This window comes from Collinsella sp. CLA-ER-H4, assembly GCF_040092395.1.
Classification (GTDB): Bacteria; Actinomycetota; Coriobacteriia; order Coriobacteriales; family Coriobacteriaceae; genus Collinsella.
Genome location: NZ_JBBNLQ010000011.1, coordinates 1 through 57,671, shown reverse-complemented (window position 1 = coordinate 57,671; position 57,671 = coordinate 1). Strand labels below are relative to the sequence as shown.

The following is a 57,671-nucleotide window of genomic DNA, read 5'->3' as shown; positions in this document are numbered from 1 at the left end:
ACGTGAGCATCGGCCGCCATCTGCTCCATCGCGGCCCAGCGGCGGCGGAACTTTGCTGTGCTGGCACGAAGGGCGCTCTCGGCGTCGATGCCCTCTTTGCGCGCGACGTTGACCAGGGCAAAGAGCAGGTCGCCAAACTCCATTTCGCGCTCGGGCGTTCCGGGGGCCTCGGCCTCAAACTCGGCACGTTCCTCGGCGACCTCGTCCCACACGTCCTGGACCGTCTCCCACTCAAAGCCCACGGCAGCCGCCTTGCGCGACACCTTCTGAGCCTGCATCAGCGCCGGCAGATGCGTGGGCACGCCGTCGAGCAGACCCTCGGGCGCGGCCTCGCCCGCCGCCACGGCCTTGTCCTTGGCAGCCCTCTCGGCAAGCTTGACCTCGTCCCAAATCTTGAGTACCTCGTCGGAGCTGTCGGCATCCACATCGCCAAACACGTGCGGATGGCGTCGGATGAGCTTGGCGTCGATATCGCGCGCCACGTCGGCCAGCGTAAACTCGCCGGCATCCGCCGCAATCTGCGCATGCAGCACCACCTGCATGAGCACATCGCCCAGCTCCTCGCGCAGATGCGCCGCGTCGTCCGCTTCGATGCAATCGAGCGCCTCGTAGGCTTCCTCGATCATGTTCTTGCCAATGCTGCGGTGCGTCTGTTCGCGGTCCCACGGGCAGCCATCGGGCTGACGCAGACGCCAGATGGTCTGCACCAGATGCTGCAGCTCGGCCGACGCGTCGACCAGCGTGGACAGGTCACGCGAACCCTCGGCATTTTGCTGAGCCATGTGCTGCGCCATGGTTACTCCTCCTCCAGGATCACGTGACGGAACGCGCCGCCCTCGTAGATGCCGTAGCTGTGCGTGCCGTCCTTGGGAATGCTCACGCTGCCGGGGTTGAAGAGCCACAGGCCCGGGTGCGCCTCGCTTGCCTCGTTAACCTTGATGTGCGTGTGACCGTAGACGAGCGCGGAGCCCTCGGGCAGCGCGGGCGCGTGGTCGACGCTGTTGTGCATGCCGGCGCCAAAGACATGGCCGTGCGTCAGGAACAGCTCGCGGCCGGTCTCGTCGAACAGCGTGGCGTAGTCGGCCATGACGGGGAAGTCGAGCACCATCTGGTCGACCTCGGCGTCGCAGTTGCCGCGCACCGCGATGATGCGGTCGGCCAGGGCGTTGAGCAGCGGAATCACGCGCTTGGGAGCGTAGTCGCGCGGCAGGTCGTTACGCGGGCCGTGGTAGAGCAGGTCGCCCAGCAGCACAATGCGATCGGGCTGCTCGGACTCGATGGCGGCGCAGAGGCGCTCGGCCCAGTATGCCGAGCCGTGGATGTCGGAGGCGATGAGGTATTTCATGGGGAGATCCTTTCGAATGGGGTTGATATGGCTAGGCGCAGGATGTCGCCACCAGCCGCGTTATTCAAATCGCAGTGCCGCGCTCTGGGCCGCCCGCATCACGCGCTGGAGCGGCACACCGTGCTCGCGGGCAAGGCGGGCGCAGTCCTCGTACTCGGGCGCTGCACGCTCGCTGCCGTCGGGCAGGGTGGCCACCTTGACGAACACCTCGCCCCATGGCGTCGTTACGCGCTCAAAGCAGCGTGGTAGGCAAACGCGCTCCATAACCTGGCGACGAATGCCGTTGGTCGTGGTTTCCAAGAAGATGATCGTCTGCAGGCGCTCGATATCCTCGTAGGTGCAGATTACCTGCAGCTGCCAGCCGGGGCGGCCTTTCTTACAATAGAGGGGCAGCCAGTGCACCTCGCGCGCACCCGCCTCGCGCAGGCGGTCGGCGGCGTAGGCGAGTACCTCAGGCGACGCGTCGTCGATGTCGCATTCCAGCTTGACGATGGTTTCGGGCGCATCGGTCTCGCGGGACAGCGGGGATGTGCTATCGCATGGCATACGGTCCGGCTCCTTTCCGCGCGGGCTCGTTTTGTTCATCCAAACGCTAGCACATCGCAGGCTGCGCGAGTGTGACGGCGCGTGATGAGCGCGATTTTCCTTGTCGACAAGAAACCGACACTCCACCGCCCCGGCCAAACATGTACATCAGCCTCCAAACATGTCATTATTTGTCGGTTTTGGAGGCTGACGTACACGTTTTGAGAGCAAGCGAGGCCGCACCACGCGCCGCGCAACCTTTCCAATCGATTTCGATCCCCGGCGTGCCCGGCGTGTTGAGAGCTGCGCCATTACAATGAAGCGGATTCGCTTGACGCAAAGGAGCCGCTATGCCCATGTGCCCGCTGGTCGATTGCCATACCCACACCTCGTTTTCGGACGGGCATGCCTCGTTTGAGGACAACGTCCGTGCCGCTGCTGCGGCCGGCTGCCGCGTCATGGTCTCGACCGACCATCTCACCCTGCCCGCCAGCATGGATGCTAACTGCGAGGTGCAGGTTACTGAGGGTGACCTCCCGGCGCATCGTCTGGCTTTTGAGGACGCTCGCAATCTTGCCGCTCAGATTGCGCCAGAACTCACCTTTATCTACGGTTTCGAATGCGATTGGTACGAGGGCTGCGAGCCTTTGGTTGAGCGCTGGTCCCAGGGCGCCGTCGTGCGCCTGGGCAGTGTGCACTGGATTGGCAACCCAGGCGATATCATGGCCGGTGCCGCGGGTACGGCGGGAACGGAGGACGTCGCTCGTCCCGATACGCCCGATTCGCGCTGCGGCTGGATCGACGATGACACCAACCTGCACGTTTGGGAAAACCTGGGGGTACGCGGCGTGTGGGAGCGCTATGTCGATGACTGGTGCCGCGCCTGCGAGAGCCCGCTCAACTTTGATGTGATGGCTCACCCCGACCTGGTCATGCGCTTTTCGAAGGAAGGCTTTGCGCCCGATTTTGACCCCGCACCGTTTTGGCAGCAGATGGCAGAGTGCGCGCACGATACGGGCCGCCGCGTTGAGGTCTCGACGGCCGCACCGCGCAAGGGCTTGGGCGACTACTACCCCGCAACCGGTCTTTTGCGCTGCTTTGCCCATGCCGAAGTGCCGATCACCTTTGGCTCGGACGCGCACCGCGCCTGCGATATCTGCTGGAACATCCGCGAGGCCCAGGCGCACGCCTACGACTGCGGTTATCGAACCTTCGACATCCCCCACGCCACCGGCGAATGGGAATCCACGCCCCTCGCCTAGCCATCCCTTCATAAGTTGCGGTGAAATAGGGATTGTTTTGCTTGATGAAGCGCTTAAACAGTCCCTATTTCACCGCAACTTCCATGACCCCGTCACACCAACAAAGACTGTCCCAAACGACTAGTGGCGGCGGGCGTTGAGTTCGCCGGCAAGCTCGTCGAGGGTGATACCGTAGCGCTCAAGGGTTACGAGCAGGTGGTAGACCAGGTCGCCGGCCTCGTAGCGGATGTGATCGTGATCGTTATCCTTGCAGGCCATGATCACTTCGCTCGACTCCTCGGCAAGCTTCTTGAGCAGCTCGTCCTCGACGTCGGTCAGCAGACGCGCGGTATAGCTCTCCTGCGGCGATGCATCACGACGACCGTGAATCACCTCGGCGAGCCCCGTCAGCGTCTCACCGATATTTCCATCCTGAACGTTTGCGGTGCGCACACCCATAGTTCAATCCTTTCTGGTGGCCGAGCGTCTAATCGAGCGCCCGCCCTACGCGAGTTTCTTAAAGAAGCAGGTACGGTTGCCGGTGTGGCAGGCCGGACCCGGCGAGTCGACCTTGACCAGTAGCGTATCGCTATCGCAATCGGCCCAGAGCTCCTTGACCTCCTGCATGTTGCCGCTCGTCGCACCCTTGTTCCAGAGCTCCTGGCGGCTGCGGCTCCAAAACCACGTGGTGCCGGTCTTGAGCGTCAGCCCCACCGACTCCTCGTTCATCCAAGCAACCATAAGCACCTCACCGGTGTCATACTGCTGAACCACACAAGGAATCAGCCCGCGGGCGTCGTATTTAAGATCAGACGCTTCTATTACCTCAGTCATCATTTCTCCCAAGTAATTACCGTAAACCCCACAGGTCGGCGAGGGTTGTCCAGGTGCCCGAGATTCCGAGCGACAAGCCCGACGACGCGTACTTAAGTACGCGAGAAGGGTTGGAGCCGGAAGGTCGGATGCATGGGCAAGCCGCAGCATTAGAAGTCCAATCTCACAGGAATGCCCTGCGAGGCCATATACTCTTTGACTTCGCGAATGCTGAAGGTTCCAAAGTGAAAGACGCTCGCCGCCAGCACGGCATCGGCCTCGCCCTCAATCACACCCTCGGCAAAATGTTCGAGCGTACCCACACCACCGCTCGCGATGACGGGAATCGGCACCGCGCGGGCCACGGCGCGGGTGAGCGCCAAATCAAAGCCAGCCTTGGTGCCGTCGCGATCCATGCTGGTCAGCAGGATCTCGCCGGCGCCGCGGCGAGCCGCCTCCTCGGCCCACGCCACCGCATCGATACCCGTAGCGTTGCGGCCGCCCGCCGTAAAGACCTCCCACTTATCGGCGCCCGGCTCCCCGGGCAGCCCCACGCGCTTGGCATCGATCGCCACGACCACGGCTTGGCTGCCAAACGCCGCGGCGGCCTGGCTGATCAACGACGGATCGCGCACGGCGGCAGAGTTGAGCGACACCTTGTCAGCACCGGCGGCAACCATGGTGCGCATGCCCGCCAGGTCGCGAAAGCCGCCGCCCACGGTATAGGGAATGGCCAGCTCCTCAGCAGCATGCGCCGCCATCTCGATAGTCGTCGCACGGTTGTCGCTCGTCGCGGTAATGTCCAGGAAGACGACCTCGTCCGCACCCTCGCGGTCGTAGGCGCGGGCCAGCTCCACCGGGTCGCCAGCATCGCGCAGGCTCACAAAGTTGACGCCCTTGACCACGCGGCCGTCCTTAACATCCAGACAGGGAATCACGCGTTTGGTAAGCATGGTCTACTCCTCCCCCTCGGGCGGCGGCCAGCGCCTGAACCAGCGTAAAGTTGCCTTCGTAGAGCGCGCGACCGGTGATGGCGCCTTCAATCGCGCCCCCACCTACCGCGGCAAGCGCACGGATATCGCCGAGCGTCGAGATACCGCCCGACGCCACGACGGGAAAGCCCGCGACCTCGGCCACATGGCGATATGCCGCCACGTCGATGCCCGTCTGCATGCCATCACGCGCGATGTCGGTATACACCAGATGCTTAAAGCCCAGCTCGGTAAGCTGCCCCACGGCATCGTCGAGCGCCACGCCCGCGCCGTCGCGCCAGCCGTTCACCTTAACCTGGCCGTCGCGTGCGGCAATGTCGGCGACCAGCAGCTCGCCAAAGCCTTGGGCTGCCACCTCAGCAAAACCCGGCTCGGTCACGAGCACGGTGCCCAGCGCAATGCGGCGAGCACCATAGCCTGCCAGCTCATCGATGCGTGCGAGCGAGCGAACGCCGCCGCCCACGTCCACGGACAGACCGTCGACGCCGCAGATGGCCTTAATCGCCGCCGAGTTGGCAGCGCATGTATCCTCGTCCTCACCAAAGGCAGCGGACAGGTCGACGACGTGCACCCAGCTTGCGCCCTGCTCGGCAAACGAACGGGCGACGGCCACGGGGTCGTCGGAATATACCTTGCAGCGGGTGCGGTCGCCGCGCTCCAGGCGCACAACCTTGCCGCCGATCAGATCGATTGCGGGAAACAGAATCATCGGCCAACCTCCTCGACGATGCTGACGAAGTTCTTAAGGATACGCTGACCCAGCGCGGAGGATTTCTCGGGATGGAACTGGCAGCCCCACACGTTGCCGTGGCGCACGATGCACGGGAAGCTCCGTGTATAGTGCGTGCGCGCCAACACATCGGCGGCATCGACGTCGTCGGCCACCGCGTAGCTGTGGGTGAAATACATGTTGGCGCCCTCGGCAAAACCGGCAAGCAACGGATCGGCCGCACCGGCGGGTGTCATGTGCACCTGGTCCCAGCCCACGTGCGGGACCTTCAGGCGGCTTGATTCCAGGTGCGTGCACGACCCACGCATGATGCCCAGGCCATCGACCCAGGGACCACCGGCCTGCTCGGAGGCATCGTCGTCCGCGTCCGCACCCTCGTCCGCAGGCACGCCCTCGTTGCCGCGCTCAAAAAATAGCTGAAGGCCCAGGCAGATGCCGAGCAGCGGAGTTCCGGCGGCAACGGCATCGAGCACGGCCACCTCCTCGCCGCTCTGGCGCATAAAGGCGATTGCGTCATAGAACGCGCCCACGCCCGGGATGACCAGGCCGTCGGCGTTGCAGATCTGCTCCGGATCGTCCGATGTGCAGGCGGCGGCACCGGCGCGCGCAAGCCCGCGCACGACGCTCGACAAGTTGCCCTTGTGGTAGTCGACCACCACAATCTTTGGTTCGCCCACGCGACCCCTCCCTTTTCCCATTCAAAACCTGCCAAAAAGGGACAGGTTTATTTTGGTCGGTTAAACGTTCACCCACCACATGAGACAGCATTTCCGCAGATAAAACCTGCCAAAATAAACCTGTCCCTTTTTGGCAGGTTACAGCGAGCCCTTGGTGCTGGGGATGCCCTGCACGCGGGGATCGAGCTCGCAGGCGTGGCGCATCGTGCGGCCCACGGCCTTAAAGGCGGCCTCGATAATGTGATGCGAGTTGCCGCCCGCCAGCTCGCGCACGTGCAGCGTAAGTTTGGCATCGCGCGCAAAGGCATAGAAGAACTCGACAGCCAGCTCGGTATCGAAGCTGCCCACGCGCTCGGTCGGCACGGGCAGCTCGCAGTAGGCCTGGCCGCGACCCGAAATGTCCACGGCGGCCATCACGAGCGTCTCGTCCATGGCGATCGCCGCATCGGCAAAGCGCGTAATACCCGCTTTGTCGCCCAGCGCCCGGAAAAACGCCTCGCCCAGCACAATGCCCGTGTCCTCGACGGTATGGTGCGCATCGACTTCCACATCGCCTACCGCATGCACCGTCAAATCGAACAGGCCATGGCGGCCAAAGGCGTTGAGCATATGGTCGAAAAACGGCACGCCGGTCGAGATATCGCACGTACCGGTTCCATCCAGGTCGAGTTTGACGACAATGTCGGTCTCCCCCGTCTTGCGGGTCACCTCGGCATAACGGCCCATCTAGATCTCCTCCTTCACCAGCACGGCAAACGCAGCCAGTACCTCATCGTTTTCCTGCGGCGTGCCCACGGTAATGCGCAGACAGTCCGCAAGCCCCGGCGCATAGCTAAAGTCGCGCACCAAAATCGAATACTCGTCGCGTAGGCGCTCGCGCACGCGCGTGGCATGCGGCGTACGCACGAGCACAAAGTTCGCCGCGCTCGGCCATGCCTCCACGGGCAGGCCCTCGGTAGCCATCGCGCGCAGGGCGCACAGCTCGCGCTCGCGCTCGGATGCGACCTGTGCCACCACGGGCGTGTACGCATCGCGGGCACGCACGCAGGCAAGCGCCGCCGCCTGGCTCAGCACGTTGACCGAATAGATCTGGCGAATCGCCGCGAACACGTCGATGACCTCGGACGCCGCGATCACGTAGCCCAGACGCGTGCCGGCAGCGCCAAACGCCTTGGACAGCGTATGTAAAATCACCAGGTTGGGATGCTCGGCGATAAGGCCCTGCGCCGTGGTGGCCGCGCCAAACGAATCGTCGGCAAACTCAACGTAGGCCTCGTCGACCATCACCATGCCGGGGCACGCATCGCACAGCGCCGCGATAAAGTCGAGCGGCGCCACGTCGCCCGTGGGGTTATTGGGCGAGGTCACGATTGCCAGGTTGCACTCGGGCGCTGCCGCAAGCACGGCTGTCTGGTCGAGCTCAAAGGTCGCGGGGTCGCGCCACACGTCACGCACCTCGGTCTGGCAGAGCGACGCAAAGAACGCGTACTCGCTAAAGCACGGCGGGCAGTTGAGCAGGGTCCGTCCCACGCCGCCAAACGCCAACAGGTAGTTATAGAGCAGCTCGTCGCCGCCGTTTCCCACGCAGACATTCTCGCGCGCCACGCCATGCCAGGCAGCAAGCTCGTCGCGCAGGTCGTTCGACATGGGATCGGGATAGCGATTGAGCGGTGTGGCAGCCAGGGCAGCGTCGACCGCCTCGCGCACGCCGGTCGGCACGGGATAGGTGTTCTCGTTGGCCGAAAGGTTGATGCGCGTAGGCGTAAAGTTGGGATCGTAGGGCTCAATACCGGCCAGGTAAGGCTGGACGAGCTCCTTCATGTGGGGCGTCAGCTCGGCCATATTAGGCCTCCTTACCAGTCGCGCCAACGCCATCCGCGCCCGCAGCCGCCAGGTCAACGCCCTCGGCAACCGTCGCCACGGCGTCGCCCGGCCAGGCGACCTTGGTCAGGTCGGCCGCGGCGAGTGACTCGGCACTCACGGCATCCTCGCCCTGCTCCAACACGCGGCGGCGCAGTGCGGCCGAAAGCGCGTGTGCCCACAGACCCTCGGCCTCGGCCAGGCGCTGCGTAGCGGGAGCGTCGGAGAGCAGGCCCTCAGGCGTATAGCAAATGACACTCGAGCGCTTGACGAACTCCTCCACCGAAAGCGGGTTGGAGAACATGGCCGTGCCGCCGGTCGGCAGCGTGTGATTGGGGCCGGCAACGTAATCGCCGAGCGGCTCGGAGCTCCAAGCGCCCACAAAGATGGCGCCGGCGTTGCGAATGCCGCCGAGCAGGCCCATCGCGTCCTTGCAGTGCAGCTCAAGGTGCTCGGGCGCCACGGTGTTCACCGCTTCGACGGCGGCAGCCATGTCGGCGGCCACCACGATGGTGCCCTCATTGTCGAGTGAGGCGCGCGTGATCTCGGCGCGTAGCGACTGCGCGACCAGAATATCGATACCCGCCTCGACCTCGTGCGCAAACTGCTCGTCGCAGGTCACCAGATAGCAGGCCGCCAGCGGATCGTGCTCGGCCTGGGCCATCAGGTCGGCCGCGACCACCATGGGCTTGGCCGTGGCGTCGGCCAGCACGCAGACCTCGGAGGGGCCAGCGACCATATCGATACCCACGTCACCCGAGACAATCTGCTTGGCAGCGGCGACAAAGGCGTTACCCGGGCCGGTAATCTTGTCGACACGCGGAATGGTCTCGGTACCGTACGCCAGCGCGGCCACGGCCTGGGCACCGCCCACCATATAGATCTCGTCCACGCCGCCGAGCTTTGCCGCGGCGAGCGTGTAGGGGCTGATCAGGCCGTCCTTTTGCGGCGGGGTCACCATGACCACGCGCTCAACGCCGGCGACCTTGGCGGGAATGGCATTCATGAGCACAGTGGAGGGATACTGCGCACGGCCGCCCGGCACGTAGATGCCAGCCGCGGCAAGCGGGGTCACCTTAACGCCGAGCATCGTGCCGTCCGGGCGCGTGGTAAACCAGCTCTGCTCGACCTCGCGCTGGTGGAACTCACGAATCTGGCGCGCAGCCTTCTCGAGCGCGGCGACAAAGGCCGGATCGAGGCCTTCGAGCGCGGCATCGATCTGCTCTTGCGGCAGACGGAAGCTCTGCAGCTCAACGCCGTCAAAGCGCTGGCAATAGTCGCGCACCGCAGCATCGCCGTTGGCACGCACGTTGGCCACGATATCGCGAGCGGCGTCGACGATGTTTTGCGGCAGCACGCCCTTACGGTTGAGCTGGTTGGTAACGAGGCGCTCGCCGGGAGCAAGCTTGATGGTCTTCATATCGGTATCCCCTATCGGTCGAGGTTTTGTTCGAAAAACGAGAGACCGGGCGGCGGCGCCAGTCGGCCCGCAGCCCGGACGTTGGGGCGCCCGTGCGTGCTCGCGCTATTGTGCCGAGCCCGCAACGGGCTCAAAATGCTTGTCCTTCACGGCTGCCGCCAAGCGATCTGCCAGATTGCGCACGCGCGGATCCAGACGTGCGGCACCCGGATTGACAAAGAAGCGGGCCGTGCAGTCCATAATGCGACCAGTAATAACGAGGTCGTTATCGCGCAGCGTGGCGCCCGTGGCGGTGATGTCCACGATACGGTCGGTCATGCCGACAATGGGGCCCAGCTCGATGTTGCCGTGCAGCGAGACGATGTCGGCGTTCACGCCGCGCTCGGCATACCAGGCACTCGCGATGCGCGGGTACTTGGTTGCCACGCGAAGCGACCCACGGCGGGCATAGTTGCGCTCGGCCTGGCCGGCGCGCCACGCGGGCTCCGCCTCGATAAACGTGCACAGGCCGTAGCCCAGGTCGACCAGCTGCAGCAGGTTGAGGTCTGCCTCGATAAGCGAGTCCCAGCCGCAGATGCCGCAGTCGGCACCGCCGCAGCCCACAAAGGCGGGCGCGTCGCTGGGACGCACGATGACAAACTCGATATCGCCGACCGCACCCTCACCGGCCTGTGTGTCGCGGCCGCGCACGATGAGGTGACGACCGGGGTCACGCAGCTCAGAGACATCCAAGCCCGCGGCCTCGAGCACGTCGAGCGTGTCGGCCTTAAGCGAGCCCTTGGGCACGGCAATGCGCAGCGGACCCTCGGCACCGCGCCCCACGGCGTGATCGCCATCGGAAGCAGCGTCCTCGGCCGAGGTGTGCGCGGCCTCCAGACGCTCGAGCGAAAAGGCGAAGCCCGCCGCCGGCACCTCGATGCCGCCGCCAAATGCACCGGTAAAGATGGAGTCGTAGCGTCCGCCCGAGCCAACCGGATCGGGCAGGCCGCCGGCATAGGCCTTAAAGACCAGGCCCGTGTAGTAATCAAACGAGTTCATGATGGAGAAGTCGAAAGACAGCACCTGGGCATCCTCGGGAGCCAGGCCCTCGACCAGGGCACGCAGCTCGCGCGTAAGCGGCGCGACAATGCCCGCCGCCGCCAGCAGCGCGTCGACGCGGTCGAGCACCTCGGCACCACCGTGCAGGCGCGGCAGCTCGCTAATGGCGACCTTAACGGCCTCGGACTCGGCGCTTTTCGCCACGCGGGCATCGAGGCCCACAAAGTCGTTGGCGTGCACGCAGCGCAGAGCCTCGGCAGCCAGCTCGCGATCCTCGCACGCCGCGAGCAGCTCCTTAAACGGGCGCACGCTACCTGCGATAATGCGCGCATCGGGCAGCGCCAACTTGCGAACGGCCTCGGCCACCAGCGAGACGATCTCGACATCGCCCGCGGTATCGCCCGCGCCGATGAGCTCAAAACCCAGCTGGGTAAATTGACGCGAACCGCCGGCATTGCGTTGGCATTCGCGAACCACCGGCGCCTCATAGCGCAGGCGCAGCGGCAAGTCGGCCGCGCGCATGCGGGTCGAGACCAAACGCACGATCGGCAACGTATTGTCGGGACGAACCACCAACAAGCGGCCGTCATCGTCAAAAAGCTTAAACGGCGTGTCCGCGATACGGCCGCCCTCCTCGAGCGAGCCCTTGTCCTCGAGCAGCGGCGTCTCAACCGGCAGATAATGATGCTCCCTAAAGCAGCCCTTCACCGTCAGCGCGATCTCCTCGCGCGCCTGAGCCTCCTCGGGCAATATGTCCCGGAATCCCCACGGTGTGGCCGTCATCTGGTGAGCCTCCTCATGCTGTGTTGCATACAGAACAAACGACCGGCATAGCTCCGCCGGTCTTTTGGGTACTTTAGCATACTAGAGTGCTTGCGGGGAAAATCCTTGTCCGCAGCTCACACCGTATTCATTTGGAAACATAGGGGCAGACGCTCAGCTAAATCTGACGATTATCTAGGCCAACCAGAAACCATATCCCGTTTTTCGTCTAAAAACTGGGATGCAGTTTCCGCTGAGGACCTTTTCCGAACTGCTTCTGCAGCGGCTGTTTTGGCTCCGGGACCGCGTCAATCGCATATCTTTATGGCGCCTTTATCCTACACATGTTGTATAACTACCAAATGTGGAATATAACAAAGAGCAAAACATAGGCTGAGCGTTATGGAGGATTGAGGTTGAAAGAGAAGCTATTTCGATGGGTCGTGAAGCACCGCAAACCCATCATCGCGTTCTATGCGGTGGCAGCACTGGTATGCCTGTTCCTGCGCCAGTTTGTAGGCGTTAACTACGACATTACGAGCTATCTGCCCGACGAAGCGGCGTCGACCGTCGCTCTGAATACCATGGGTGATGAGTTTGAGGGTGACATTCCCAACTGTCGCGTTATGGTGCCCAATGTCTCGATCGCTCAGGCGCTCAAATACAAGGACAAAATCAAAAAGGTCGACGGCGTCGAGGAGGTCCTATGGCTTGACGACGCGGCAGATATCGATCAGCCGCTTGCCACGCAAGACAAAGACACCGTTGAGACCTATTACAAAAAGAACAACGCCCTGTTTACGGTGACGGTTAATTCCGAAAAGGAGATCGAGGCAACCGACGCTATTCGAGATATCGTGGGCGACGAGGGCGCCATTACGGGCTCGGCCATGTCTAACGCGCTCGCCACCACATCGACCGAGCAGCAGATCAGCATTATCACGGTCGCTGTCATAGCGATTATCTTCGTGATTCTGGTCATCACGACTACCAGCTGGGCCGAACCCATCCTGGTGCTGCTGGGCCTGGGCGTCTCGGTGTTTATCAACTGGGGCACCAACCTCATCTTTGGCGAGATTAGCTTTGTCACCAACTCTGCGGGCTCCATTTTGCAGGTTGCCATCGCGCTGGACTTCTCGGTCTTTTTGCTGCACCGCTTTAACGAGGAGCGTGGCCGCCACGGCAGCGTTGCCGAAGACATGGTGCAGTCGTGCTGTCTGTCCTCGGTCGCCGTGTTTTCGAGCGGTTGCACGGTCTGCATCGGCTTTATCGCGCTTGCCGCCATGCAGTTTAAGATCGGCCCCGACCTTGGTCTTGCCCTTGCAAAGGGTATCGCCATCAGCCTGGTATCGGTCTTTACCTTTGTTCCTTCGATGTTCGTTCAGTTCGATGGCTTTGTGCAAAAATCGCAGCACAGGCCCTTTGTCCCGCCGCTGGGTAAGTTCGCCCGTCTGGTGCTCAAGGTCTGTATCCCCGCTGCCGTCGTGATCCTCGCCGTGGTTTACCCTGCGCGTGTGGCATCGACCTCCAGCGATATCACGTACTACTACGGCACTTCGCACATTTTTGGTTCGGATACGCGGCTTGGTCAGGATATGGACAAGGTCAAGGAGGTCTTTGGCAACTCCGATACCTACGTTGTGCTCGTTCCCCGTGGAGAGGTGAGCGAGGAGCAGGCACTCTCCAATGAGCTCAAGGCGCTCCCCGAGGTCAAGTCCATCCAGAGCTATGTTGACGTTGCGAGTCCCTATATCCCCACGGACATGGCCGAAAAGGACACGCTCGATCTGGTGGAGGGAGAGCACTACAGCCGTTTGGTGCTCACGGTTACCGCGCCCTACGAGGGTCCGAGTACATTTAAGCTGGTCAAGAAGATTCGTTGTATCGCGGACAAACATTATCCGGGTAAGGCAATGCTCGCCGGCGAGGGCGTGAGCACCACCGACCTTAAGGACACCATCACCGTCGATAAGGGCAAGGTCGACCTCATCGCCGTCGTGGCCGTGTTCGCGGTCTTGCTGCTGGCCACCAAGTCGCTGAGCCTGCCGATCATCTTGGTGCTCGTGATTGAGACCTCGATCTGGGTCAACTTTGCTGCACCGCTCTACACCGGTATGCACGAGTTCTTCCTCGCCTACTTAATTGTGAGCTCCATCCAGCTGGGCGTTGCCGTCGACTACGGCATCCTGATTGCTGACCGCTATCGTGAGGACCGCGTGACCATGCATAAGCGCGAAGCGCTACTCGAGACCATGGAAGCTTGCACGATTCCTGTTTTGACCTCTGGATCGGTTCTGCTAATCAGTGGCTTCCTGATCCATGCGATCTCGAGCCACGGCGTGCTCAAGCAGATCGGCTGGTTCCTGGGCGTCGGCGTGAGCATCTCCCTAGTCGCCGTACTCTTTGCGCTGCCGGGTTTCCTGTATGTGCTCGATGGCCTCATCGGCAAGACCACGCTCAAAGCTCATTTTTTGCCCAAGGATGCCCAGGATCCGGTTTCGGATACCACCGAGGCATCGGCTGCGGACGGCTCCGCTCAGTAACGTTTTACAAAGCAGTTGGAAGGAATACCGCAATGCATACCCATACCACTGATACCGCTTCGAAAGAGCTCAAAGCCCAACGCGATCTTGTACGTCGTCCCCATAAGCGCATCGCTGCGCTCGCTCTTGCCGCCGGTCTGACCGTGGCCCTTACCGTTCCCGGTGCCGTTGTGTTCGCCGACGGCGTAGGGTCGACGAGCGCTGCCTCGGCTACGAGTGAACAGATGGCGACGGACTCCGATAACAGCACGCCGGGATATAAGAAAAACCAGGTCGTATACGTCAAAACCGATGCCGACGGCAATCGCACGGGTGTTTACGTGGTCAATAGCTTCGAGGCCAATAAGGGCGTCAAGATCGACGATGCCGGCACCTATAACAAAGTGACCAACCTATCGACGACTCAAAAACTAACGGACGACAGCGGGTCGGTTGCCGTTACGGGCCAGGGAGTGCAGGACTTTGTCTACCAGGGCGATCTGGACAAGAACACTCAGATGCCGTGGAACGTCACCGTGGCATACCAGCTCGATGGCCGCGATATCGACGCCAAGGATTTGGCGGGCAAGAGCGGCAAGCTCACCATGAAGCTCAAGGTCGAAAAGAATGACGACTATACCGGTGGCGATTATGCCGATAACTACCTGGTTCAGATTACCGGTCAGCTTAAGGATGCCGAGGCACACGATATTGAGGCTGAGGGCGCCACGGTTGCTGCCAACGGCTCCAACACGCAGCTTACCTACATGGTGATTCCCGGCAGCACCGGAGACTACACCATTACGACCGATGTTGAGGATTTTGAGTTTGATGGCTGGCAGATTGTCGGCGTGCCGCTGAATCTTGCCATCGATGTGGACTCGAGCAGCATGGATACGAGCCAGCTCGTGGAGCTCTCCAACGGTATTGCTACGGCCAATAGCGGTGCTGGCCAGGTTGCCGACGGTGTCAAGACGCTCGCGGCCTCGCTTGCCACGGCCAATACCGGTGCCGGCACGCTGTCCAGTGGCGCCGCTGCGCTCGCGGCGGGTACGAGTCAGCTCAACGCGCAGGTCCCCACGCTGGTCGAAGGCGTGAGCAACCTTAATGCCGGTGCCGAGGGGGTTAATGCCGGTGCCGTGCAGCTTAAGGGCGGTGCGTCCGATCTTTCGGCGGGCCTTTCCAAGCTGCAGGGGAGCGCACAGCAGATCTCGGGCGGCATAAGTGGAATTGCCGCTGGGTCCGATACGTACGTCGACGCGCTGACGCTGGGCAAGCAGGCTCAGGAGGCAAACCTTGCCAAGGCGCAGGCTGCGGCCAAGGCGGCCCAGGACGCCGTGACCGCTACGTCGGGCAACGCCTACAGCGCGCTGTACGGGCCGCAGGGTCTTACGGCGGCGCTCAGCGGCGAGGGGCAGTACCTTGCCGGTGCACAGCAGGCGCTCGGCGGGGCAAAGCAGGCCGCGAGCGCCATGGGCAACGATGCGGCAAAGGCTAACGCCGAGAGCGCAAAGGCTGGCGCCGAGAGCACCGTTGCATCTATTGCCGCTGCCAAGGCGGCGGTCGCCGATGCTCAGGACGCGCTGGATAACGCGGCCGATCTCGACTCCGCCAAGGCTGCGGCAGCCAAGCTAAGCGAGGCTACGGCACAGCTGGATGCCGCCACCGCAAGTGCCGGCAGTGCTGCTACCAGCGCGGGTGCCGCCGCCACGGCGGCATCGAGCGCCGATGCGACGGGTCTTACCGCGCTTCTCGATTCTGCATCCAATGCCGTTGCGGGCGCGCAGGGTCTTAACACGCAGGTGTCGCAGGGCCTTAAGGGTGCCGAGTCCATGTTTGGCACGCTTACCGATCAGGTTACGACTTTGGCCCAGGCGGCCGGCGCCCAGGGCGGCGCCCAGGGTGCCGTCACCGCGCTCGATAGCGCCATTCAGGGCTACACCACTGTCCAGGATGGCCAACAGCTGAGCCTGGCCGGAGCCATCGCCTATATGAACAGCGCGATCAACCCGGCAAACCCCACGGCCGTGAACCCCGGTCTTGTCGCCGGTGTTGGCTCTGCAGCAACGGGCGCGGGTCAGCTGAGCGATGGCGCCGCGGCTCTTGCCGCGGGCACCGACCAGCTTGCTGCGGGCACACAGCAGCTCAACGGTGCCACGCCCGCGCTTGCCAACGGCGCATCACAGCTCAACAACGGTGCGGCGCAGCTCAAGACAGGTGCTGCTAGCCTTGCTAGCGGCATGAATCTTCTCTCCTCGGGTGCAGGTACGCTTGCCAGCGGCGCATCCGAGCTCGGCAACGGCATGCAGGAGCTTACCGACCGAACGAGCAATCTCGATACTCAGGTCATCGACACCGTTAAGGACAAGATCGAGGAAATGCTCAACCCCGGCTTTACGCCGACGGACTTTGTCAACGGCGAGCAGGGCGGACATATAAATCGCGTGCAGTTTATCTATATGACGGGCGCGATCAGCAAGTAGGCAGCCGCGCCCTTGTGGCGATTGGCATCGATAGCAAGTTATGAGGGGAGGGGCCGTCGGGCATTGTCTCGGCAGCCCCTCTTTGCTGTCAGCGGCCACTTCGCGTCTTTGCAGAAGCTGTACCGCAAGATTTGTGTTTGGAAGGAGACGCGCTTTCTGCAAGGGGCGGAGCGCGGAAAGCATGTCCCGGATTTGATGCTCGGAACGGGATGAGCTTTCCGGATCGGACCCCAAGCGGAAAGCGCGTCCCGTTTCGGGGCTTCAGAATGGGACGCATCCGGAAACCGCATCCCACTCTGAGCCGAAATTCCGGGATGAGATTTCCGCCGAGGACACCCTGCGCCGACGGCAACGCAAAAAGGGCGCCCGCGCGAATGCGGACGCCCTTGTGTAGGGTCGAGATATCAACCAGCCAAGATATCGGCCCTGCGGCCAGCTCTTAGTAGTCGAACTGGTGGTAGTAGCGGCGGTACTTGAGGTTGTGCTTGGTGACCAGCTCGTAATTGCGCGCGAGGCGGTCGGTGGTCAGCACGGACAGGATCCACGGCGACACGATGACGCGGAAGTCGTCGTCCAGGCCCGGGATCGCGTACTCGGCGGTGTCGATGATGACGTAGTCCTCGTCGCCGGTCACGCCGCTGGTGAGGAAGGCGCGGACGCGCTCGTCGAGGGCGCGGCACTCGTCCTCTCCCATGAACAGGAACACCGGGACGCCGGGCTCGAGCAGCTCGAGCGTGCCGTGGAAGAAGTCGTGCGAGGTGATGTGGCGGATGCGCTTCCACTGCATCTCCTCGAGCAGGCACATGGAGTACAGGATGGTCTCGCCCCACAGCGCGCCCGAGCCGATGAACATGGTGTAGTCGGCCAGCGCGTACTTCCTGGCGAGCTCCTCGGCGCGCGGCTCGAAGCGCTTGCGGATGTCGAGCATGTCCTTCCAGACGTCCTTCGTCTGCTCGATGAACAGGTCGAACTTGGGGAAGCAGCCGCGGCGGTTGAGCAGGCGCAGGCCGAAGCAGTCGGCGAGGTAGTAGCCCTTCTCGCAGCCGCCGGCGCCGTGGTCGGAGGCCATCATGACGCAGTTCTCGGCGCCCACGGCCTGTCCGATCTTGCCCTCGGGGTTGGTCATGGCGAAGACGCGCACGCCCATCTCCCTCATCTTGCCGACGGCCTCGAGCACCTCGGGGGTGGTGCCGGACTCGGAGGCGGTCAGCACGACGGATTTGTCGGTCATGCGCTTGTGGCCCATGACGTTCCACTCGGCGGCGTGGATCAGGTAGACCTCGAGGTCGCGGTCGCCGAACTTGTTCATGAGGTACTCGAGCTGCATGAACTCGTCCCAGGTGCCGCCGACGCCCATCAGGAAGACGGCGTCGTAGCCCTCCTCGTGCACGCGGTCGGCCAGGGCGGTCATCTTCTTGCCGGCCTCGTAGACGTTCCTGCCGTCCTCGAGGTAGCCCTCCTGGTCGAAGTGCATGATCTCGATCTTCTCGGTCTCCTTCATGTGTGTCCTCCCATCACATGTGCGCAATTCTATACATCGCGCTTCTTGCTGATACCAATTATAGCCATACGATTGCTTGTTATTTAATACCAATCCAAACTCACGGAGATTTGCGGCGAACGGTCGGTTTCCTCGCCCGAGTGGTATTACAACGCCAATAGTTGTCTATTTCGAGCGCTACTGCCAACGGGTTCCCCACAACTCGCCAGCTATAAAAGCGTTGCGCCAGACCCGCCCAAGCGTTTCCGGCGCAACCGCGCAGTTTAGTTATTCGGCTTCCATCTCCGCTGTCACACGGCGATACATCTCGATAACCTGAGTCGTCGCCTTGGACGGATCCTGATAGTAGCGGCCATCACACGTCTCGGCCGAGACATAGCCCGTATAGCCGTGGCGCATGAGTGCCTCGAGGTCGGCACGCATATCACGCTCGCCGTCGCCCCAGGCAAGATGCGTCGTGCCACCGCCCACATCTACAAAGTGGGTGTGAACGATCTTGTCGCCCAAAACCTCAAAGTAGCCGTCGATCGTGTCGCCGGCAACTTCCATGGCGCCAAAGTCGATACAGGCCTTCAGGTTGGGACGATCGACCGCCTCGAGGATGCGCGCGACATCCTGTGCGGTGTTGACCAACACGGACTCCGACGGCTGCAGGGCCTCGAGCGCGACGCGAATACCGCGCGTATCGGCGTAGTCGCACACCGAGCGCAGCATGGCAACGCTGCGGGCCCAGGCGTCCTCAGCCGGCTCGTCCAGATAGGCCCAACCACTCGTCACCAGAATCTGCGGCACGCCCAACTCAACGGCAACGTCGATCACATTCTTAAAGTACGAGAGGATGCGTTTTTGGCCCGCCTCACCGCGCACCGCGACGTTCCACGGCTTGGGGTTGTTCTGCTCGGGGCACACGCACACGATCTTGATACCGTATTGGGCGGCAAGATCACGAATCTTATCCACCGAATCGTGCTCATGGCAATCCACATACAGGTGCATCGAGCCGGTCCACAGCTCGATATTGCGATAGCCGGCCTCACCTGCAGCCTTAAAAAACGTCTCGATGCTGTAGTAACGATGGTTGATGTTCATGAGCGAAAGCTCGGGTACGACCATAGCCCTCCCCTTTCGTACGGAGTTTTAAAAAACAGGGGGCCGCCGCAGATGCGACAAGCCCCCCAAAGATCGACGCAACCGTTAGACGCGATGGAAGCGCGATTCGAACATATTAGGCAAGCACGCCAAAGTAAGCGCCGATGATGCCCACGACCATGGTGCAGAGGATCAGGACCATCGGGTTGATCTTCTTGGAGAGCAGCCAGTAGTAGAGCCAGAAGGCGGCCATACCGAGCATACCGGGCATGATGCCGTCCAGGATGTCCTGGAGAGTTTGGGCGGAGTCGCCCTGACCAATGGCGATGGGCAACGAAGCCCAGAACATGTCCTTGCTCATGGCGCCGACGACCATAACGCCGACAATGCCGACGCAGGCCATGATCTTTTGCATCAGGCCGGTCTTCTGAGCCTCGTCGAGGAAGCCAATGCCTAGCTCATAACCCTTGATAGCGCCAAAGATACGAATCAGGAACGCCGGGATGTTGTAGACGAGCAGGAAGGCGATGGGGCCAAAGACGTTGCCGGCCTGGCACAGGCTGATGCCCACGGCAGCGGCGACGACGCGCAGGGTGGACAGGAAGAAGGAGTCACCCAGGCCGGAAAGCGGACCCATGAGGGCGGCCTTGATGTCGTTGACGCTCTCGGGCTCAACCTCGCCACGAGCGACCTTTTCTTCCATGGCCATCGCGATGCCGCCCACGAAGGGAGCGAGCTGCGGGGTGATGTTGAAGAATGCGCTGTGACGGTGCAAGGCCTCGGCGTAATCATCGGGACGGCCGGCATAGATCTTCTTGAGCATGTTGGCGACCATCAGGCAGAAGGCAATGTTCATCTGCTTGTAGTAGGTCCAGGAGAATTCCATGCCCAGGGCGCCGGTGTTCACGGCGCTCTTAATGAGGTCGGAGCGAGTAATCTGGTTCTCGGAATTAGAAGTCATCGTCCTCATCCCCTTCCACAGAAAGCTGGGACTGGGCGCCACCAAGGCCCAGCAGGTCGTACTTGTCGATGCCGATGATGATTGCGATCAGGGCGACGCCGAGGACGGGCACGTTGGCATAGGAGCACAGCAGGAAGCCCAGGAAGTAGAACGGCACGAGCTGCTTGGTAAGCACCAGACGGCCGAGCATGGCGAAGCCCATGGCAGGCAGGATGTTGGCTGCGACGCCAAAGCCATCGAGGACGAACGTCGGGATGAAGTCGAGCAGGCCCTGAACGGCGTCGGCACCCAGATAGAAGGAGACCGAGCACAGGATAAAGGCCAGGACGACAATCACGAGACCGATAATCCAGTGCATAGCGTAGATACCCTTGAGGTTACCCTTGCTGGCAAAGACGTCGGCACGGTCGACCAGGAGGGGCATACCGGCGTTGACGACGTTCTTAATGGCCAGGCACAGAGTGGCGATGGGCATCGCGAGCGCGATAGCGGCCTCGGTGCTCTGACCCAGCTGAATAGCGAAGGCGCAGGCGAGCACACCGCCAATACACTCATCGGGCGGCACGTAAGCGCCGATGGAGATTGAACCCATGAAGAGCAGCTCGAGGCTCGCACCGATGGCGAGGCCGGACTGCAGGTCCCCGAGGACTATGCCGACGAGCGGGCACAGAACGATCGGGCGGAACGCATAGAGCGTACCGAGCTGATAATCGAGCTTACCGAAGGCAGCGATAAGTCCGATGAGGATCGCTTGAACAAGCATTGTTCCTCCCTTTGATCCCTCTTGGATCCGCGCGGCGATTCCCGACTTGTCAGCGCGCCCTTTTCCATGCCGACAATCGCCCAGACAGATCCAGCTTGTACCGGTGTGCTGTTAACACCTAAACCGGTGCAAATGATTTGATACCAATTATATAGTCATGCGAAAACTATTTAATACCAATCGCTCAACGGGCGTGTACTCCCGGTGAACGGTAGATGGGGGTAACGGGTAAAGCGTTTATCCGGTACGCCCACGAATAGGGGCGGCGCCGTGCGCGCCGCCCGTAGTTCCCAATTAGAGGGCGCTTAGGGCATCGACCTTGGGGTCGTCGGCCAGAGCGCGAATCTCGACCTCGACACCGCGGCCGACGAGCTCGCGAATGTCCTCTTCCTCGGCAGCAGTCACAAAGATCTGGCGGGAGATCTTACGGGCATCGGGACGCTGCTCGTCCTTGGACTTGGTGTTGCCCAGGTTGATGGAGGTGATCTGCGGGCAGCCGTCGACAAGCTGCTTGGCCTCGGCGATGCTGGCGACGCAGATGATCATCTTGTACTTATCGGTAACACCGGAGTTGATGGCCTCGATGGCGTGCTCCATGTCCTTGATGACGAGCTTGACGTTGGCCGGCTTTCCCATCTTGAGCGTAGTCTTCCAGACGGGATCGTTGGCAACCTTGTCGCCAACGCAGAAGATGCAGTCAGAGCCCAAGCCCTGGACCCAAGAGACGGCCACCTGGCCATGAAGCAGACGATGGTCGACGCGAAGCAGTTGAATCATGATTGACCCCCAAAGGTCTCATGCCGGAAACCCGGCCCCATTAATAGCAGGCGGTGACTAGAACTCTTCCTCGTCATCCGCATCGGTCAGCAGGTCGTTGACAAACTTGACGCGCGTGTCGTCAGCCGCGAGGATCTCGCGGATAACCTGATCGGCGGGAGCCTCCTGGTCCGAAAAGAGCAGCTGGATCAGCAGCGGCAGATTCATGTTGGCAACCAGGTAGGTGTTGGGGCGCGTCTGGACGATCTTGGTGAACTCGTTGTTGACGCTGCCGCCAAACAGGTCGGTGCACACGATTATGTCGTCGGCGGGGTCGAAGGTCGCCAGGAGCTTGGCGGCCTCCTCGGCGACGTCGGTGCGGCCGTCGACAAACATCGACAGGTCGTGGACGTTATCGCGCGCGCCCGAGAGCAGCTCGGTGCTCTCTTTGATGCCGGTCGCAAAATGCGCGTGGCTGGCAAAGATGTATTGCCTCATTGCGGTTTCCCCCAAATGAAATTAGTAGTCGAACTGGTGGTAGTAGCGGCGGTACTTGAGGTTGTGCTTGGTGACCAGCTCGTAATTGCGCGCGAGGCGGTCGGTGGTCAGCACGGACAGGATCCACGGCGACACGATGACGCGGAAGTCGTCGTCCAGGCCCGGGATCGCGTACTCGGCGGTGTCGATGATGACGTAGTCCTCGTCGCCGGTCACGCCGCTGGTGAGGAAGGCGCGGACGCGCTCGTCGAGGGCGCGGCACTCGTCCTCTCCCATGAACAGGAACACCGGGACGCCGGGCTCGAGCAGCTCGAGCGTGCCGTGGAAGAAGTCGTGCGAGGTGATGTGGCGGATGCGCTTCCACTGCATCTCCTCGAGCAGGCACATGGAGTACAGGATGGTCTCGCCCCACAGCGCGCCCGAGCCGATGAACATGGTGTAGTCGGCCAGCGCGTACTTCCTGGCGAGCTCCTCGGCGCGCGGCTCGAAGCGCTTGCGGATGTCGAGCATGTCCTTCCAGACGTCCTTCGTCTGCTCGATGAACAGGTCGAACTTGGGGAAGCAGCCGCGGCGGTTGAGCAGGCGCAGGCCGAAGCAGTCGGCGAGGTAGTAGCCCTTCTCGCAGCCGCCGGCGCCGTGGTCGGAGGCCATCATGACGCAGTTCTCGGCGCCCACGGCCTGTCCGATCTTGCCCTCGGGGTTGGTCATGGCGAAGACGCGCACGCCCATCTCCCTCATCTTGCCGACGGCCTCGAGCACCTCGGGGGTGGTGCCGGACTCGGAGGCGGTCAGCACGACGGATTTGTCGGTCATGCGCTTGTGGCCCATGACGTTCCACTCGGCGGCGTGGATCAGGTAGACCTCGAGGTCGCGGTCGCCGAACTTGTTCATGAGGTACTCGAGCTGCATGAACTCGTCCCAGGTGCCGCCGACGCCCATCAGGAAGACGGCGTCGTAGCCCTCCTCGTGCACGCGGTCGGCCAGGGCGGTCATCTTCTTGCCGGCCTCGTAGACGTTCCTGCCGTCCTCGAGGTAGCCCTCCTGGTCGAAGTGCATGATCTCGATCTTCTCGGTCTCCTTCATTCCCGCTCCTTTCACGAGCAGTTTGAATTGTCGCACGGAATGAACGGGCTTGCCGCCCCGTCGCACCGCTTAACCTTGTGGACATCTTGGCCCCAAGCTCAACAATTCAAAGGTTCTTAATACCAGTGAACGATTACAGGTTAGCCGTTTTTAATACCGATTTTATGATTTCATCCTCCCCTCTCGGTAGACGGTCAGTTTTTGCCGCTCATCGGTCAAGCGACATATATCCGTAAAAACGAGCGCCCCCGCCATGCGCAGGGACGCTCTAGACGCTAATAGTTGTAGGTATATCCGCCGGCGTCGCCGCTGGTAAAAGACTTGGCATGCTCGATTGCCTGCCCACTCGAGTCATAGGTCAGGCCTTCCAGCACGAGCGCCAGATCGCCCGGCTCAAGATTGAGCAAACTCGCATCGCGTGCGCCCAGCGCCTCGATATCGAGTTTCTCTACCGACTGATCTGGCTTGCGTCCCAACATATCGTAGGTCTCGAACAGGCTGAAGACCGAAATGTCCACGTCTTCGATGCCCGGAAACAGCAGGCACGGAATCAGTGTCATCTCGATCGATACGGGCTCACCATCGATGCAGTTGAGGCGGCGCACCGAGTAAAGCAGATCGTCCTCGGCGATGCCAAACAAGTCGGCATAATACGGGCCGGCGTAGCGTTTGGAGCGCGCCAGGATGCGCACCGACGGCGTCGCGCCCGATGCCAAAACCGACTGGCGGAAGCCGCCCTTGCGTTCGTGCTCGTCAAACCACTTGTGTCCCACAAAGGCGCCTTTGCCCTGCACGCGACGAATCTGGCCACTTTTGACCAGCTCGTCCATGGCGCTTCGGATTGTCAGGCGTGTCGTGCCAAACTCCTCGGCCAGCTCGTTTTCGGACGGAATCATCGAGCCCGTCGGGTAGTCGCCGCGCTCGATTCGCTCCGCAATGCAGCGGCGAATTTGTTTGTAAACCGGCAAGTCTTCTACTGCATCAGCCATTCGACACCCACCTTCGTCGCAACGCCGTCTGCCTCGCCGTTATCGGCAAAACGATACTTGGTCGGCAGAATCACGGACTTGCAATACTCGACAAAGCCATCGTTCTCGTCACGCTCGTGCGAAGCCTTGTAAAACACCGGCGTGCCCTCCTGAGCACCCAGCAACTTGGCCTCGTCGGCGTTCAGACGGCTGATGGAAATATGCTCCTTGCCGTGCGCCACATGGACATTCCCCTCTTTGAGCAAAACGTCGTAGAGGCTTTCCTGCTCAAAATCGTGATCGGGAAGCGAGGGGCACAAAGACAGATTGACGTGAGCCGTCTCGATCGATGCCGGGGAACCGTTGACCACACGCACGCGCCGAATGCAGAAGAGCGGCATGCCCAGGTCGATCTGGGTTTTTTGGGCAAGATCGATATCGGCATACACGACCTTGGACCAAACCAGGCGCGCGGTCGACTTTGAGCCAACCCTCTCCACCGCCTGCGTATAGTTCCATGTTTCCTGAAAGATGTTCAGCGGTTTGGGAGGACACACATAGGTGCCCGAACCGCGGCGGCTTTCCAAAGTTCCGCACGAAATAAGGCGCGTGATCGCAGCACGCAACGCCGTGCGCGACACGCCCAGCTCTTCACAGAGCACACGCTCGGCGGGCAGCCGGTCGCCACTCTGCAGGTCATAATGTTTGATATACCAAAGAATGCCCTCAAAGGCGCGATCTTTGGGCGGAATCGCATATGGTTCACTCGACATGGGCAAGACTCCTCAACCGTTTGATGCTGCAGGAATCATTGCTCCGGACGCCTCATGGCGTCGAAGGCTTCTTTGATCTGCTCCGCAACGTTCCGATACGACCGATATAGGCCGGAGTCTCGCTTGACTTCGCCCGCGGTCACCGGAATCTCAAGCTTCGAAATCTCATCCTTGCCGGTTTGCACGGCAACGATGACACCCATACCAAGGCACATATTACGCTTGGCAGCGTTGTTTTTGGTAGCCTGAGCTGGATTAATCAAAATCTGCTGAGCCAGTTCGCGTTTGCTGAGCTCCGGCACATCCTCGGGATTTCCGGTCTCGGCAATCTCGCACTGCAGCACATCCGCATAGTCAAAAATCTTCGGCTCGCCGCCGCGCTGATGCACGGCCCACTTGCGGCGCGTGGCATCCTGGTAGATAGCCGGCAAAAACGTAAACCGCGGTGGGTCCAAAATCGTATCCGTGATGGTAAACACATCGGGATCAAAGGCATCCTGCGGGTTTTTCTTCTTGAACAGCCCCATATCAGCCTCCCGTACTAGCATTAAACAACTCAAGCCGAATATAGCACCAATTTCAAGCCACCGCTTTACCGCATCGGTGCGCGGCGTCTATAGCTCGCCCAGCGGAAGAGTTCACGGACGAGGGCCGGGGTGCCTGCCTTGTTTTGAGAAGTGGGCTCCGCGAACTTCTCAAAACAAGGCAGGCACCCCGGCCCCGCCGGTAAATAGCGGACACTCCGCATACAATCTATGCAAACAAACAAGTACGCTTAGCTACATTCGGTAAGATCGAGCACGCTGCCCTTCACGATAAGCGCCGGCTCCAGAACGACTTCTTCGGCACGCCTGCCGCCCCTACCGGCAAGACGCTTGGACATGCAGCCAAAAGCATGCTCCGCGAGGATACCTGGATCCTGCTCAATCGCGGTCAGCGCCGGCTCAAAGAGAACGTCGGCGGCCGAGTTGTCGTAACTCACCACCGAGATGTCGCCCGGGATGCTCTTCCCCATCTCGTGCAAGCGCTTGAGCAGACCGAGGGCGATGTTATCCGAGCTTGCGAACACAGCGGTAGCATCAGTTGCGAGCACCGCCTCCGAGGCCTCGTAGGCACTCGGAATGTAGTACTCGCTCTCAAACTCCAAACGTGCGTCGATAGGCAGGCCAACCTCGCGCAGCGCGCGCTCATAGCCGGCAAGTCGCTTACGCCCCGTATTGGAACGGCGCGCGTTAACCAAGCAGGCAATGCGACGGTGACCCTGCTCGATCAGATAGCGAGTGGCCATGTAGCCACCCATCTCGTGGTCGAACATCACCTTGTCGCACTCGAGCCCCTCAATGGCACGGTCGACCATCACGGCAGGGATAGGCAGATGGCTGACTTCTTCGCGCAGGGCGCGGTCGTCGGAGAACTCGTCGCCCACAACCAGGAAGACACCATCAACGCCGCGCGTTACCAGCTGGCGCAGCAGCTCCAGATCGTCGTCGGCACTTCCACCCGAGCTGGTAATGAAGAGCGCATAGCCGTCCTCGCGGCAGCGCTTTTCCAGGCTACCGGCGAGCGAGGCAAAAAAGCGGCTCTCGATGTTAGGGACGATAAGGCCCAGCGTGCGCGACTCGCGCATGACCAGACTACGCGCAATCTGATTAGGAACATAGTGGTTGCGCGCCGCAACCTCCTTGATGAGCTTGCGGTTTTCTTCCGAGATGCGACAGGGCCGATTATTGAGAACAAGCGAGACCGACGAGGGGGAAAGCCCCACCTCCTGGGCAATCTGCTTGAGGGTGACTTTGTTGGCCATCTCGCTCCTTCCAGGTTTACGCGCAATCTCTTGAAAGTATAGCGACCGCCCCTCTACCTCGGTGATAAACACTTTACCAATCCGGTAGACGGCTGTTTTATCGCCGCCAGCGCACCAAATCCGTCCGGGTGGGGTATATTGCAATCGATTGATGACAACGACCACCAAAAGGCGGATATTCGTATGCACGAGAACGACTTTTTTAACGAGGACCTGCTGTGCGCGCTTGCTGGCGTTGCCGGCGAGGACAACGTGCTGATGAGCGAGCCCATGCGCGAGCACACCACGTTTAAGATCGGCGGCCCGGCCGACGTCTTTGTCACGCCCGATACCGAGCAGGGCCTCGTCGCCACGCTCGACACCTGTTATCGCTGCGACCTGCCGCTCACCATCGTGGGCAACGGCTCCGACCTGCTCGTCGGCGACAAGGGTATCCGCGGCGTCGTCGTGGCGTTGGGCGAAGGCCTCTCCGACATTACGGTCGACGGTACGCACGTCACGGCGGCGGCCGGCGCCTTGCTTTCCGATGTCGCCGCGGCGGCAGCCGAGGCCGGTCTCACCGGCATGGAGCCCATCTCGGGCATCCCCGGATCGGTCGGCGGCGCCTGCTACATGAACGCCGGCGCCTACGGTGCCTGCATGGCAGACGTGCTGGAGTCTGTGCGCGTCTACAAGCCCGCCCGCATGCTCGACGACGGCACCCGCGGCAGCGGCAACATCATCGAGTTCGATGTCGATGAGCTCAACCTGGGCTATCGCAAGAGCCGCATCGCCGACGACGGCTTTATCGTGCTTTCGGCCACTTTCAATCTCGCCCCGGGCAACGCCGCGATGATCAAGGCCGACATGGACGACTACCGTCAGCGTCGCGAGGACAAGCAACCGCTCGACATGCCGAGTGCCGGCTCCACCTTCAAGCGCCCCGAGGGTTACTTTGCCGGCAAGCTCATCATGGATGCCGGCCTGCGAGGACACGCCGTTGGCGGCGCGCAGGTAAGCGAAAAGCACTGCGGCTTCATCGTCAACGCCGACCACGCCACCGCCGCCGACGTCGACGAACTCATCCGCCACATCCAGGCAACCGTCAAAGACCAATTCAACGTAGACCTAGAACCCGAAGTCCACCGAGTAGGCGAATTCCTCTAAAAAAAGAAGGCCCCGAAAGGGGCCTTCACCATATTTATTCAGATAACCCAGTCCGGTGTGTCGCGCTCAGGACCCGAGAGGGCCGCGTGCCCGCCCGCAATATATTTGATTGATCGCGAGTTCCGCACGCAAAGAAGGCCACTTAATGTGGCCTTCGTCTTGCGCAGGACTGCCCGAGCAGGCAATCAAATATATTGCGGGCGGGCACGCGGCCTAGTCGGCTTTACGACAGCGCAATACCGCCAAGCCAGCCCCAACGCACGCCAGAGCCAGTACCATAAAAGCTAATGAACGAATCGAGCGACTTCGATGTAATGGCACCCTCGTTGCTCATAACGATGCCGCCGCCAACGTAGATACCCACATGACCGTAGATAAGGCCCGGAGCACCCGTGCCGCTGTGCGAGGAATCGGCCACGATCATGCCCACCTGCAGCGCCGAGCGGTCGGAGCTATAGCACCAGGCGTTAAACATGTCGCACGCATTGCCTCCAAAGTAGCCAACGCCGGCGTTACGGAAGACATTGGTGACCCACGCCGCGCACCAGTTCTGACCCGGCGAAGGCGTGGAGTAGCACGCGTTGACGACAGCCTGCTGCTTGCCCGAGCCGGCATTCTGCTGCGGAGTTCCGGGCGCGTACGATCCACCACCCGAGCTCGAACCACCCGAGTAGGAATTGTTCTTGTTCGCGGCAGCCGCGGCAGCGGCAGCCTTCCTAGCGGCCTCCTCAGCCTGGGCGGCAGCGAGGATCTCGGAATCGCGCTGAGCCATGAGCTCCTTGACATCGTCAGAGAGGCCGTTCAGAACCGTCTGGACCTCCTGCTGCTTGGCCTGCATGTCCTGCATCTGAGCAGTCTGCTGGTCCTTGAGCTTCTCTAAGTCGGCTTTCTGCGACTCAAGCTCGGTCTTTTGCGCATCGAGCTCTTCCTGGATGGTCTGAATGTCCTCGATGGCGTCGCGGTCGCTCTTGTTGATCTTCTCAACGTAATGCGCGTTGGCGACGAGTTCCTCAAACGAGCCAGAGGCCAGCAGCAGCGACAGGATGTTCGTGCCGCCGGACTTGTAGCTGGCGGCCACGCGATCGGAAAGGTCGTTGCGCTTCTTCTTGAGCTCGGCCTTCTTTTCATCGATCTGGGCCTGCGTGTCGTCAATCTTGCCCTGGACATTCTCGATGTCGTTGAGGGTCTGGGCATTCTTGTTGGCCAGCGCCGCATACTCATTTGCGATGCTGTCGAGCTGGGCCTGGACCTCGTCGAGCTGGGCCTGGGCGGCATTCAGTTTATCGGTGGTTTCTTTGGAAGCCTCCGCCGCATGGGCGCGAGCGGGCAGGCCAAAAAGAACTGCCGCAGAAGCGGCGCCGAACAGGGCCTTGAGGGCAGTGCGGCGCGAGAGCTCCTGGGAAAGGATGGAATCGCTGTTTGGTGACATATGTACTCCGTTACATGCTTATTTATATGTCGCTCAACTCATACATATTAGCGTACATATGGCGCGTCCCAACGATTTCCACGAACGGCAGGAAACTGCAAGGTCGGCGGCTCGTAAGCAAATGCCAAAGATCAGGTTATGCGTACGCAAGCTCTTTTATGAGTACGTTAGCACAATCCTCTGCTTTTCCTACAGCGCACGATTTGGGCGTCCCTGCCTGCGCTATACTCCCCTGAAGAAGTGTTCCTGATTCGATAGGAGACTACATGTCCAAAGCACTCGACCCCAAAGACACCTGCGTCCTCGTTACCGGTGGCGCCGGCTTTATCGGCTCGCACACCGTCGTTCAGCTGCTCGAGGGTGGCTACCAGGTCGTCATCGTCGATGATCTCTCCAACTCCAGCGCCGTCGCCGTCGACCGCGTCAAGACCATCGTGGGCGACGAGGCCGCCAAGAACCTCACCTTCTACGAGGCCAACGTGCTCGACCGCGATGCAATGAACAAGATCTTCGATACCCATCAGATCGACCGCGTCATCCACTTCGCCGGTTTTAAGGCCGTCGGCGAGTCGGTGAGCAAGCCCGTCGAGTACTACCACAACAACATCGAGAACACCCTGGTGCTCATCGACGTCATGCGCAGCCATGGCTGCAAGTCCATCATCTTCTCGAGCTCCTCGACCGTCTACGGCGACCCGGACAACCCGCCCGTCACCGAGGAGGATCCTAAGAAGCCCGCGACCAACCCCTATGGTTGGACCAAGTGGATGATCGAGCAGATCCTTATGGACGTCCACACCGCCGACCCCGAGTGGGACGTCGTGCTGCTCCGTTATTTCAATCCCATCGGCGCCCATCCGTCGGGCCTGATCGGCGAGGATCCCAAGGGCATCCCCAACAACCTGGTGCCCTATGTCGCCCAGGTTGCCGTGGGCAAGCTCGAGGCCGTTCAGGTCTTTGGCAACGATTACCCCACCCCCGACGGCACCGGCGTGCGCGACTACATCCACGTGTGCGATCTGGCCTCTGGTCACGTTGCCGCCCTTAACTGGATGAACGGCAAGACCGGCGTCGAGATCTTTAACCTGGGCACCGGCACCGGCACCTCGGTACTCGAGGTCGTCGCCGCCTTCTCCAAGGCTTGTGGCAAGGAGCTGCCCTACGTGATCCGCGAGCGCCGCGCCGGCGACATCGCTGCCAACTGGTGCGATGCCTCCAAGGCCGAGCGTATGATGGGCTGGAAGGCCCAGTACGACATCGCGGACATGTGCCGCGATAGCTGGAACTGGCAGAGCCACAACCCCAATGGCTTCGCCGACGCCGAGTAGCAAAAACCTACATACCGCTCTTGCCCCGATCTCACGTTGTGAGGTCGGGGCTTTTTCATGGCATGTAACCATTCGCCGAAAATCGACCAACTTTTTTATCTTGCCTGTACATGTTTAAACAACATGTTTTACAATAGGCGTATCGAATCAGAACATCGGAGGCGGACTGCACACCCATCGGCAGGCCGACCCCACAACAAGAAGGTTGGTGAGCGCATTCATGGAGCGTGCAAGCGGCGTCCTCATGCCCGTCTCATCTCTGCCCGGACCATACGGAATCGGCGGCTTTGGTTGGAATGCCTACGACTTCGTCGATTTTCTCGCCTCGTGCAAACAACATTACTGGCAGATTCTGCCCCTTACGACGACCAGCTATGGCGATTCGCCCTATCAGTCGTTCTCGGCCCGCGCAGGCAACCCCAACTTTATCGACTTTGCCGAGCTTATCGAGGCAGGGTATCTGGAGCAGCGCGATATCGATGGCGTGTATCTGGGATCCGACCCCAGCAATGTCGACTACGGTGCCATCTTTGGTGGCCGCCGTCAGATTCTCGACCGCGCCGCCGAGCGCTTTGCCGCCGACAAGCCGGCCGATTTCGATGACTTTATCCAGGCCAACGAGGACTGGCTCATCCCCTACTGTGAGTTCATGACCGTCAAAGAGGAGTGCGGTCTCAAGGCGTTTTGGGAGTGGCCCGCGGAGCTCCGCACCCGCGGCGAGGCTTCCGCCAAGGTCTGCGCCGACCATCCGGCGCGTATGCTCTACCACCAGATGACGCAGTACTTCTTCGATCGCCAGTGGAGCCGCCTCAAGGCCTATGCCAACGAGCGCGACATTCTCATCATCGGCGACCTGCCCATCTATGTCTCGCGTGACTCCGTCGAGATGTGGGCGACGCCTGAGCTCTTTAAGATCGACGCCGCCGGCAATCCCGTGAGCGTCGCCGGCACGCCGCCCGACCAGTTCTCGGCCACCGGCCAGTACTGGGGCAACCCCATCTACGACTGGGACGCCATGGAGTCCGACGGCTTCTCCTGGTGGGAGGGCCGCATTCGCGCCGCCCTCGACATGTACGACGTCATCCGCCTGGATCACTTCCGCGGCTTCGAGGCCTATTGGGAGGTGCCGTTCTCCTCGCCCGATTCGTCCTACGGTTCGTGGACGCAGGGTCCCGGCCTCAAGTTCTTCAAGACGCTCGAGGAAAAGCTCGGCACGCTGCCCATCATCGCCGAGGACCTGGGCTTCCTCACCCCCGGCGTCATCGACATGCGCGACAACTCGGGCTTCCCCGGCATGAAGATCCTGCAGTTTGCCTTTGAGGGCACCAACTCGTACTACCTGCCGCATAACTACATCGCCAACACCGTCGCCTATGTGGGCACCCACGACAACGAGACGGCGCGCGGTTGGTTTGAGAGAACGGCCACCCCGCGTCAGCGCGAGCAGGCAGCCCTGTACACCCATCAGCAAGCCGGCGAACCCATGGCAGATGCACTCAATCGCACCATCGCCGCCAGCGTGAGCGACACGTGCATCTACACCATGCAGGACCTGCTCAACTTGGGCAACGAGGCGCGCATCAACACCCCTGCCACGCTGGGCGGCAACTGGACCTGGCGCATGCTCGACGGCGCCATCACCCGCGAGCTCGAGCACAAACTCACCGACTGGACCGAGACCTACTTCCGCATCCCGTCGGAAGCCGAAATCGAGCTTCCTCAATAGGAGCCACCGCGCCCGACCCCTCCCCACCGTGCGGACGCGCTTGCTTTTCCCGCGCGAGGCCACCCCAATCCCCTCGCGCGGGCTTCTTATGAATTGCAGACATGAAACAACCCATCACAGGAGAAAACATGCCCCGAATTAACCTCATGGAACTCGCCGAGCAGTCTTTTGGCACCTCGCTCGAGCAGCTCGACGACCGTCGCATTTACAAGCTGCTGGTCAAACTCGTGCAGGAGCGCTCCGCCGCCCGCCCGCTCAACAACGGCAAGAAAAAGCTCTATTACATTTCCGCCGAATTTTTGATCGGCAAGCTGCTCATCAACAATATGATCGACCTCGGCATCTACGACGAGGTTAAGGACCAGCTCACCGCCGCAGGCCACGACCTCAACAAGATCGAGGAGTTCGAGGTCGAGCCGTCACTCGGCAACGGCGGCCTGGGCCGCTTGGCCGCATGCTTCCTGGATTCCATCGCCACGCTGGGCTTGACCGGCGATGGCGTGGGCCTCAACTATCACTACGGTCTGTTCCGTCAGCGCTTTGTCGACAACCAGCAGAAGGCCGTCCCCGACGAGTGGCTCGGTGAGCAGGACATCCTAGTCGACGATGACCGCTCCTACACCGTCGAGTTCGGCGATTTTGCCGTTACTTCCAAGCTCGTCAACATCGATGTGCCCGGTTACGGCCAGCCCACCAAGAACCGCCTGCGCCTGTTCGACCTGGCGAGCGTCGACGACGGCCTGGTCCCCGGCAGCTCCATCGACTTCGACAAGACCGAGATCGCCAAGAACCTCACCTTGTTCCTCTACCCCGACGATTCCGACGAGCAGGGCCGCCTACTTCGCATCTATCAGGAGTACTTCATGGTGAGCAACGCCGCCCAGCTCCTGATCGACGAGGCCGTCGAGCGCGGCAGCAACCTGCACGATCTGGCCGACTACGCCGTGGTCCAAATTAACGACACGCACCCCACCATGGTCATCCCCGAGCTCATTCGCTTGCTCACCACCGAACATGGCATCGAGTTTGACGAGGCCGTGACCATCGTACGCTCCATGGTCGCCTACACTAACCACACGATTCTTGCCGAGGCGCTCGAGAAGTGGCCGCTCGCCAGCCTGCAGAAGGTCTCCCCTGCCATCGCCGACATTATCGTCAAGCTCGATGAGATCGCGAAGGCCGAGCACGATGACCCGCGCGTCGCCATCATCGACGAATACGACACCGTCCACATGGCCCACATGGACATTCACTTTGGCTTCTCCATCAACGGCGTAGCCGCCCTCCACACCAAGATCCTCGAGGACACCGAGCTTCATCCGTTCTACGAGATCTATCCCAAGAAGTTCTCCAACAAGACCAACGGCATCACCTTCCGCCGCTGGATCCATGGGGCCAACCCCGCGCTCGCCAACCTGCTCGACGATGTGATCGGCACCGACTGGCGCAGCACCGGCGATCTGAGCAAACTCGCCAAGTTCGCCGACGACAAGGACGTTCTTGAGCGTCTGGCCGCCACCAAGGTCGAAGCCAAGGCCATCATGCGCCAGTTCATGGCGCTCGAGCAGGGCGTGACCATTCCCTCCAACGCCATCATCGACGTCCAGGTCAAGCGCATCCACGAGTACAAGCGTCAGCAGATGCTCGCGCTCTACATCATCTGGAAGTACCTCGATATCAAGAACGGCAACAGACCTAAGCACCCCGTCACCATCATCTTTGGCGGCAAAGCGGCGCCTGCCTACACTATCGCGCAGGACATCATCCATCTGATCTTGACGCTGTCGCAGTGGATTGCAAACGACCCCGACGTGGCTCCCTACCTGCAGGTTGTCATGATCGAGAACTACAACGTCACCGCCGCCGAGCGCGTGATCCCCGCCGCTGATATCTCCGAGCAGATCAGCCTGGCCTCCAAGGAAGCGAGCGGCACCTCCAACATGAAGTTCATGCTCAACGGCGCCCTAACCCTGTGCACGCTCGACGGTGCCAACGTGGAGATTGCCGAGCTCGTGGGCGACGAGAACATCTATACCTTTGGTGCCTCGTCCAAACAGGTCGAGCAGCTCTATGCCGACGGCACCTACAACGCCGGTGTGCTCTACCGCAAGCCCGGCATCAAACTGCTGGTGGACTTCATCACCAACCCCGCCTTTATGGCGACCGGCAACGCGGAGCGCCTGCAGCGCCTGCACGACGACATCAAGGGCAAGGACTGGTTTATGGCCCTGCTCGACATCGAGGAGTACATCCAGACCAAGGAGCACGTGTTGGCCGACTACGAGGACCAGGACGCCTGGATGCGCAAGACGCTCATCAATATCGCCAACGCCGGCACCTTCTCGTCCGACCGCACCATCTCCCAGTACAACGACGAGATCTGGCACCTGAACTAATTTCGCTTCCCTTACCCATCCTCTTGAAAGCGGAGTCGCGGCAACGCGGCTCCGCTTTTTGTGCCCGCACGTTACCCTGCGAACCGACTCGACCAAACAATCTCGATCCATAACAACTACTCGGTAAAAACGGTCCCAGCTGTTACAGATTGAGACATACCGGCCCCTCCCCTTGGGTTTATCTCGATCTGTAACATCTAGCAGCTGAAATTCACCTTTGGTGTTACAGATTTAGATGAAATGGTTAGCTCAGCGGAACCGTCTCAATCTGTAACATCTAACGTCCGAAATCGGCCCTACCCGTTACAGATCGAGACAAACGACCGGTCAGACAATCCCAACACAAAGAAAGGCTCCCCTCTCGCCCAGCGGACGGGAGGGGAGCCTTATATGTGACCGCGGCAAAAGGATGGCAATACCGCAGTCGCCCAAAGGGAGGGCCTGGATGCACCGGGCCTAGATAAGGTTCTTGCCAGAGACCTTATCGAAGAGGTGGGTCGCGTTCTTCTCGAACTTGAACCAGATGGTGTCGCCAGCCTTGAGCGCGCCCTTGGCCTCGAGGTCGACGACGGGGATAATCAGGACAAACTGGCCGTCGGGAGCGGTCACGTGGACATGCTCGGTCGAGCCCATGAGCTCGGTCACCTCGACGGTACCCTGGAGCGCGCCCTCCTCGCCCTTGTCGGCAAGCAGGATCTGCTCGGGACGCACGCCGGCCGTAATCTCCTTCACGTCGCCGCCGTCCCAGTTGAGGGCAAGCTGAGCGCAAGTCTCGGGGGCGAGCGCCACGTTCATATCCTCGGTCTTGACGGTAAAGCCGTTGCCCGAGCGCACCAGCTGGGCATCGAAGAAGTTCATCTGCGGCACGCCGATGAAGCCGGCGACGAAGATGTTCGCGGGATGGTTGAAGACCTCCTGCGGCGTGGCGATCTGCTGGACGACGCCGTCCTTCATGACCACGATACGGTCACCGAGGGTCATAGCCTCGGTCTGGTCGTGAGTAACGTAGATGAACGTACCCTTGATCTCGTGGCGCAGCTTAATGAGCTCGGCACGCATCTGGTTACGAAGCTTGGCGTCCAGGTTGGACAGCGGCTCGTCCATCAGGAAGACCTTGGGGTCACGCACGATGGCGCGGCCGATAGCGACACGCTGGCGCTGGCCGCCGGAGAGCGCCTTGGGCTTACGGTCGAGGTACTCGGTAATGCCCAGAATCTCGGCAGCAGAGCGAACCTTGCGGTCGATCTCGTCCTTGGGAACCTTCTTGAGCTCGAGCGTAAATGCCATGTTCTCGTACACCGTCATATTGGGGTACAGAGCGTAGCTCTGGAACACCATGGCGATGTCGCGGTCCTTGGGCGCCACGTCGTTGACACGCTTGCCGTCGATGAGCACATCGCCCGAGGTAATGTCCTCCAGGCCGGCGACCATGCGCATCGTCGTGGACTTACCGCAGCCAGAGGGGCCAACGAGGACGACGAACTCCTGGTCGTGAACGGTGAGGTTGAAGTCCTCTACAGCGAGCACACCGTCCTCGGTAACCTTGAGGTTGTGCTTCTTCTCCTCGGTCTTCTTCTTTTTGCCAAAGAAGCCCTTCTTTTTGGACTCGGTGTTGGGATACACCTTCTGAACATGTTTGAGAACGATCTCGGCCATGTCTTTACCTTTCGATATGCGGCGCCGCGCTGAGGGGCGCCGCAGAAACTTGCAAAACAGTTACGGCATCAGCCCTTGACGGCACCTGCCACCACGCCGTCGATGATGTACTTCTGGCAGAGGATGTACATGATAACGATGGGGATAACGACCATCATGATGCAGGCCATCATGGGGCCGAGCTCGACGTGGCCGTAGCCGCCGCGGAAGTACTGGATCAAGATAGGAATGGTCTTGTACTTGGTGGAGTCGAGCGTAAGGTAGGGCAGCAGATAGTCGTTCCAGACCCACATGGTCTCGAGGATGCCGACCGAAAGATAGGTGGGCTTCATGATGGGAAGGACGATCTTAAAGAACACCTGGACCGGGTTGCAGCCATCAATCATGGCCGCCTCCTCGATCTCGAGCGGGATGTTCTTTACAAAACCGGCGAACATAAAGACCGCCAGGCCCGCGCCAAAGCCGAGGTAGATAAAGCAGATGTTGAACGGCGTGTTGAAGCCGATGCGGTCCGCCAAATTGGACAGCGTGAACATGAGCATCTGGAACGGCACGACCATCGAGAACACGAACAGGTAATAGAAGAAGTTCGAGATCTTGTTGTTGACACGAACCACGTACCAAGCGCACATGGAGCAGCACACCAAGATCAGCACGACCGACGTGACCGTGATGATGAGCGAGTACATAAATGCCGAGGCAAAGCCCTGCTCGTTAAGGGCGTGCATGTAGTTTGCGAGGCCGTTGAACGTCTCGGGCGTGAGTAGATCGAATGCCGTTGTGGTGCTGATTGCGGTCGCTTTCTTAAAAGAATTAAGCGCAATCATGAACACGGGGTAGATCCACGCGAGCGACAGGATCGTAAAGAAAATCGAGAGCGCGCGGTTGATAACCTTATCGCGTTTCATTACTGCTGCACCTCCTTGGACCTCGTGGCCTTAAGCTGGATCATGGAGATGGCCACGACCAGGATGCAGAAGATAACCGCCTTGGCCTGACCAATGCCCTGCCATGCGATACCGGCACGCGAATAGAACGTGTTGTAGATGTTCAGGGCGAGCATCTCGGTGGAGTGCGCGGGGGCGCCGCCGGTAAGGGCGAGGTTCTGGTCGAACAGCTTAAAGCCGTTGGTGATGGACAGGAACAGGCAGATGGTGATGGTCGGCATCAGGTTAGGGATCTTAACCTTCCAAAACGTCTGCCATGCCGTAGCGCCGTCGACCTTGGCGGCCTCGATGTAGTCGGACGGAATGGACTGCAGACCAGCGATGTAGATGATCATCATGTAGCCGACCTGCTGCCACAGGGTCAGGATGATAAGGCCCCAGAAGCCAGCAGCAGAGTTAAGAGCAATGAGCTGGGCGCCCACGTTGGAGAGCAGGCAGTTGATCAGAATCTGCCAAATGTAGCCCAGCACGATGCCGCCGATCAGGTTAGGCATAAAGAAGATCGTACGGAAGATGTTGGTGCCTTTGAGCGCCTTGCGGGTGAGCGCCTGCGCAATGGCCAGAGCGATTACGTTGATGAGCACCGTCGACAGGAAGGCAAACGCCACGGTAAAGAAGAACGACGTGGAGAACTGCGGATCGGACAGCGCGCGCACGTAGTTCTCGATACCGACAAAGTGCGCGTTACTAATGATAATAAACTGGCAGAACGAGAGATAGAAGCCCTGGATAAAAGGGATCACGAACCCGATCATAAACGCCAGGCACGTGGGCAGCATAAAGAGCGGCCACCAGCGCTTGAGTGCTTTGCCCATAAAAGGGTCCTTTCAATATGCAGGGGGCGGGCAAACCAACGTCTGCCCGCCCCCTGTCGCTAATCAGATAGCTTGGGCAGCAACTGCTTACTCGGAAGCGGCCTTCTCGGTCTTCCAGCCATCGACGAAGGCGTTCTTGACGCCGTCCCACTTGCTGTTATCGGCAGCGTAGGCAATCAGAGCCTGCTTGAGGTTCTTCTTCCACTCCTCGGAGGGAATGTAGACGAAGTCCCAAGCGACGGTCTTCTTGCCGTCCTTGGCCATGGCAACGGCCTGCTGCGAGAAGACGTTGGTGGTCTCCTTGGCGCTCTTGAACGGAGCGGTCAGGCCCATCTTGTCGGCGATGATGCTGGTCGGGGTGTCAGCGGTGACGCACCAATACATGAAGTCCTCGGTGGCCTTCTGGGCATCCTCGGAAGCCTGGGAACTGACGCACCAGTAGTTCTCGCCGCCGGAGCACAGGCCCTGGTTCTCCTCGCCGTCAACACCGATGTAGATCGGCATCATGCCAATCTGATCGTCGGTCATGCCGGCCTTGACGAGGTCAGAGTAGGCCCAAGAGCCGTTCTGGTAGAAGACGGCCTTGCCGGTTGCGAACTCGTTGGTGGCGTCGTCGCCGGTCTTGGAAGCAAGCTGCGAAGGATCGCAGGTGGAGTCGGTGATGTACAGGTCGAAGATCTGCTTGTAGTTGTCGAGGAACTCACCCTTGATCTCGTCGTCCTCCTGGTTGTGCTCCTTCTCAAACTCGTAGTAGAGCGGCATGTTGGCAAGGTGGGTGGTGTAGCGCCAGCTGGAGGAGTCGTCCATGCCGGCGGAAGTGAAGGCACCCTCGACACCAAGCTCGTCCTTGCGGGCCTGGATGTCGTCGGCACAAGCCTTCAGCTTGTCGAAGGAGTTGATGTCCTCGGCCTTGTAGCCAGCCTTCTCGAGCAGCTGCTTGTTGTAGATGATGCCGAAGCTCTCCTGAACCCAGTCGATGCACACATCCTTGCCGTCGGACTGCAGAGCCAGGGAGTCGTCAATGAGCTCACCGCGGAGCTTGGTATCGGACAGGTCGGCGCAGTAATCCTTCCAGTTCTTAAGACCGGTGGGGCCGTTGACCTGGAACAGGGTCGGAGCGGAGCTCTTGGACATCTCGGACTTGAGCTTCTCCTCGTAGGTGTTGGAGGCAGCGGTCACGATCTTGACCTCGACGCCCTTCTCCTTCTTATAGGCCTTGGCGATCTCCTTCCACTCCTTGTCGACCTCGGGCTTGAATTGGAGGAAGTAGACCTCGGCAGCGTCACCAGAAGCAGAGGAGCCGGAGCCGGCAGAACCACCGCAACCCACGAGGCCCAGACCAAGAACTGCAGCCGCGGAACCAGCAAAGCCCAGGAACTGCCTTCTGCTCATTTCGTTCTTCATTACAATCCACCCTTTCACACCGTGGCGGCACCCTTTGCCGCCGCCTTCGGAGATTGGCTCGGGGACTTTGCCCCTTTTGCTGATTTGAACGATACGCTATTTGGCTAGTTGTTTGAACAAGTATTACTAGAGCGGTAGAAAAACTTCGGTGAACGGTAATTTCAACTTGATACTTGACAAGTTTTGTATAAACAATTATTTGTTATCGAATGCAGAGAAAACGCCCGGTCAAGCCGATGTACCGTCGGTTTGACCGGGCGTTTTCTCTTTGAGGCCATGAGTCTCGTCAGGCTGCGAGCTAGCCGGCTATCGCTTGGAATTGACACGGTAATGGAAGATCTCGGGGTGTGTGCGAGTGTGCGTCACCTCAAACAAGATACCGTCCGAGGTGTACGACTGACTCTCCATGACGGCAACGCAGTTGTATTTGCCGAGGTCAAGATAGCTGCAGTCCTCATCGTTGGCGAGCTCGACACTCACCGTACGACGGCTCGCCATCACTTTGACACCGCGCTTGTGCTCCAGATAGCCGTAAATAGAATCTGCCGCGATCTCGGGAGTCAGGCCCTTGGCGATCGACGCCAAAAAATAGCCATGGTCCACTTGGCGCGCGTTGCCGTTGAGGCTTCGGACACGCACTACGCGAATCAACTCCTCGCCCACCTTAAAGCCCAGGTGACGAGAGAGTTGCTCGGTGCAAACCAGATGTTCGAAAGACTTAACGTCCGTAGATGCAACGGCATTGTTGCGCTTTGCAAACTCGCCAAACGACTCAACCTCTTCGAGTGCGCCCAACATGTCGGTTTCGCCCTTAAGCCAAATAACGCGCACGCCCTTGCCGTGTATGGGCTGCACAAACATCCCGTCGGCCAGCATACCCAAGGCGCGACGGACGGTATTGCGAGTGCATCCGAACTCCGCGGTCAGCTCGGCTTCGGTTGGCAGCATCTCCTGAAACGCATAGGTCCCATTAATGATGCGCGAGCGTATTTCTCGGTAGATTCCTTCGTATATCGCTTTTGGCATTGTTTCACCTCTACATTATTCATTTCCGGCTAGGCACGATAGCATTTCTTAAAGTTGTTTAAACCGAATATCGGTAAAGCGACAGGATTTAACCGTTGACGGTTTCTGTCATGCCCAAATCGGTTTCGCTCAAAACTGCCGGTACGACAATCGTCTGGTCCTCTACAATGAATCCATTGTTTAAACGTTTCCCCACGCGCAACGCGCCTCGATATTCGGAAGGCAGAACATGCTGCAAAAAATCCAACGCTTTGGCGGGGCAATGTTCGCGCCCGCCATGCTGTTTTCTATATCAGGCCTCATGGTCGGCGTCTCCGCTCTCGCAACGACTGCGGACATCGTCGGCGATCTCGCCGTATACGGAACCCCTTGGTACGCTTTTTGGACCATCATCCAGCGCGGCTCGTGGACGGTCTTTAAACGCCTCCCGCTCCTTTTTGCCGTAGCGCTGCCCATCGGTCTTGCCCAAAAACAACCGGCTCGTTGCTGCCTCGAGGCTCTCGTCGCCTATTTTGCCTACTGCTTCTTTTTGAGCGAGATCATTAAGCTGAGCGGAGACAATCTTGGACTTAAGTACCCGTCATCTTTGACCTCCGCCAGCGGTATCACCGTCATCGACGGCATCAAGACGCTCGACACCGGCATTATCGGCCCGCTGGCGGTATCGGCAACCGTCGTTGCCATCCATGACCGCTTCTACGATGCCAAGGTTCCCGATTGGCTCGGCACCTTCTCGGGCTCCTCGCTGGTCTACCTCATCAGCTTTTTTGCCGTGTTTGCCCTTGCCGCTATCTCGGCCGCCATCGTGCCCTCCGTATACGCAATGACCGAAACGCTGCGCCATGCACTTACGAGCGTCGGCCCCTTTGGCGTGGGCATCTTTGTGCTTTTGGAGCGAGCGCTCGAGCCCATGGGGCTGCACCACCTGCTCTACATGCCGATCTACTACGACAACCTGGTCATTAACGACGGCATCTACGCCACGTGGAGCAGCTTGCTCCCCATCCTCTCCCATAGCACGCGCCCCCTTAATGAACTTGCGCCGTGGGCCGGTTTTACCGCCACCGGCTGGGTCAAGCTCTTTGGCCTTCCCGCCATCGCAGCCGCGTTCTACTCCACCGCAAAACCAGAGCGCCGCGCCGGCCTTAAGGTCATCCTTTTGCCCGCCATCGTCGCCTCGGTGGTTTGCGGCGTTACCGAGCCACTCGAGCTTCTCTTTATGTTCACCCACCCCGGGCTCTTTTTGCTCTACGCCGTCTTATCGTCTTGCCTTGCCACAACCATGAATCTCTTTGGCATCGTCGGCATCTTCTCGGGCGGCTTGATTGAGATGGCAGCCTTCAACTTTATTCCGCTCATGCGCACGCATGCCGGTGCCTATCTTTTGGCGCTCGGTATCGGCCTTGCCTTTAGCCTCATCTTTTTTGTTAGTTTTCGAGCACTCATCTTGGTCTATGACCTTAAGACGCCGGGCCGCGAGGATCATGTTGCCAATCGCGCGGCAATCGATCGTTTAACGGAAAGCGGCTTTGCCAAAGAGCAATCTCCCAATGACGAGGTCAATAGTCGATCCGATCAAGATCACGTCCTCGCTGAGCGGGTAATTCAGCTTTTAGGTGGCGTTGGCAATATTGTGGGCGCAACCAACTGCGCCACGCGCCTGCGCGTCGAGGTCGCAGACCCTTCCATCGTTGCAGATAACGCGTCGTTTGTCGCGGTGGGCGCCAAGGGCCTCATCATTACGGACAAGACCGCCCAGGTGGTCATCGGCATCTCCGTTCCCCGCGTTAAAGAGCATTTTGACCAGATCATGGGCCTCGAGCCGGAATTTGTGCCCACCGCCTCGGCCTCCCCCGCCGCCAGCGCAGCCCATAAGCGCGGCGATATTTGCTTCTTCGATATCGACGGAACGCTCGCCTGGCAAGACCCCAGGCTCGCCCAAGACCTTCCCGAAGACGAGCGGGACCTCTCCCCCTATCCCAACGAGGCGGTCTCGCAGGCCATCCGCGAGTTTGTCGCCAACGGCAACATGGCCTTTATCTGCACGGGACGCACCCTGAGCTGCATCCACCCCAAACTTCTTGAGCTGCCCTGGACCGGCATCGTCTGTCTTGCGGGCGGTTACGCCGAGATCAACGGACACGCAATTCGCGATCTGTCGATGACGCCCAGTATGCTGCAGCGTCTTGCCCCCTACCTTGAGCAATCGGGCGAGGTCATCCGCTTTGAGGGCCTCAACGGCGTCGTGCGCATGAGTGCCGATGCCCCCGATGCCCCCGGATACGCGCGCACCCTGGGCGACGCAGTCACGCAGCTGCAACATTACAGTGTCTACAAGATCTTGATGTCTACATCGCTCGCCAACCGCATCGCCCAAGATAAGGCACTTGAGCCGCTGCTGTGCTTTAACGAGCTCGAACTCGAGGTAACCGAAATCTCGCCCCGCGAATGCACGAAGCGCGGGGGCATCCAGTCTGTACTCGATGCCCTCGATCCCCACCACGGAACCGTATACGGCATCGGCGACGCCAGCAATGACGTCTCGCTGATGAACGCCGTCGATGTCGGTATCGCCATGGGCAATGCGCCGGACTATCTCAAGGATAAGGCCGATTACGTGACCGACACCGTCGATCACGACGGTGTCGTTGCGGCGCTCGAGCATTTTAGGCTGATTTAGGCGCGCTCCATCAAACGCACGCCCGTTGTCCTAAATCGCCAAAACTGCCGCGCCAAACGCCCTGATGTGGCAATATGTTGTCTGCATATTGCACCAATGCAACCTCAGAAAGAATGCGAGAACCCGTGTCCAGTCCGTTTACCAGCTTTTTAGCCCAGCACTTTGACCAGATTAACGACTATCTGGCCACGTTCTTTGACGGACAGGCGACCTCTGCCGATATCGAGCGCTACCTGTACGCGCCGCTCTCGGCTTTTACGGCCAACGCCGGCAAGCGCCACCGCCCGCTTATCTGCATGCTCGCCGCAACCGCAGTGGGCGGTAGCTTTGAGAGTGCCCGCAGCGCTGCGGCAGCCATCGAGCATTTCCAGTCGGGCGCGCTGATCCACGACGACATCGCCGACAACGGACAGCTTCGTCGAGGCAAGCCCTGCATGCACCTTACCGAGGGCACGGGGCTTGCCATCAATTGTGGCGACCTGGCGCTCACCATGGTCACCAAGACCGTTCTCGACGACCCCACGCTGGAGTCCGACGTGAAGCTGCGCGTGCTCCACGAGCTAACCGAGATGATCGTCCGCACCATCGAGGGTCAAGCGCTCGACCTGGGTTGGGTCCGTGACGGGCGCTTTGATATCTCGGTTGATGACTACCTGGACATGGCGACGCACAAGACCGCGTTTTACAGCGGAGCCACGCCGCTTGCCGCCGGAGCCATTATCGGCGGCGGCAGCGATGAGCAAATCGAAGCGCTGCGCGCCTTTGGCCTGCACACGGGCCTTGCCTTTCAGATTCAGGACGACCTGCTCAACCTTGTCGGCGCTAAGGAAGCCGCCAACAAGGACTTCCGCACCGACATCACCGAGGGCAAGCGCACGCTTGTCGCCGTACACGCCCTCTCTGATGAGCGCCACCACGACGAGGTCGAGGCGATTCTTTCCTCGGGTACCGATGATCCCGCGCAGCTCGCACGCGCCGTGGAGATCTTTCAGGAAACCGGCTCCATCGATTACGCCCACACTTACGCGCTCGACCTGACCGCTAAGGCCAAAGCGGCCATCGAGAACGTTGAGCTTGATCCGCACGCACGCGAGCTGTTCCTCTCCATGGCAGATTTCTTTGTGGAGCGCCTTAACTAACGGGGGTTATAAAACCTGTCAGCAGCGTATTTAGGCACAACTTGCTACACTGTTGAGTGCATGTTTATGCATCCCTTTGCGTTGTCTATCCGACAGACGCTCAAATAGTACGAATGGTACGCCGAAAGGGGTTCGTTCATGGAACCTATTACAACGGGCATGCAAGGAGCAGCCGTCGAGGACGTGCAGTCTCGTCTCCTGCAGCTCGGCTACACGATTGATGCCGCCGAAGTCACCGACAAGTACTTTGGAGCCACCACTGAGCAGGCCGTCAGCACCTTCAGGCTCGACAGCGGCCTTGCTGCCGGTCATGCCGTCGATATCCCCTGTTGGAGCGCCCTTGTAGACGCTTCGTATAAGCTGGGCGACCGCACCCTCTATCTGCGCATGCCCAATTTCCATGGCGCCGATGTGCAGGCCCTGCAGCGCGCTCTCAACGTTTTGGGCTTTGCCTGTGGCGAAGACGACGGCTACTTTGGCCCGCATACCGAGGCCGCCCTGCAGCAGTTCCAGGAAAATGTCGGCCTGTTTGCCGACGGCATGGCCTTCCAGGACACCTACGCCTACATCAACCGCCTGCACCATGTGTGGGAGGGCAAGCCCTCGGTCACCGAAGCCGAGTCCCGCATCGGTTTTGCTCGCGCCGCCAACGTGCTCGAGCGCTTCCAGATTGCCGTTATCGGCGAGGACCCCATCGCACGCAGTGTTGCGTCGCGCATGTGGAATATCGCCACGGCAACGACCGACAACAGCGGCATGATGCTCTGCGACTCCGAGGTCCCAACCGACGTTGACCTGGTGCTCGAGATCGCAAGCGACGAGCTGCCCGCCGACGCCGCACCGCGCGCCACGATCGCCCTCGCCGAGTGCCACAACCTGGTCCAGCGCATCCGCACTGCCAATGTCGCCGCACAGCAGAAGCCGGCACGCATTCGCATTGAGCTCACGGGCATGACGCGCTACAACGGCACCTTCACGGCCAGCGACGCGCAGACACTCGCCGTACGCCTGCTCGATGGCGTTTGCGATGCCCTCGCAGATTAGGTAAACTAAACGAGTTGCTTTTGGGCAACACCACACATTGGGACGTAGTTCAACGGTAGAACTCCGGTTTTTGGTGCCGGCTGTTGGGGGTTCGAATCCCTCCGTCCCAGCCCTTAAGAACACAGCGCTCCAGGCCCTTATGAACCTGGAGCGCTTTCTTGTGGGCAAGCGGAGGAATTCGAACCCGCAAGGGTGCGGAGCTGAGGAAACGCGAAGGCGCCCCAAGCCCATTAGGACCAAGAGCGCCTAACATCAAGAAAATATCAGCCCCGTTCCGAAAAGCGAGCCGCATGCAACAACCAGGTAACCACAGGCCCCGGGAGAGCGGGGACACCGGCTTAGGTTTATCGCGAGTTCCGCACGAACAGGAGGCCACTTAATGTGGCCTCCGTCGTGAGCAGGACTGTAGAGCAGGAAACCTAAGCCGGTGTCCCCGCTCTCCCGGGGCCGAACGCCCTAGTTGTTGAGCATGCGGTCGAAGCTTCCCGAGTCGCCATCCCGATAGTCTGCGGTCATCAGAATCTCCTGCGGAATGCGCCCGCCCTCGCGCAGCACGTTGCGGAACTGCACGCGCGTAACCATGGGCAGATCCTTGATCGTCGCCGCCAGGTTCTGCGGCACGCCCTGGTTGGCAGCCGCGGGCTCGCACTCGCCGCCGGCCTTCACGCGACGCTTATGCTCGGCGAGCATGGCGCGGTACATGCCGGCATGCAGGCGAATCTCAACCACATTGGCATTGCGAGTCTGCTCGACAATGCGCGCGCCCTCGCGATCGATATCGCCTACGTAGTAGACGTAGTTAAAGCGATAGCCAATCTCGGCCAGATAATCGTCCAGGGCATGCGAGACGCTCGCCTTGCATCCGCCGCCAAAAATCACGCCGCCCACCTTGATGCCAAAGAGCTTGGCGTGCTTGCGGCCACGCAGCAGCTTGACGATCTCGTCGTAGGTGTCCAGGTTCTCGACCATAATGAACGGCTTGTCGGCGCCCAGCGTAAAGAAGCCCGTAAAATGCACGGGGCGATTGGGGGCGACCTTGATCGCCTGCATGCTGATGCCCTTTTCGGTCATACGCCTGATCAGGCGCTCACCGTGCTTGCCGTCAAAAGCCTTCTCGTCGTTAAAGATCTGGTAGGCACGCTGGCGGCGCGAGGCAACCGGCGTATCGGCACCTCGATTCTGCTCGATCCAAGCCTGGATGATTGCGATTTCCTCGGCAATCTTGCGGTTGGACATCTCGTTGTGCTGAGTGCGCTGCGGAGCCTTTTTGCCGTCCTTGCCCTCGACCTTTACGATCTGTGTCTGCTGCTCCTTGATCTTAGAGAGCGCCGTAGGCGTAGGGACAACCTTGAGCAGCTGCCTGCCTAAAACGCGGGCAAGGGCAAACGCCGAGACCTCACCGTGAACGGCCGACTTGGGCTGCTGGTCAGCAGTATCTGCTGCGGTAGACTCCGGCTTCTTCTGAGACTTGCGCTTAGAATCGCCTTGGGAATTGCGCTCGCGCTTCGGCATAGGCGCCTGCTTCTGCGGACGATCGGACTTGCTCTCCTTCGCCGCCTGGCGCTTAGGCTGCCCCGAAGAAACCTCGACCTTCGCATCCTCGTCCTGCGGCGTGGTCTTCTCGGCTGCAGTCTCGGCATGGGAACTGCGGCCCCCACGATGGCGGCGGCGGCGAGGCTTGCTCGACGCGCCCTGCTCCGCCTGCTCATCAGTAGGCTGCTGGCCCTTGGCCTCGGCATCAACCTCAAGCTGCGGCTCAACAGGCTTTTGCTCGCGAGCCGCCGGCTCAACGGCCTTCTCGTCCTGGGTGGTCGAAACCGACTCGCCCTTCTCCTGATGCTTTACGGGATACGCGCGTCCCGCAAAACCGCGGCCGGGACGACACGAACCTGGAGCCTTCTTGGCAGACTCTTCAACATCGTCTGCAACCTCAGAAGACTCTTCAACCTCACGCGCGGCATCCTGCTGTGCAGTCTTAAAGTGAGCACCGCGACGACGCTTGGGCTCTTGGGCCTCCACGGGCTTTTGCTCCCTCGCGGGCTTCTGCGACTCGGCAGCAACCTCGGTCTCAACAGCCTCAGCATCCGTCTCACCCTTTTGAGCAACGGCGCGACGGAAGCGCTCCTGCTGGGCGCGGCGCTGCGCATCGCGCTTGCCACTCCCGCCAAAACCGCCGCGGCCGGCCTTGGCCGTAAAGGCGCGAACGACGCTCTCGTCAAGCAGCTCGTCGGTATCGACATGCTCGCGCGGAGCCGTTTCCACCGAAGCGGGCGCCTCGACAACGTCCTCGACGGCCTCTTCGGCAACCTCGACGGGCCGCTCCTGGGCATCGTTAATCTCGGCATTGATGGTATAGAACGCCGGGCGCCCGTTAATGCCGCTACCCTCGATCTTGGTCACGATCTTTGCCGCGATAAGCTCATCGCGCATCGCCTTGGTGTCGCACTCCTTATCGACGGAGCGGAAAATCTGCGCCAGCGCACTCGACTTAATCTTGAGCGCCTTGCGGCAAAGCAGGTCGTAGGCAACCAGCTTGGCACGCTCAGCAGAAAGCGACGTCTGGCTGCTCAGGCGCTCAGCCAGAGCATCGACATTTTGTTGGTTATCGGAATATACCGTCTTGGCCACGGGGCCCCTTTCATATGCACACATATACGTTTATATGGTACAACGCGCGCCCTTATCCACGCAAAACATCTGCGAGAACACTCGAGCGTCACCCGCTTTTGCATGAAAAAAGACCGAGCCCGCGAAGTCGCGGACCCGGTCTTTCCGAGTCATATAGATGTGACGTTCAACTCGTCAGGTCGACTAAGCCTTGGCGGCCTCGGCGTCGACAGGAGCCTCGGCAGCAGCAGCGCGGCCATACTCGGCCTTGCCCATCTCGGACCACTCGGGCTCCTCGTCGGGCATGGAGCCAGCCTCCTTGCCGAAGAACTCCTTGAGGCAGTTGACGGCGACGATGAGGCCCAGGACCATCAGCAGGACAGCGAAGACAAGCTGCAGGCCCTTGGTGGCGGCGACGGAGACGGCGGCCGTGGTGGCGGTAGCCGGGATGGTACCGAAGAAACCGTAGGCCTGGACGGCGGTCATGCAGCCCATGGCACTCTGAACCAGCGAGGTGAAGGTGCAGCAGAGCAGGAAGGCGACGGGCACGTAGAGCATCCAGCCCTTGCGGCCGGTGCACTTGCAGAACACGGCGAGGGTGATCATAGTCATGCCACCGAGCAGCTGGTTGGAAGCACCAAAGAGCGGCCAGATGTTGGCATAGCCACCAAAAGCGAGGGCGAGACCAGGAAGCAGGGTGACGACCGTGGCGAACCAGGGGTTGCCGAGGACCTTCATGTAGCCGGCCTGGGACTCGATGGCCAGGGCGTCGTTGGTCTGGGCAAAGAACTCGGAGAACGAGGTGCGGGCGATGCGGGCGACAGCGTCGAGCGAGGTCAGGGCCAGAGCGGAGACGTTCATGGTCATGAAGACAGTAGCGAGCGTGCCGTCAACACCGAAGGCCTGCATGCCGCGGGAGATGCCAGCGGCGAAGATCTGGAACGGGGTGGAAGCGACACCGGCGTTGAGGGCGCCGGTACCGGCGGTGTTCATGTCGGAGAACATGATGCCGGCGACGATGATGGCAAGGATGCCGACGAAGGACTCGACGATCATGGCGCCGTAACCGACCTTGACGGCGTCCTGCTCCTTCTCGACCTGCTTAGAAGAGGTGCCGGAAGAAACGAGGCTGTGGAAACCGGAGAGAGCACCGCAAGCGACGGAGACGAACAGGACCGGGAACATCATGCCGGAGGCAGTGGAGAAGCCGGTGAAGACCGGAGCGGTCATCGTAGCCTGACCGTTGACGCCCAGGACGACGATGCCGAGGACAGCGCAGACGATCATGACGATCATCATGATGGAAGTGAGGTAGTCACGCGGGGTCTTGAGCATCTGGATGGGCATAGCGCCAGCGAAGACCAGGTAGACCATGACGACGGCGAACCACTGGAACTTATCCAGGTAGACCGGGAACTGCATACCGACGGCGAACATGAGAACCATGAGGACAACGCCGGTGACGAACTCGGCAGCGCCGGTGAGGTTGAACTTCTTCTGGGCCCAACCAAAGGCGATAGCGACGAAGGTGAACAGGATGGAGATGGTACCAGCGCAGCCGGCGGCATAGGACTTGGTGAAGTCGATGGCACCGGTAGCAGCACCAGAAGCGTCAACGGCCGGGGTGAACATGAACGTCTTGCAGACCATGTCGGTGAAAGCGGCGATGACGATGATGCAGAACAGCCAGCAGAACAGCAGGAACAGGCGACGGCCGGTCTTGCCGATGTACTTCTCGATGAGCTGAGCGAGCGACTTGCCGTTGTTCTTCATCGAAGCGTACAGGGCACCAAAGTCGTGGACGGCACCAAAGAAGATGCCGCCGACGAGGACCCAGAGCACGACGGGCAGCCAGCCAAAGGCCATGGCGACGATCGTACCCGTGACAGGGCCAGCACCGCAGATCGAGCTGAACTGGTGCGAGAACGCGGTGAAGGCGGAGACGGGCGAGAAGCTCTTGCCGTCCTTCATGCGCTTGGCCGGCGTGAGGGCCTCTTTGTCAACGCCCCACTTGTTGGCCAGCCAGCGGCCATAGCCCAGATAGCCGCAGGCGAGCACCGCCGCGGCCACAACCATGAGCAAAACTCCGTTCATTACATTTCCTCCTCTAAAAAGAACTTCCTAGACATAAAAAATGAGGGCCGTCGGTTGCGCTCGACGGCCCTCATCTTTATCAGCCGCCCGTTATCGTACGGGCTAGCTGTATGTGCTAACCCGCATCAGATAATTACTACGCTGATAATGTTTAGCTGATGCGTGAACATGTCTAAGAAATCCTCTTCAATCATGATGCGAACGATCCGTGCGTGTTCACATCCCCCAGTGGTTGAAAAGGAGTATGAAACTTTAGTTACCTAAAGTCAACGCAAATTTGTAATGAGTTTTCAACTTTTTTGGATTTCTCGGTATAAAACGCCACTGACCTCGGACTTTACCCCACGACAGTTTTTGCATGAGAGATGCCCCTGAGAGCCGTGGGAGCCGGGCGGAGGGGCCGGATATAAGGTTTATCGCGAGTTCCGCACGCAAAGAAGGCCACTTAATGTGGCCTTCGTCTTGCGCAGGACTGTAGAGCAGGAAACCTTATATCCGGCCCCTCCGTCCGGGGACCGCGCCGTACCAGCTACAGCGTCATGTTCGGATCGGCGTCGACATCGAACGGCGAGATTTCACCTCGGTCGAATTTACGGCGGGCGACCTCCGCGATCATGGCTGCGTTATCGGTACAGGCAGACAAGGGCGGCACCGTTACGCGAATCCCCTGACGCCCAAGCTTCTTGATCATCATCTCGCGCAGATGCGGGTTGGCCGAGACGCCGCCACCGATGCAGTATTCCTTGCATCCGGTAGCGTGCAATGCGTTTTTGGCCTTCTTGTACTGCACGTCAAAGACAGCCGCCTCAAACGAAGCCGCCAGATCGGGCAGGTGAATCGTGCGCCCGGCTTTGGTCTCTTGCTCGATGTAGAGCGTCACCGCCGTCTTGAGGCCCGAAAGCGAGAAACGATAGTCTCCCCTGCTGTTAAGCGCGCGGGGAAAATCGATCGCCTTGGGGTTGCCTGTCTCGGCCAGCTTGGAGATGATGGGGCCACCGGGATAGCCCAGACCCAACGCCTTGGCTACCTTGTCGAAGGCCTCGCCCACAGCATCGTCGAGTGTCTCACCAAGCACCTCGTAGTCGCCCCATGCCTTCACGTGCACGAGCATGGTGTGCCCGCCCGAGACAAGCGTGAAGATGAACGGCGGCTTGAGGTCGGGCTGCGCTAGCAAGTTGGCAAACAGGTGCCCCTCCAGATGGTTGACGCACACGAGCGGCTTGCCGGCAGCGTAGGCAAAGCCTTTGGCGAAGGCGACGCCAACCACGAGCGCGCCCACCAGGCCCGGACCCTGTGTCACGCCCACGGCGGCAAGCTCGCTGGGGGCAATGGCTCCACCCTCAAGACCAAGCGATGCTGCGGCATCCTCGAGCGCCGCATCCACGACACTCACAATCACCTCAACGTGTTTGCGCGAGGCGATCTCGGGCACCACGCCGCCAAAACGGGCATGGAAATCAATCTGCGTCGACACCTGGTTGGCCAGCATATTGCCATCCGCATCGATAATCGCCACGGCCGTCTCGTCGCAGGAACTCTCGATAGCGAGCACTAGGCGGCGGCGTTCAATTTCGGCACGCTCCCCCTCGGAGCGCCCGGGCGCAGGCAGCGGCCATACGCGCTGCTCTGCCGCCGTCGGCTCGGGCGAAGCATTGTCGACCGGAAGCACGAGGGGCAGCGGAGCCGTCATGACGATGGCATCCTTGCCGGCACCATAGTAGCCGCGGCGACGGCCAGCCTCGGTAAAGCCCAGGGCGGCATAGAGTGCAATTGCGCCCTCGTTGCCGTCCTCAACCTCAAGCGAAGCCGTGGTGCAGCCGAGCATCTGCGCGTCATAGCTCACGTGCGACAGAAGCTTGCGGGCGATACCCTCACGGCGATGAGTCGGATCGACGGCAACGTCCATAATCTGCACGTCCCCGTCGACGACCATGCCGCCGGCAAGACCCAGCAACTGACCGTCGTCGTGCGCCACCCACCAGCTACGCGGAGCGGCAGCGTCCTCGCCCAGCTCGGACAAGAACATGCCCGGCGTCCACGCCTCGTGTCCGGCGCCTTCAAAGCAGGCGGTCTCCAGTGCGCTCGCGCCCTCGGCATCCGCCGCGCCCATGGGGCGGAATTGCAGATGACGCCCAGCGAGCTCGTCGGCAACACCTGTCACCTCACTCTGCGCGCTCTCGGCAAGGCCCAGGCGCTTGCGCTCGTTTTCCTCGGCGTCCGAAAGGCGCGTGTAGATCGGCAAGACGCGAGCGGGATCGCCATCGCCTGCGGTGTGCGCCATCAGCAGGCCCTCGCCCGAGGGCCACCACAGGCCTCGCTCCACGCAGCGTGCCGTCTCGTCCTCACCCAGCAGCTTGCCATAGCGCACGAGACCGTCACCGGTCAGCTGAACCTGGTCCCAGTCCGCTGCTCGGCGCCACTCATCGAGCGCCACGGCGGCCTTGACCACGTGTTCGCGCTCAAATTGACGCTCGGGACCCTCATCGCCCAGCATATACAGTGCCGGATATACCTCACCGCGCATGGCATCGGCCAAGATACCAAGCTTGCCGCGCACGCCAGCCTTCCACGCCGTCCAAGCGCAAGCGTCGAGCGTCGACACGCCCAGCAGTGGAACATTGGCACCGCGCGCGAGGCCCTTGGCAGTGGAGATGCCGATGCGCACACCCGTAAACGACCCCGGGCCGCGGCCGACCACGTAGTAACCAACATCGCTGCGATCCAGACCGGCTTGAGCCAGCACGCCATCAACGGTATTCACGAGCTCAACGTTGGCGTGACGGCGACACATGTGGTCGCCACTCACGAGCTTCGTCTCGCCCGTCTGCCCATCAATCCAGCTTGCCGCGCAGGCAAGCATGTCGGTCGAGGTATCGAGCGCCACCACCAGCGCGTTGTCGTTATGCAAGCTCATCTTGTACAGCCTTATCAATCAAATGGGAAAGCTCCATTGCGCGGTCACCGTGTGCCTCGAGCGTTATCGTTCGCACATCGCTGTCGCCCTCATCACGCTTGAGCGTCACCGAAAGATACTCATCCGTCAGCTCGTCCTGGAATTGTTCGCCCCATTCCAGCAAGCAAGCACCCTCATAGCCCAGCACATCGAAAATGCCCGTATCCTCGAGCTCGTAGGCATGCTCCAGGCGGTATAGATCAAAGTGAAACAGCGGAATACGACCTTGATCGTGAACGGCCATGAGCGCAAACGTAGGGCTCGTAACCATATGCTCATCGCCCAGCCCGCGCGAGACGCCCTTGGTAAAGTGAGTTTTGCCCACTCCCAGGCCACCGGTCAGGATGAGCACATCGCCGTCCTCAAGGCACGGTGCAATTAGCTCGCCAAAGTACTCCGTATCGGCAGCGCAAGTCGTTTTGTAAGTACCTACCCCCAGGCGCTCCAGGGACATATATGCTCCTTATTATTCCGAGGCGTCCTCTGGTGCGGGATGTCGCTCCAGATAGTCGCCCAGCATCTTAAAGTCTTCCTCCAGCAGCTCCTGCCACGCCGGATTGCGCAGCGCTGCTGCCGGATGGAACGTGGGCATTACTACAAAATGCCCCATCTGGTGGAACCTGCCGCGCAGCTTAGTAATGCCAATCTCGGTCTTAAGCACAAAGTGCGTCGCGGGGTTGCCGAGCGTCACGATAATATCGGGCCAGATGCTTCGAATCTGCTCACGCAAAAACGGCGAGCAAGCCAGCACTTCCTCGGGACGCGGATTGCGGTTTCCCGGCGGGCGGCACTTAAGTACGTTGGCAATGTAGACGTCTTCGCGTTTAAGACCCGCCAGGGACAAAATGCCGTTGAGGTCTTCACCCGCCGCCCCCACAAAGGGTTCGCCCTGCAAATCCTCATTGCGGCCCGGCGCCTCACCGATAAACATCACGCGAGCGCGGGGGTTTCCCACGCCAAACACGATATTGTGACGCGACTGGTAGAGCTGGCAGAGGTGACAATCGCCCAGAACGGCCTCAATTTCCTCGAGTGCGACCTCACGTGGTGCCTGATGGGTATGGCCGGGGATGTGCATGACGCCCATAGCGGCTCCTACACGTAGACCTTGTCGAGACGCATGCCAAAGCCGCAGGCGACCTCGTAGTTAATCGTTCCGCGCAGTCGGGCCATCTCGTCCATAGTGATCTCGGCATCGCCATCGCGGCCGACAATAATCATCTCGTCACCATACTCGGCCTCGGGAATCTCGTGTGCCGGGTTGGACTGAATGGCGACCATAAACTGGTCCATGCAGATATTGCCAACCTGATGCACACGCTCGCCGCGATACAGCACATCCATACGATTGGAAAGCGTACGCGATAGGCCATCGGCATAACCGATCGGCAGCGTGCAGATCTGAACGCGCGTACGCGGTACGCGGTAGGTAAAACCGTAGCCCACGCCCTCACCCATCGCAGGGTGTGCCACGCGCGTCACACGCGCATGGACGCTCATAACGGGATCAAGCTGCATCACGCGGCCACTCAGCTCGCACGGCTGCATGCCATACAAGCCAACGCCGGCGCGGATCATATCAAAATGCATCGAGGGGTCGAGCATCGAGGACGGCGTGTTGGCACAATGCACGATACCGCACTCAAAACCCGCATCCTTAATGGCCTGAACGGCCTCGGTAAAGCGCTGACACTGCAGCTTGTAGTCCCAGCCCGAAGGTTCATCGGCCGTGGCGAAGTGCGTAAATACGCCGTCGCACTGAATACCGCGATGGAAATTTATACCGCGGACAAAGTCGAGCACCTGCGTGTAGTGAACGCCGATACGATTCATGCCCGTCTCGATGGCGAGATGATACTTGCCCACTTTGCCCGCCGCGACGGCACATTCGCCATACGCAAGAGCAAAGTCAGACGTATAGACCGAAGGCATGATATCAAACTCGAGCAACGTCGGAATGACCTCGATAGGCGGCTCGCTTAGGATGAGGATGGGTTTCGTAATCCCGCCCTGTCGGAGCTCAACGCCCTCGTTAACCGTCGCCACGGCAAACATGTCGGCACCGGCCGAATACATGATCTTGGCGCACTCAACAGCTCCATGGCCATAAGCATCGGCCTTGACCACGCAGCACAGGCGCTGACGTGGATTCAGCAAGTTCTTATAGGCCCTCGTGTTGCGACGGAGCGCCCCGCGGTCGATCTCGACCCAGGACCAGCGCGTCAAATCGGCTTTATTCATGATTAGTCATCCGACCCTTCGTCCATGATTCCCAGATCTTCGAGCGCATCCTTTGCCGCCAGTTCCATGGCCGGACCGATCAAGTCGATAAGATCGGTCGCGATGACGCTCTTCTCACCATACTCCGTCGCCGCGGCAAAACCGGCGTAGCTGTGAAGTGCGACGGCGTACGAATACAGCAACTCCCAACGATCCATCTCGTCGCGCATGGTGGCAAGCGTGCCGGCCAAAATACCCGCGAGGACATCACCCGAACCGGCAGTTGCCAGAGAAGCCGGACCCGAGAGCGGCAGCAGCACACGCTCAACGCCACAGATAGCCGTCGTCGGCCCCTTGGCAATGACCACCAGATTGTCAGAGCCTGCAGCCCAGACAACCTTCTGCGCGGCTGCAATCGCAGTACCAAGGTCGTTCACCTCGTCACCGGCAACCAGACGCGAAAGTTCACGATAGTGCGGCGTCATAACCAACGGCTGCTCGCGACGATACATCTCGGGATTACTATCAATACCGTCAATGGCAATCTTAGCAAGGCAGTTGAGTGCATCGGCGTCCAAGATAAGCGGCACATCAAGCGCGAGCAAGCCCGAAACCACCTGCATAGCGCCGGCAGATGTCGTCATACCGGGACCGCACAGTACACAGCTGTACTTCTTTGCAATCTCGCACACCGTCATGCGCGCAGCGGCGCCAAAGGAGCCGCGGGAATCAGACGGAATAGCAAAGACGGGAATCGAAGGAAGTGCCATGCGAATAAGATTGGCGCAGGCGTCAGGAGCCGCGACTGCCACGTAACCAGCACCCGCGCGAGCTGCAGACTTGGCCGCCATAATGGCAGCACCAGGATATTGCGCAGATCCGGCGACAATAAGCACAGAGCCACGGGAATACTTATCGATATTCGTAGGTAGTGGGGCAAAGTAATCAACTAAGTCACCGGGCTCGACAATCTCGGCGGCGTGGTCGACATCATCGATGACCTCGTCAAGACGGTCGTAAAGATTGCCGCAGATCAAATCGCCAGCATACTCAGGACCATCAGCGCTATACAGACCAATCTTGGGCGCAATCATCGTCACCGTATGCTCGGCACGAATGCAGTCGTCATCAACAACGCCCGTCTCGGCATTCAGGCCCGAGGGAACATCAATGGATACGACACAATCGGCGCATTCATTGACCGTAGGAATCCAGATGGAGAACGGCGCACGCAGATTTCCATGGAAACCGGTACCAAAAATGGCATCGACAACAACATCGGCCTTATCGATCAAAACCTCGAGTTCGTCACGCGAAGGGCCGACGCAAACGTGCACATCGCGGCCGGCAGTACGACGAGCAACATGACGTGCCAGAGCAGCAGGAATCTCATCCGGTTCAACCGGAGAAACGATATCCACGTCCACACCCTTATGGCTCAGGATATCGGCGGCAACCCAACCGTCGCCGCCATTATTACCAAAACCGACCAGAACGAGAACCCGATCGGGATTGAGCTTCAAGACCTCGTTGGCGGCAAACTCACCCGCTAGCTCCATAAGCTCGGCCTTCGAAGTCCCTTCGCGTTCAATGATATCCTCGAGACGAACGACTTCTTCGGTACTCAAAACCGGTTTCATCTATGCTCCTAGCGTATCTTGCGAAGCATCGCCCAGGTGCTCCGTCAATGCTGAATTCTGCAGCTGCTCAAGCTCATCTAAAACAGAGCGAGCCTCTTTAAATGTCTGCGCTACGCGTTTCTTGGTACTCACCTTTTCCTCTTTTGGCTTAGGCCGAGCATCTTCGGTAATCGCGATGGCATTCGCAACGGCTAAGTCTCCTGTAAGCGTAATGGAAAGAGCGACCTCAACAACACCCAGCTCTTGAGCGATCTCAAGAGCACGGCCCGAAAGCAGCGCCTTCGGTTTGCCGAGTTTATCACGCGTAACCGAAACATCCTTGCGACCAACGCCTTGACTAAAACCCGTGCCGAGAGCTTTAAGTACCGCCTCGCGCGAAGCAAAGCGGCTGGCATAGTGAGCAGCGGGGCGCGATGATGCATCGCAATACGCACGCTCTTCTTCGGTAAACACACGCCGAGCAAACGACGGCGTCTTTTCAAGAATTGATTTCATACGGGAAATCTCGACGATATCAACGCCGATACCAGCTTCAGCCATGTTCACCTCCATATCGCACAGACTAAGTTATTGTAGCCCGTTCACAGAAGATGCGACAAACGAGGGTTATAAAACACAGCTACTATGTGAGACAAAAGCCCGTAAACGCAAAAAGGGGGAGGCCGCGAGGCCTCCCCCCTCTCCATCTCGGATGACGGCTCGGTGCCGTCCACCGGTCAGCGGCGCCCTGGCCTCCCACGGGCTGACCCCGCAGTACTCTCGGCGCGATGGGGCTTAGCTTCCGGGTTCGGAACGGGACCGGGCGTGCCCCCCATGC

Annotated in this window: 47 protein-coding genes, 1 tRNA gene and 1 rRNA gene (1 of these 49 running past the window's edge); 11 read left to right on the top strand and 38 right to left on the bottom strand. The window is 60.3% G+C overall.

The window, feature by feature from the left end; genetic code table 11:
- The 3 genes in view from mazG to larC are tightly spaced (at most 60 nt apart) and all read right to left on the bottom strand, a layout consistent with a single transcriptional unit that may run on beyond the window.
- A protein-coding gene (mazG, locus tag AAAX34_RS07700) for a nucleoside triphosphate pyrophosphohydrolase (RefSeq protein ID WP_349071157.1) crosses the window boundary here: on the bottom strand, window positions 1–794 show its 5' portion. The gene continues 67 nt to the left of window position 1, outside the view; the window shows 794 of its 861 coding nt (coding positions 1–794); its start codon is at window positions 792–794; its stop codon lies off the left edge, out of view.
- Between the two features lie 2 nt (window positions 795–796).
- Complete coding sequence (gene yfcE, locus AAAX34_RS07695; protein ID WP_349110711.1) at window positions 797–1,345, bottom strand: phosphodiesterase; 549 nt, start codon at window positions 1,343–1,345, stop codon at window positions 797–799.
- A 60-nt stretch (window positions 1,346–1,405) separates the two neighbouring features.
- On the bottom strand, window positions 1,406–1,891 hold the full coding sequence (gene larC / locus AAAX34_RS07690) for a nickel insertion protein (RefSeq protein ID WP_349110709.1): 486 nt from the start codon (window positions 1,889–1,891) through the stop codon (window positions 1,406–1,408).
- A 329-nt stretch (window positions 1,892–2,220) separates the two neighbouring features.
- Between larC and AAAX34_RS07685 the strand changes: the two genes are divergently transcribed.
- Window positions 2,221–3,132 (top strand): PHP domain-containing protein, encoded by a 912-nt coding sequence (locus tag AAAX34_RS07685; RefSeq protein ID WP_349110708.1) that lies wholly within the window; start codon window positions 2,221–2,223, stop codon window positions 3,130–3,132.
- A gap of 120 nt (window positions 3,133–3,252) precedes the next feature.
- Here AAAX34_RS07685 and hisE read toward each other — a convergent pair whose 3' ends face one another.
- The 9 genes from hisE to hisG form a co-directional block, all read right to left on the bottom strand.
- Window positions 3,253–3,570, bottom strand: coding sequence for a phosphoribosyl-ATP diphosphatase (gene hisE / locus AAAX34_RS07680; RefSeq protein WP_148332629.1), 318 nt, complete (start codon window positions 3,568–3,570; stop codon window positions 3,253–3,255).
- A gap of 45 nt (window positions 3,571–3,615) precedes the next feature.
- Complete coding sequence (gene hisI / locus AAAX34_RS07675; RefSeq protein ID WP_232219762.1) at window positions 3,616–3,945, bottom strand: phosphoribosyl-AMP cyclohydrolase; 330 nt, start codon at window positions 3,943–3,945, stop codon at window positions 3,616–3,618.
- A gap of 149 nt (window positions 3,946–4,094) precedes the next feature.
- Window positions 4,095–4,877, bottom strand: a complete 783-nt coding sequence (gene hisF / locus AAAX34_RS07670) for an imidazole glycerol phosphate synthase subunit HisF (RefSeq protein WP_006235891.1) — start codon at window positions 4,875–4,877, stop codon at window positions 4,095–4,097.
- A complete protein-coding gene (locus AAAX34_RS07665; protein ID WP_349110706.1) occupies window positions 4,840–5,625 on the bottom strand; it encodes a HisA/HisF-related TIM barrel protein in 786 nt (261 codons plus the stop codon). The genes hisF and AAAX34_RS07665 overlap by 38 nt, the downstream gene beginning before the upstream one ends.
- A complete protein-coding gene (locus AAAX34_RS07660; protein WP_233505717.1) occupies window positions 5,622–6,323 on the bottom strand; it encodes an imidazole glycerol phosphate synthase subunit HisH in 702 nt (233 codons plus the stop codon). The genes AAAX34_RS07665 and AAAX34_RS07660 overlap by 4 nt, the downstream gene beginning before the upstream one ends.
- Before the next feature lie 138 nt (window positions 6,324–6,461).
- Window positions 6,462–7,049 carry an imidazoleglycerol-phosphate dehydratase HisB gene (gene hisB, locus AAAX34_RS07655; RefSeq protein WP_349110704.1) on the bottom strand — a complete coding sequence of 196 codons (588 nt, stop codon included), beginning with the start codon at window positions 7,047–7,049 and terminating at the stop codon, window positions 6,462–6,464.
- Window positions 7,050–8,165 carry a histidinol-phosphate transaminase gene (gene hisC, locus AAAX34_RS07650; protein ID WP_349110703.1) on the bottom strand — a complete coding sequence of 372 codons (1,116 nt, stop codon included), beginning with the start codon at window positions 8,163–8,165 and terminating at the stop codon, window positions 7,050–7,052.
- 1 nt (window position 8,166) lies between these two features.
- A complete protein-coding gene (gene hisD / locus AAAX34_RS07645; protein ID WP_349110702.1) occupies window positions 8,167–9,603 on the bottom strand; it encodes a histidinol dehydrogenase in 1,437 nt (478 codons plus the stop codon).
- Window positions 9,604–9,708: 105 nt separating this feature from the next.
- Window positions 9,709–11,424, bottom strand: a complete 1,716-nt coding sequence (gene hisG, locus AAAX34_RS07640) for an ATP phosphoribosyltransferase (RefSeq protein ID WP_349110700.1) — start codon at window positions 11,422–11,424, stop codon at window positions 9,709–9,711.
- Window positions 11,425–11,819: 395 nt separating this feature from the next.
- Here hisG and AAAX34_RS07635 point away from each other — a divergent pair, with 395 nt between their 5' ends.
- Both AAAX34_RS07635 and AAAX34_RS07630 read left to right on the top strand, forming a co-directional pair.
- The gene (locus AAAX34_RS07635) at window positions 11,820–13,946 is read left to right on the top strand and encodes an MMPL family transporter (RefSeq protein WP_349110699.1); all 2,127 of its coding nucleotides are present in this window, start codon (window positions 11,820–11,822) and stop codon (window positions 13,944–13,946) included.
- Between the two features lie 32 nt (window positions 13,947–13,978).
- Window positions 13,979–16,408, top strand: coding sequence for a hypothetical protein (locus tag AAAX34_RS07630; protein WP_148332609.1), 2,430 nt, complete (start codon window positions 13,979–13,981; stop codon window positions 16,406–16,408).
- A gap of 439 nt (window positions 16,409–16,847) precedes the next feature.
- Here the strand turns inward: AAAX34_RS07630 and AAAX34_RS07625 are convergent, their stop codons facing one another.
- The 11 genes from AAAX34_RS07625 to AAAX34_RS07575 all read right to left on the bottom strand — a co-directional run bounded on the left by AAAX34_RS07625 (window position 16,848) and on the right by AAAX34_RS07575 (window position 26,604).
- Window positions 16,848–17,909 carry a sugar isomerase gene (locus AAAX34_RS07625; RefSeq protein WP_006235878.1) on the bottom strand — a complete coding sequence of 354 codons (1,062 nt, stop codon included), beginning with the start codon at window positions 17,907–17,909 and terminating at the stop codon, window positions 16,848–16,850.
- Between the two features lie 267 nt (window positions 17,910–18,176).
- Entirely contained in the window at window positions 18,177–19,022 is an 846-nt protein-coding gene (locus AAAX34_RS07620; protein ID WP_117770651.1) for a sugar phosphate isomerase/epimerase family protein, read from the bottom strand.
- 112 nt (window positions 19,023–19,134) lie between these two features.
- Window positions 19,135–19,959 (bottom strand): PTS system mannose/fructose/sorbose family transporter subunit IID, encoded by an 825-nt coding sequence (locus tag AAAX34_RS07615; RefSeq protein WP_197032845.1) that lies wholly within the window; start codon window positions 19,957–19,959, stop codon window positions 19,135–19,137.
- On the bottom strand, window positions 19,949–20,722 hold the full coding sequence (locus AAAX34_RS07610) for a PTS sugar transporter subunit IIC (RefSeq protein ID WP_006235882.1): 774 nt from the start codon (window positions 20,720–20,722) through the stop codon (window positions 19,949–19,951). The genes AAAX34_RS07615 and AAAX34_RS07610 overlap by 11 nt, the downstream gene beginning before the upstream one ends.
- A 294-nt stretch (window positions 20,723–21,016) precedes the next feature.
- Window positions 21,017–21,499 carry a PTS sugar transporter subunit IIB gene (locus AAAX34_RS07605; RefSeq protein WP_055252644.1) on the bottom strand — a complete coding sequence of 161 codons (483 nt, stop codon included), beginning with the start codon at window positions 21,497–21,499 and terminating at the stop codon, window positions 21,017–21,019.
- 57 nt (window positions 21,500–21,556) lie between these two features.
- Window positions 21,557–21,976 (bottom strand): PTS fructose transporter subunit IIA, encoded by a 420-nt coding sequence (locus AAAX34_RS07600; RefSeq protein ID WP_349110697.1) that lies wholly within the window; start codon window positions 21,974–21,976, stop codon window positions 21,557–21,559.
- 21 nt (window positions 21,977–21,997) lie between these two features.
- Window positions 21,998–23,059: a sugar isomerase gene (locus tag AAAX34_RS07595; protein ID WP_006235878.1), complete on the bottom strand. Its 1,062-nt coding sequence runs from the start codon at window positions 23,057–23,059 to the stop codon at window positions 21,998–22,000.
- 275 nt (window positions 23,060–23,334) lie between these two features.
- Window positions 23,335–24,048 carry a GntR family transcriptional regulator gene (locus tag AAAX34_RS07590; protein ID WP_349110695.1) on the bottom strand — a complete coding sequence of 238 codons (714 nt, stop codon included), beginning with the start codon at window positions 24,046–24,048 and terminating at the stop codon, window positions 23,335–23,337.
- Entirely contained in the window at window positions 24,033–24,800 is a 768-nt protein-coding gene (locus AAAX34_RS07585; protein ID WP_349110693.1) for a GntR family transcriptional regulator, read from the bottom strand. Before AAAX34_RS07585 ends, AAAX34_RS07590 begins: the two co-directional genes overlap by 16 nt.
- 35 nt (window positions 24,801–24,835) lie before the next feature.
- The gene (locus tag AAAX34_RS07580) at window positions 24,836–25,327 is read right to left on the bottom strand and encodes a hypothetical protein (RefSeq protein WP_349110692.1); all 492 of its coding nucleotides are present in this window, start codon (window positions 25,325–25,327) and stop codon (window positions 24,836–24,838) included.
- A gap of 248 nt (window positions 25,328–25,575) precedes the next feature.
- Window positions 25,576–26,604, bottom strand: coding sequence for a LacI family DNA-binding transcriptional regulator (locus AAAX34_RS07575; RefSeq protein WP_055310491.1), 1,029 nt, complete (start codon window positions 26,602–26,604; stop codon window positions 25,576–25,578).
- A gap of 183 nt (window positions 26,605–26,787) precedes the next feature.
- On the opposite strand from AAAX34_RS07575, the gene murB reads away from it, so the two are divergent.
- Window positions 26,788–27,750 carry a UDP-N-acetylmuramate dehydrogenase gene (gene murB, locus AAAX34_RS07570; RefSeq protein WP_347479640.1) on the top strand — a complete coding sequence of 321 codons (963 nt, stop codon included), beginning with the start codon at window positions 26,788–26,790 and terminating at the stop codon, window positions 27,748–27,750.
- A gap of 223 nt (window positions 27,751–27,973) precedes the next feature.
- Here murB and AAAX34_RS07565 read toward each other — a convergent pair whose 3' ends face one another.
- Window positions 27,974–29,179 (bottom strand): hypothetical protein, encoded by a 1,206-nt coding sequence (locus AAAX34_RS07565; RefSeq protein ID WP_006235871.1) that lies wholly within the window; start codon window positions 29,177–29,179, stop codon window positions 27,974–27,976.
- 266 nt (window positions 29,180–29,445) lie between these two features.
- On the opposite strand from AAAX34_RS07565, the gene galE reads away from it, so the two are divergent.
- From galE to glgP, 3 genes are all read left to right on the top strand, one after another.
- Window positions 29,446–30,507 carry a UDP-glucose 4-epimerase GalE gene (gene galE / locus AAAX34_RS07560; RefSeq protein ID WP_271744562.1) on the top strand — a complete coding sequence of 354 codons (1,062 nt, stop codon included), beginning with the start codon at window positions 29,446–29,448 and terminating at the stop codon, window positions 30,505–30,507.
- A 208-nt stretch (window positions 30,508–30,715) separates the two neighbouring features.
- Window positions 30,716–32,233, top strand: coding sequence for a 4-alpha-glucanotransferase (malQ, locus tag AAAX34_RS07555; protein WP_349110690.1), 1,518 nt, complete (start codon window positions 30,716–30,718; stop codon window positions 32,231–32,233).
- Between the two features lie 128 nt (window positions 32,234–32,361).
- Entirely contained in the window at window positions 32,362–34,629 is a 2,268-nt protein-coding gene (gene glgP / locus AAAX34_RS07550) for a glycogen/starch/alpha-glucan family phosphorylase (protein WP_349110688.1), read from the top strand.
- Window positions 34,630–35,085: 456 nt separating this feature from the next.
- Here glgP and ugpC read toward each other — a convergent pair whose 3' ends face one another.
- From ugpC to AAAX34_RS07525, 5 genes are all read right to left on the bottom strand, one after another.
- Complete coding sequence (gene ugpC / locus AAAX34_RS07545; protein ID WP_138113449.1) at window positions 35,086–36,285, bottom strand: sn-glycerol-3-phosphate ABC transporter ATP-binding protein UgpC; 1,200 nt, start codon at window positions 36,283–36,285, stop codon at window positions 35,086–35,088.
- 68 nt (window positions 36,286–36,353) lie between these two features.
- Window positions 36,354–37,193, bottom strand: a complete 840-nt coding sequence (locus AAAX34_RS07540; protein ID WP_022095055.1) for a carbohydrate ABC transporter permease — start codon at window positions 37,191–37,193, stop codon at window positions 36,354–36,356.
- A complete protein-coding gene (locus AAAX34_RS07535; RefSeq protein WP_006235864.1) occupies window positions 37,193–38,047 on the bottom strand; it encodes a sugar ABC transporter permease in 855 nt (284 codons plus the stop codon). The genes AAAX34_RS07540 and AAAX34_RS07535 overlap by 1 nt, the downstream gene beginning before the upstream one ends.
- Window positions 38,048–38,134: 87 nt before the next feature.
- Window positions 38,135–39,451, bottom strand: a complete 1,317-nt coding sequence (locus tag AAAX34_RS07530) for an ABC transporter substrate-binding protein (RefSeq protein ID WP_006235863.1) — start codon at window positions 39,449–39,451, stop codon at window positions 38,135–38,137.
- 306 nt (window positions 39,452–39,757) lie between these two features.
- Window positions 39,758–40,477: a GntR family transcriptional regulator gene (locus AAAX34_RS07525; protein WP_035137765.1), complete on the bottom strand. Its 720-nt coding sequence runs from the start codon at window positions 40,475–40,477 to the stop codon at window positions 39,758–39,760.
- Between the two features lie 229 nt (window positions 40,478–40,706).
- Between AAAX34_RS07525 and AAAX34_RS07520 the strand changes: the two genes are divergently transcribed.
- The 4 genes from AAAX34_RS07520 (at window position 40,707) to AAAX34_RS07505 (ending at window position 45,450) form a co-directional block, all read left to right on the top strand.
- Window positions 40,707–43,157 (top strand): PTS transporter subunit EIIC, encoded by a 2,451-nt coding sequence (locus tag AAAX34_RS07520; protein ID WP_349110686.1) that lies wholly within the window; start codon window positions 40,707–40,709, stop codon window positions 43,155–43,157.
- Between the two features lie 113 nt (window positions 43,158–43,270).
- Window positions 43,271–44,296 (top strand): polyprenyl synthetase family protein, encoded by a 1,026-nt coding sequence (locus tag AAAX34_RS07515; protein ID WP_349110684.1) that lies wholly within the window; start codon window positions 43,271–43,273, stop codon window positions 44,294–44,296.
- Between the two features lie 138 nt (window positions 44,297–44,434).
- Complete coding sequence (locus AAAX34_RS07510) at window positions 44,435–45,340, top strand: peptidoglycan-binding protein (RefSeq protein WP_349110683.1); 906 nt, start codon at window positions 44,435–44,437, stop codon at window positions 45,338–45,340.
- Window positions 45,341–45,378: 38 nt separating this feature from the next.
- Window positions 45,379–45,450: transfer RNA gene (locus tag AAAX34_RS07505), tRNA-Gln, on the top strand.
- Window positions 45,451–45,796: 346 nt separating this feature from the next.
- On the opposite strand, the gene AAAX34_RS07500 is transcribed toward AAAX34_RS07505, so the two are convergent.
- The 9 genes from AAAX34_RS07500 to rrf form a co-directional block, all read right to left on the bottom strand.
- On the bottom strand, window positions 45,797–47,968 hold the full coding sequence (locus tag AAAX34_RS07500; protein WP_349110681.1) for a hypothetical protein: 2,172 nt from the start codon (window positions 47,966–47,968) through the stop codon (window positions 45,797–45,799).
- A 183-nt stretch (window positions 47,969–48,151) separates the two neighbouring features.
- Window positions 48,152–50,041 (bottom strand): carbon starvation CstA family protein, encoded by a 1,890-nt coding sequence (locus tag AAAX34_RS07495; protein WP_349110680.1) that lies wholly within the window; start codon window positions 50,039–50,041, stop codon window positions 48,152–48,154.
- A gap of 529 nt (window positions 50,042–50,570) precedes the next feature.
- Window positions 50,571–52,955: a tRNA (adenosine(37)-N6)-threonylcarbamoyltransferase complex transferase subunit TsaD gene (tsaD, locus tag AAAX34_RS07490; protein ID WP_349110678.1), complete on the bottom strand. Its 2,385-nt coding sequence runs from the start codon at window positions 52,953–52,955 to the stop codon at window positions 50,571–50,573.
- The gene (gene tsaE / locus AAAX34_RS07485; protein WP_117735673.1) at window positions 52,942–53,448 is read right to left on the bottom strand and encodes a tRNA (adenosine(37)-N6)-threonylcarbamoyltransferase complex ATPase subunit type 1 TsaE; all 507 of its coding nucleotides are present in this window, start codon (window positions 53,446–53,448) and stop codon (window positions 52,942–52,944) included. The genes tsaD and tsaE overlap by 14 nt, the downstream gene beginning before the upstream one ends.
- 12 nt (window positions 53,449–53,460) lie before the next feature.
- Complete coding sequence (locus AAAX34_RS07480) at window positions 53,461–54,081, bottom strand: uracil-DNA glycosylase (protein ID WP_006235848.1); 621 nt, start codon at window positions 54,079–54,081, stop codon at window positions 53,461–53,463.
- Between the two features lie 8 nt (window positions 54,082–54,089).
- Window positions 54,090–55,235: an alanine racemase gene (gene alr / locus AAAX34_RS07475; RefSeq protein WP_349110677.1), complete on the bottom strand. Its 1,146-nt coding sequence runs from the start codon at window positions 55,233–55,235 to the stop codon at window positions 54,090–54,092.
- A 2-nt stretch (window positions 55,236–55,237) separates the two neighbouring features.
- Entirely contained in the window at window positions 55,238–56,854 is a 1,617-nt protein-coding gene (locus AAAX34_RS07470; protein ID WP_349110675.1) for an NAD(P)H-hydrate dehydratase, read from the bottom strand.
- Window positions 56,855–57,394: a holo-ACP synthase gene (acpS, locus tag AAAX34_RS07465; protein ID WP_006235843.1), complete on the bottom strand. Its 540-nt coding sequence runs from the start codon at window positions 57,392–57,394 to the stop codon at window positions 56,855–56,857.
- A gap of 174 nt (window positions 57,395–57,568) precedes the next feature.
- A 5S ribosomal RNA gene (gene rrf / locus AAAX34_RS07460) occupies window positions 57,569–57,671 on the bottom strand; the annotation flags it as partial.

What these genes read in the sequence shown, in the direction of transcription:
- yfcE (WP_349110711.1), bottom strand. Translation starts at nt 1,345, where the DNA reads ATGAAATACCTCATCGCCTCCGACATCCACGGCTCGGCATACTGGGCC.
- larC (WP_349110709.1), bottom strand. Translation starts at nt 1,891, where the DNA reads ATGCCATGCGATAGCACATCCCCGCTGTCCCGCGAGACCGATGCGCCC.
- AAAX34_RS07685 (WP_349110708.1), top strand. Translation starts at nt 2,221, where the DNA reads ATGCCCATGTGCCCGCTGGTCGATTGCCATACCCACACCTCGTTTTCG.
- hisE (WP_148332629.1), bottom strand. Translation starts at nt 3,570, where the DNA reads ATGGGTGTGCGCACCGCAAACGTTCAGGATGGAAATATCGGTGAGACG.
- hisI (WP_232219762.1), bottom strand. Translation starts at nt 3,945, where the DNA reads ATGACTGAGGTAATAGAAGCGTCTGATCTTAAATACGACGCCCGCGGG.
- hisF (WP_006235891.1), bottom strand. Translation starts at nt 4,877, where the DNA reads ATGCTTACCAAACGCGTGATTCCCTGTCTGGATGTTAAGGACGGCCGC.
- AAAX34_RS07665 (WP_349110706.1), bottom strand. Translation starts at nt 5,625, where the DNA reads ATGATTCTGTTTCCCGCAATCGATCTGATCGGCGGCAAGGTTGTGCGC.
- hisB (WP_349110704.1), bottom strand. Translation starts at nt 7,049, where the DNA reads ATGGGCCGTTATGCCGAGGTGACCCGCAAGACGGGGGAGACCGACATT.
- hisC (WP_349110703.1), bottom strand. Translation starts at nt 8,165, where the DNA reads ATGGCCGAGCTGACGCCCCACATGAAGGAGCTCGTCCAGCCTTACCTG.
- hisD (WP_349110702.1), bottom strand. Translation starts at nt 9,603, where the DNA reads ATGAAGACCATCAAGCTTGCTCCCGGCGAGCGCCTCGTTACCAACCAG.
- hisG (WP_349110700.1), bottom strand. Translation starts at nt 11,424, where the DNA reads ATGACGGCCACACCGTGGGGATTCCGGGACATATTGCCCGAGGAGGCT.
- AAAX34_RS07630 (WP_148332609.1), top strand. Translation starts at nt 13,979, where the DNA reads ATGCATACCCATACCACTGATACCGCTTCGAAAGAGCTCAAAGCCCAA.
- AAAX34_RS07625 (WP_006235878.1), bottom strand. Translation starts at nt 17,909, where the DNA reads ATGAAGGAGACCGAGAAGATCGAGATCATGCACTTCGACCAGGAGGGC.
- AAAX34_RS07620 (WP_117770651.1), bottom strand. Translation starts at nt 19,022, where the DNA reads ATGGTCGTACCCGAGCTTTCGCTCATGAACATCAACCATCGTTACTAC.
- AAAX34_RS07615 (WP_197032845.1), bottom strand. Translation starts at nt 19,959, where the DNA reads ATGACTTCTAATTCCGAGAACCAGATTACTCGCTCCGACCTCATTAAG.
- AAAX34_RS07610 (WP_006235882.1), bottom strand. Translation starts at nt 20,722, where the DNA reads ATGCTTGTTCAAGCGATCCTCATCGGACTTATCGCTGCCTTCGGTAAG.
- AAAX34_RS07605 (WP_055252644.1), bottom strand. Translation starts at nt 21,499, where the DNA reads ATGATTCAACTGCTTCGCGTCGACCATCGTCTGCTTCATGGCCAGGTG.
- AAAX34_RS07600 (WP_349110697.1), bottom strand. Translation starts at nt 21,976, where the DNA reads ATGAGGCAATACATCTTTGCCAGCCACGCGCATTTTGCGACCGGCATC.
- AAAX34_RS07595 (WP_006235878.1), bottom strand. Translation starts at nt 23,059, where the DNA reads ATGAAGGAGACCGAGAAGATCGAGATCATGCACTTCGACCAGGAGGGC.
- AAAX34_RS07590 (WP_349110695.1), bottom strand. Translation starts at nt 24,048, where the DNA reads ATGGCTGATGCAGTAGAAGACTTGCCGGTTTACAAACAAATTCGCCGC.
- AAAX34_RS07585 (WP_349110693.1), bottom strand. Translation starts at nt 24,800, where the DNA reads ATGTCGAGTGAACCATATGCGATTCCGCCCAAAGATCGCGCCTTTGAG.
- AAAX34_RS07580 (WP_349110692.1), bottom strand. Translation starts at nt 25,327, where the DNA reads ATGGGGCTGTTCAAGAAGAAAAACCCGCAGGATGCCTTTGATCCCGAT.
- AAAX34_RS07575 (WP_055310491.1), bottom strand. Translation starts at nt 26,604, where the DNA reads ATGGCCAACAAAGTCACCCTCAAGCAGATTGCCCAGGAGGTGGGGCTT.
- murB (WP_347479640.1), top strand. Translation starts at nt 26,788, where the DNA reads ATGCACGAGAACGACTTTTTTAACGAGGACCTGCTGTGCGCGCTTGCT.
- AAAX34_RS07565 (WP_006235871.1), bottom strand. Translation starts at nt 29,179, where the DNA reads ATGTCACCAAACAGCGATTCCATCCTTTCCCAGGAGCTCTCGCGCCGC.
- galE (WP_271744562.1), top strand. Translation starts at nt 29,446, where the DNA reads ATGTCCAAAGCACTCGACCCCAAAGACACCTGCGTCCTCGTTACCGGT.
- glgP (WP_349110688.1), top strand. Translation starts at nt 32,362, where the DNA reads ATGCCCCGAATTAACCTCATGGAACTCGCCGAGCAGTCTTTTGGCACC.
- ugpC (WP_138113449.1), bottom strand. Translation starts at nt 36,285, where the DNA reads ATGGCCGAGATCGTTCTCAAACATGTTCAGAAGGTGTATCCCAACACC.
- AAAX34_RS07540 (WP_022095055.1), bottom strand. Translation starts at nt 37,193, where the DNA reads ATGAAACGCGATAAGGTTATCAACCGCGCGCTCTCGATTTTCTTTACG.
- AAAX34_RS07535 (WP_006235864.1), bottom strand. Translation starts at nt 38,047, where the DNA reads ATGGGCAAAGCACTCAAGCGCTGGTGGCCGCTCTTTATGCTGCCCACG.
- AAAX34_RS07530 (WP_006235863.1), bottom strand. Translation starts at nt 39,451, where the DNA reads ATGAAGAACGAAATGAGCAGAAGGCAGTTCCTGGGCTTTGCTGGTTCC.
- AAAX34_RS07525 (WP_035137765.1), bottom strand. Translation starts at nt 40,477, where the DNA reads ATGCCAAAAGCGATATACGAAGGAATCTACCGAGAAATACGCTCGCGC.
- AAAX34_RS07520 (WP_349110686.1), top strand. Translation starts at nt 40,707, where the DNA reads ATGCTGCAAAAAATCCAACGCTTTGGCGGGGCAATGTTCGCGCCCGCC.
- AAAX34_RS07515 (WP_349110684.1), top strand. Translation starts at nt 43,271, where the DNA reads ATGCGAGAACCCGTGTCCAGTCCGTTTACCAGCTTTTTAGCCCAGCAC.
- AAAX34_RS07510 (WP_349110683.1), top strand. Translation starts at nt 44,435, where the DNA reads ATGGAACCTATTACAACGGGCATGCAAGGAGCAGCCGTCGAGGACGTG.
- AAAX34_RS07495 (WP_349110680.1), bottom strand. Translation starts at nt 50,041, where the DNA reads ATGAACGGAGTTTTGCTCATGGTTGTGGCCGCGGCGGTGCTCGCCTGC.
- tsaD (WP_349110678.1), bottom strand. Translation starts at nt 52,955, where the DNA reads ATGAGCTTGCATAACGACAACGCGCTGGTGGTGGCGCTCGATACCTCG.
- tsaE (WP_117735673.1), bottom strand. Translation starts at nt 53,448, where the DNA reads ATGTCCCTGGAGCGCCTGGGGGTAGGTACTTACAAAACGACTTGCGCT.
- AAAX34_RS07480 (WP_006235848.1), bottom strand. Translation starts at nt 54,081, where the DNA reads ATGGGCGTCATGCACATCCCCGGCCATACCCATCAGGCACCACGTGAG.
- alr (WP_349110677.1), bottom strand. Translation starts at nt 55,235, where the DNA reads ATGAATAAAGCCGATTTGACGCGCTGGTCCTGGGTCGAGATCGACCGC.
- AAAX34_RS07470 (WP_349110675.1), bottom strand. Translation starts at nt 56,854, where the DNA reads ATGAAACCGGTTTTGAGTACCGAAGAAGTCGTTCGTCTCGAGGATATC.
- acpS (WP_006235843.1), bottom strand. Translation starts at nt 57,394, where the DNA reads ATGGCTGAAGCTGGTATCGGCGTTGATATCGTCGAGATTTCCCGTATG.